Consider the following 57671-nt stretch of genomic DNA (forward strand, 5'->3'; position numbering starts at 1 on the left):
ACAGTCAGATCGCTGAAGCGAAAATCGCGTCAAAGGCGCTCAACCGCATGACTTCTCTCGGTCGTGCGGCGTATGAGCGTGTCGTCTGAAGTGATGGGGTAAGGGGCAAATCCGCCTCAGTCCTGATCCATGCAACACAGCCGTTCTTCGCCAAATCCAGGCCAATCATGCTAATCTCATCCATAGACGCCTCCATTCAGGTTGTTTGCAAACCCACAATGGCACACCAAGGCCAGCGGGGGCGTCTACACCTTCAGAGCCTTCGTGTGGCATGACATCAGCGGGGAATGGGGCGGTCACCCCTCAAGCGCGAGTTACGCAACAACGCCGGTACGACGCGGCGCATAGCTCAGAATAGTACGATGTTGCTAGACCTTGTTTACAGCGGTCAGCAGCCAATTTTAACAATTCTCCTAAGGGTTTTGTAACAAAGGGATCAATAGTGCTTTGATGTATTGTACCCAGCCTGAATTTTCGGTGAATTCCATAGGCATAGGGAAGTAAATCGCCCTGCTCACTAAGCACTAGAGGTGTGATAAGCTGTCCGGTGGCTTCTAGTTGTTGTTTGAAGTCGATATTGGAACTGACAGTGGCATCGCACTGAAAAGTGACGTGAGGCCAGGCATATTCAAGGGCTCGAGTCATCATAATAAGACGCACCAAAGCTTCATCATCCAGTTCATTCAAACCGGACCAGGCAGTTTCTTTCGCACGACCTACGGCAGCGATTGGGTGAAACTGTATTCTGGAAGCTCCTGCAGCGGCTAGTTTTTCGGTCAACGTAGGTAGATTTGGCATGCTAAGCCGGGTAGCAGAGATTATCGCACCAACAGTAAGCCTGCGACGCTTTAATGCACTTAACCCCGCCATTGCGGCTCGGAAAGCACCTTTGCGTCCGCGAATTTTGTCATGCAACTCTTCGGGTCCATCAAAACTGACTGCGCAAAAATCGACCGCGCTTTCTGCGACAGAATGAAGAAGGTTTTTGATGTTCCAACCGTTGGTAATCACTGAAACCTTATATCCTTGGCGGCTCAAACCTTTGCACAACTCTGCAAATTCTGAATGCAAAGTCGGTTCGCCACCCGAAAGACTGGCCCAAACGTAGCCAAACGCGCGCAACCGATAGGTTGCGCGCAGGATATCATCAACACTCAACTCATCACGCAGCCTCGGTCCAGACGTTGAGTAGCAATGAGCGCAGCTCAGGTTGCAAAACCTAGTTGGATGAATATGGATAATCTTTTGCTTAGTCAGCATGGCGTCGCAACGTCAAAATGCTTGTGTCAAACGCACGCGTGTACGGTCGTCCAGGACGATCCCCTCCGGAAAAATTTCGATAGATCTGATTGGGCCCGTCGCAACGTCGACAAGTTCCGTCAAATCGAAATCTGTCAACCCTCCTTCAATACCGATGTCAATACATATACCGTGCGTACAAACGTCGACGCCGGTCACTGGAAACTTGGAACGCTCTACTGCTTCGGCAACTGCCACCATCTGTTCATCGTCAAATTTGTTACTCGCCAGCAGTTCCGCTACTCGCTTCATGATTTCTTCGTTCGGCATACCTAAAGTTCCTTTCTTTCTTTTAGGTGGCTTTCAATTGAGCCAGGTATCTCAATGCGCCTCGGACACGTTTAATTGTAAGATTTGCGTTCCTTCCCACATAATGGCCACATGGAAGTATTGGCCTTTTGAAGCATGCTCTTCGTGTCGAGTTTCACGATAGCCAATCACCTCTGAGCCGACGCCGACCTGTTCGATCGTCAAGTCGAGGAGAAAAATGGTCGGATTGGCACCTTGAGGTACGGTCCGAGTAAGCTTGGGGTGCATGTTGTCTGCACTCGTTTCGACTTTTCCGACAACGATAAGCTTCGGGTCACTGCCAGGCATGAGATTTATCCAAGCTGCAAAATCCTTGGTGTTGGGTGGGTTAGTCATGACGCTCCTTTCGCGAGTTGCCCTTGCCCGCCTAATTTGGTTAACTCCGTCGGGCGGGATTAGATCAGAACCGGAGTCAAGGTTCAGAAAGCGATCCTCAGCGAGAGTCCGAGGCCGTCGACCTTGGTGAGACTTTGAAGGCTGCGGCCCTTTGAGTAAGAGAGAACTACTGAGTTCTTGGTTTGCTCGTCGATGAAAACACCCAGTTGCGCGTTGGCAAGCTCGGCTGTCCTGTCGTTTGCAACGTCGTAGTAGTAGTCATACGCAAGGGTCGTGAAAAACTGGCCAACCTTGGCATTCCCCATCACGCGCGTGTACGAAAGATGCCCTCCCACCCAACCGTACTCGTCACCGGTAACAAAAGAAGTTCTCCCAGCTTCTTGAACGTTCTGGTATCTCACCTGCCCATAGAAATTCCACCAATAGGTTGCGGCGTCTCCTTGGCGGGCAGGATAGGCATTAACGCGCATTTTGGTGCTGATCGGTCTCCAAGTGGCGGATAGACCGTAGATTTCAGCTTCCCAATCAAAATCGGTTGTAAAAAACGGATTAATCGAAACATGATGTAACTCGACTTTTTTATTGCCAGTGTACTCAAATTGCGATTTGACGCCAAATGTCAGACTGCTTTCACCTTTTTCGGTCGAAGTACCTTCTCCCTGAAATTCCAGATACGGCGCAAATGCGCACCCAGACAGTGCTCCTTTGCCGGTTCCTCCGCATCCGGGTCTGGTATAGGCGAGCCATGCAATTGCGCCCTGAGCACTCCAGCTTGAAGTGTTTGTTAGGTTGTCTCGCCCAAAAGCAAAACTCGCACCAGCGTCCGACGCAGCGACCCGATTGCGGTTAAGCAAAGAAACATCTTCGATGCTCTCCCGTAGGAAGAAGCGACGATCTGGGTTGTTGTCCTTGAACAGGGATTCCTCAATAGTAAGCCGAGTTAATTGATCCACTGGGATGCCTTTGCCAGTCGGGGCAACCTGTTCATCAATTAGCAATACGAGTTGCCGTCTGTTTAGATCTCCTCTTCTCGTGGCAAGTTCTTGCAATTCGGGACCAGGTTCGATCCAACCGTTGTTGTTGGAGTCAAGAGATTTAATTTCCTCATTGGTCAAGGCATACGCCATTGATCCGCATGTTGCGGCAGCAGAAACCGTTGCAATTGTTCTGGCTAGAAAATAGATCATCAAACCCTCCCTCAAGTTAACTCGACAGACTGGTTGCGATCCTCGTAGTCTTTCACGATTATAATCATCAGATCAGTTACGGTGCTGGTGTCGTTGGGTATGTCATTGGCGCGAATGTTTAGTCCGTCACCCGAGAAGCCCGGCTTGGTGTTGAGAGAAATCGCAAATGCCTTGTAAGCCGCAATGCCACCACCGATGTAGTTACTCAGCGGGTCATGTTTTCCAATCTGGCCTGAATCTATCCCAGCAAAGGCAGCGAGTTCACGATAATACCATTTGCGTATTGTGCTGTAGCGTCGTGGTTTGAGCGGCATTGTGGCACCTCTTTCAATTTACACCTCTGTGAGATCTTCGGCGTTTCCACTTCCGCACACTCGAGCCTGAACTGACCTGAGAAAGTTGGACAAGTCAGTTTAGGATCAGTTGACGGGCGAAAGCCCAAACGTTTCCTGGGACTTTGATATTGAGGCACTGTTAAAGCAGCGCGAATCTTCTGTGATGCGCTCGTTAAAATGACGTTAATTTGACATCCCGGAAGGAATTATTAGTGACCCACCGGCAATCGGGGGGAATTCCAACAGCAATCTGAATTTCTGATGAGAGCATCAGAGGGCGTTGTTGCGTAACTCATGCGTAAGGCGTGACCGCCCCTTTCCCCACTGATGTCATGCCACACGAGTGATTTTGGCAGTGCCGAGAGCATTGAACCGGTTTATGATTGCGACGCGGATGTGGATTTCTGCGGTTTGTCGGTCGGGGTCTCTTGCTGAGATGCGCTCGCCGAATGCCTTGAGGCACCGCATCTTCGCCTCGACCCGGCTCTGAGCGTGATATCCTGTCCAGCGCTTCCAGAACGCCCGACCGTAGTGGAAGGTGGATCGCAGTGTTTCGTTCCTGACCCGAGCTGCAGAGCAGTTTTCCTTCCACGGTCGAGCGTTCTTGCGGATCGGAATGATCGGGGCGCCCTCACGCTCGACGATGGCGGTGTAGCAGCGGCGCGTGTCGTAAGCGCCGTCTGCGGTGACGGTCCCGATCTCGTCATCCGTCGGGATCTGGTCGAGCAACTCTGGCAGCAGCGGGCTATCGCCATCACTGCTTGGAGTGAACTCGACGGCGCGGATGTCGGAGGTAGCCGTATCCATGGCCAGATGCACCTTGCGCCACTGGCGACAGCCCCGAACGCCATGCTTGCGGGCTTGCCATTCGCCATCGCCGAGAAACTTGATACCAGTGCTGTCGACAAGAAGGTTGAGCGGGCCGTCGGCACGGCGATACGGAATCTGAACGGCAAGGGTCTTCTGTCGACGGCTAAGGGTGGAAAAGTCTGGCACAGACCAGTCCAACCCAGCCAAGCTCAAGAGGCTGGCGACCATCCCCGACGCCTGTCTCAGTGGCAGCTTGAACAGTACCTTGATCGAGAGGCAGAATTGGATCGCCGCATTCGAAAAGACCGGCGAGCGACCAGGCCGACCCTCATGCGCCGCCAACCAGGTCATGTCCTTATCCAGCCAGACAAGAAGTGAGCCGCGCTTCTTGAGCGCGGCATTGTAGTCAGACCAGTTCGTGACGCGGTAACGGGCGGTTGATAGCTTACTCATTCGCCCCGTTTAAACATATGGATTCGCGTTGTGAATCATTCAAAGAGAAAGTTATGCAACAACGCCGGACCTCGATCATCGTGACGACCAACCTCGAATTCGGGGAATGGCCTTCGGTCTTCGGCGACGCGAAGATGACCACTGCGCTGCTCGACCGCCTGACCCATCACTGCGACATCGTCGAAACCGGCAACGAGAGCCGACGCTTCAAGACCCGTGAATGACCAAGACCCCGCTGGCCCGATACCGCTTCGCTGTATGGGGGCTACACCGCATCGGGCCAGCTACCCATGCGCTCCAATGGGGTCATTTTAGGCTCTGACTCAGAGTTGATGCACCTTGACACTATGATGCGGCGACAAGGCGCGCCCTGAGCAGATCGATGTTCGCACGACCGTACATCTGGCGTTTCAGCGTTTTCAAGCGATTGATCTGACCTTCGGTTTGCCCGTTTGACCAAGGTTCCCGCAGCGCGGCGGTAACGGCATCGTAGTCGCGTCGGAGGCCGCGGGCGAAGGACGCAATCAGACTGCCTTCGGCCACGTCGAGCCAAGCTGCCAATTCGCCCCCACGTGCATTGCGCACCATGTCGGTGAACCGGTCTGTCAGTTCTCGGGCGGCTGTCAGGGTTGGCAACGCAGCTTCGATCCGCGCGACCTGAATCGCGTCGGCCCTGGACAGGTGATCCCGTCCCACAGTCAAGAGTCGCGCAATCCTGCGGGCGGGTGGTGACTTGACTGTTCCGGACGGCACAGCTTGCTCGGCGCGGCGCTGGCGTGTCGCCCATTCGCTGACGACCCGGAGACTGCCCTGAAAGCCATCTGCCCGTAGTCGGCGCCAGAGCTCTGCGCCATTCCGGCAGCCGCCGCCCCATTCCCGTTCCAGCCGCGGCAGCCAAGGTGTCAGACTGCTCTCCCGGATGCGAAAGACGTCTTCGCGTTCACCGCGGATGATCTGACGGACCAAGCCGCGACTGAGCCCGGTGAGACGCACAATCCGCTTTATTGGAGTACCATCGTCTGCCATCCGACGAACCATGCGGTTGGTCTGCTGACGGCGTTGAAAACCCTCGTATTGCAGCTTTTCCGCCGCAGTCAACAGCTTCAGATCGAGCGACTTCGCCCCGATTGCCTTGCGGATGGCGGGCATGCTCTGTCGCACTGCGGTCAGGAAGGCGGCGCTTGCATTCTCAAGCAGATGCCAACGATCGGCGACCTGAACCGCTTTTGGCAAGGCGCGTGTGACGGCGCCGCCATAGCCGCCATTGCGATCCCGGGCGACGACCTCAATACCCGGACGCGCACGGAGCCAGGCCTCGACCGTGGCGGGCTCGCGGTCCGGAAGAAGGTCGACCACCCGGCGTCGCTCGAGATCGCAGATCAGCGTGCCGTATCGCTGGCCTTTGCGCCAGGCCCAGTCGTCGATGCCGATGACGCGGAGTTCACTGCCCGCGGCTTCGGTCGTATCTCGAACGCTGCGCAGAAAGGTATCTTTGCTGACCGGCAGCAAGAGCCGTGCGGCAAGCGCCTGTGCTGGTCGCCCGCCCAGTGCCAGGCCAAGGTGTCGAACCAACCCTTGCAAACGGGCGGTGCGCCGCGCATGCGGTCGCGTCACGGCAGGTGAAAACCGCTCCGCGAATATCTTCGCAGGGCAACTCATGGCGCGGCAACGAAAGCGGCGAACCAGCAAGACCAGCTCCACCGGCCGGCCGTGCGCGGGAGATCGGTTGGTCGGCGCCGATACTTGCTGTGAAGATGACGTGAGACAGTGCCACAATGCGGACAGGCCGCCTTTGCGTCCCAAGAACGAGCGTGAACCCGGATTGTATTGCCATCAAGCTCAACCTGATCGGCCTTAAGCCCTCTCGGCAGAAATCCTCGGCGCGAAAACCATGACGTCATTGGCAACCTCCATCAAAGACTGCCAAAATGTAGTGCTAATACCGTACAACTGCACCAAATGTGCGACAGAGCCATTTTTGGATGCCGATAGGGGATCAAGATCGCGCGCCGATTGACAGTTCAATCTCCTTCGAGACGGTATCGATCCGATCATCTAGCCAGAGTCGGTTGCTATACAGACCTATCAGGATTGCCCGCACGCGCGACATCATCGGGTTCGATCGACATTCTGCGGCATCGTCGTAGTTCGGTCTGCGAGTTGCATAAGCAACTCGACAACCTTACACGATGGTTCCGGGAGCCCGGACTGCGCAAGAACACTTTCCGATAACAAAGGTCTAATGTCCTTCCATTTGACGCAGAAATCGCTGAGGTCACGCAGGTCCTCGAGTTGCTTCGTGGCCAGAACCAAGTCGTCCGAATCATTGATTTTCAACGCCGTCACCATTTCGACTAGAAATAACACGCTCAATGATAGTGCCGAATATTTTCCGGTTGTGGCGTTAAACTGACGTGAAAACTCTGTTAACCTACTTCACAGAGTAGCTTTTCTGTCCTACCAACGTTGGTAGGGGTTAGTTTTATGCGACGTTTGCTATTGTCGGTTAGGCTGTTTGGCGCTTTCGAAGCGAAACTTGGTAACGAAAAGTGCCTCCCGGTCAGAAACAGAAAACTTCAGGCGATGTTAGCGTTGCTAATCTGCGCTCCGGATGGGCGCCGCTCCCGCTCTTTTCTTAGATCGATGCTCTGGCCGCAAGCGTATGACGAACAGCGGGCGAGTAATTCTCTCAGACAATGCATTTCGAGTCTGCGGCGATTATTGGGCGAAGCAAGTTCAAGCATTCTTGACGACAGCGATCGCGGGTGCGTGAAACTAAATATGGAGCACGTTGAGATAGTTGGGACGCTGCAGGATGGTCAGTTTCTAGAGGGAATTGATTTGGCGAACCTGTCCGAATTCGAAGAATGGCTTCGCGAGCAGCGCGCGGTAATTCGAACGAGTTCCCGGAAACTTTCGCATTCTTCACGCGAGCCTGACAGTTTGCTTCCCGCAATTGCTGTTTTGCCTTTCCTGTCCTCGCAAAATGACAGCGAAGATATCCCACTTGGTGATATGCTGGCCGAAGAAGTGTCCCGCTCTTTGTCCAAATCGCATTTTGCGCGCATAAAGTCGCATTTCTCTTGCCGCAGTATTGATGCGCGGCGTGTGGTGCTCAACGAGTTGACGGATTTGCTGGGCACAGACTATGTCGTTTCTGGTCTCCTGTATTGCCGCGCTGAAAGATTTTTTCTGAAGGTTGATCTTGTCGACGTCGCGTCTGGAGAATTCATCTGGTCCACCGAATTTTCAGGTTGCGTAAACGAATTCTTCGCAGGTCAATCTACTGTCGCGGCTGATATTGCTCTGGCCGTTTCGAAAACGCTGCTGCGGCGTTCGTTCGAAATCGTAAGTGCGGAGCCCCTGCCGGACACAAAGTCACATTGCCTATTCATGTCCTCGATCGCGTTATTGCACAAACAGGATATTGCCAGCAGCGCAAGATCACGAGCCTATTTCGAAGAATTGGCACGCCGTGCGCCCAATAGCTCCCTGGTACATAGTTGGTTGGGGTTGTGGTATGTGCTTTGCCTGTCTCAGGGTTGGCATGACAACACGGCACTTGATGCGAGTAGGGCAAAGGACTGTACGGCCAAAGCTCTCGATCTGAATCCGACTTGCTCGTTCTCTCTCGCGGTCGATGCGGTAATTGAAAACAATGTCTTGAAGAATTACGATGAAGCGCTCAATCGTTTTGACTTTGCGTTGGATCTTGATCCAAACAATGCCTATGGACGATTGTTCTCTGGGGTTGCGCGGGCATTCCAAGGAGACCACGAGAGAGCGGTTGAAGATACGCAGAAATCGCGTTTCTTGTCGCCTCTAGATCCTGGCGCCTACCTCTTTGACACGTTGTCGGCAACTGCTGAGTTGTCGGCGATGAACTTTGAAAATGCGTTGAGGCTGGCAGAGCGCTCCTACCAGCGCAATCCGATGCATAATTCAACCCTGCGTGTACGCACGATCGCTCTGCACGGCCTCGGTCGTTTAGAGGAGGCGCGGCAATCTGCCGAGGAACTCGCCACGCGCGAGCCAAACCTAACCATTGAAGGATATCGGCGCTCTCATCCTGCAGCAGCCTTCGAAACCGGTAGGCGATGGGCCGAAGCATTGGAAGAGTCAGGAATTAGAAAGTCTTAGCAGCCAAATTGGAAAGGGGGGACGCTATGCCATTTTCGACGGGAGCCACTGGTGCAACAGGTGCGACGGGAGCCACTGGTGCAACAGGTGCGACGGGAGCTACTGGTGCGACGGGAGCGGCTGGACCGGGGGGGGGGGCGTTCTCACCGGGTCTGTCCTTCGGGATAACGACCGCCCGCGATGGCATCATAGGCGCTTGGCAGGGGCCTAACCGGAATCTGCATGACAATTCAGCAGGTGACCCGAACAACATGGCGCAGTGGCCCGGTTGGGCGCGCAGCTATGTCGTTCAAACTGACCTGCTGGCTACTCTAATTTTCGAGGAGGTTCCTGACGAAAACGCCGATTTCCGGATCCGCCATCTTGAGCCGCGCAATCAGATCAGTGGTTCGGTGACATTTGACTCGTCAGAGCTGTTCAGCTTCAAACGGCCAAGCCTGACCGAATTCAGGCGCCAGTTGGATTATGTGAACACTTATTCGGAATTACGGTTGGATCGCTCAGCCGAAATCCTGAGCCAAACCGGGTACCCTGAGCACTTTCATGGCGTAATTCTTGGACTGCATCCTGATAGGACGCGGTACACGTTGGAATTGATGGCCATGGCGCAGCTTTTTGCGACAGGAGTCGCTCAGAGGGTCAAACATGCCCTTGCTTGCAAGCGGCCGGATATGTTCTCAAGCCAGATTCAGCCCATGATCCCCATGCCCGGTCATGGAACGCTCCCGAGCGGTCACGCCACCGAAGCATTTACCGTGGCCCGCGTAATGTCCCTCTTGGTTGATGATCGCGCGGATACGGATGTTGGTAACGGTGTCCAGGACCAATTGATGCACCAAGCAGAGCGCATTGCGATTAACAGAACCATAGCGGGTGTTCACTTCCCCGCGGATTCGATCGCCGGAGCAATGCTCGGCCTGGGCCTGGGCGAGTACTTTGTGGCGCGCGCGAACGGGCTTGGCGTCGGCGCATCTAGGGGCAAGAACCGTAATGCCGGGCAGGCTTATACAAAAACCATTCGAAACCGGGTTAAGCCCGCTCGTTTCGATGGCACGAATATCAGCAGCCTTGATTTTCGTATGCGTGACCTTTTCAGGTCGGGTGAGCGCCAAAGCTTGGACAACGAAAGCAGCGTTCCTGTTGTCGAACTTTTAGAAGCGGTCGAAGTCTCCGAACGTTCAATGTCACGGCCCCTGAGATGGCTCTGGGAGCGTGCCAAGGAAGAATGGCCCGCGCGAACAGCATCAGACATGTGGTGAACATCCATGACAAAATACCGTTGGGAACACTTCCCGGAAATTCAGCTGGGAGCATACACAAACCCGTACACCGTTTGGTTTGAGGTTGTCGGTCGCCGCTACAAGAATAGTCAGCCCGGAGATCGCAAATGCCTGCCGGATTTGTGGATCGTGGACTACGCACCGAAACTTGAAACCAATAGATCATGGCGTTCGCTTGATGCGTGCGACCAGTTGGGCGCGCTTCGGATCGAATCCGAATGTCCGATAGATACCGACATCGATACACTGAAAACCACAGCGACAAGCGGGAAACCCGTCGATACACATACTTGGCACCGTGCGCCATTGCGGGCGGAAAGTGTTCCTGGAGCGTATAAGTCCTTGGCGCCTTGCCCAAAACCGGGAGCACCATGCGACAGGAACTGCAAGGTCAAAACTATTGTCGCAATTATTGATGATGCGACAAACTTTGCGCACCACAGATTCAGGTCGGGGGACGGGGGGTCACGCGTCGACTATGCCTGGGTTATGGATGGCACAGCGCCGCGTGACCGAAACTCGGCAACCGTCCCCTTCGGGCGTGAATGGTCGAATAAGGAGATTGCAGACATACTAGATGACGCGTCGAATGAGAGTGATGTTTTGCGTCAGCTAGAGTTAGAAGACTTTGCGCAGAATGAAACCATCGCATTGTCAAAACGGATCAGCCACGGCACACACATAATGGATCTTGCGGCTGGTTTCGAGCCTGGCGAAGACATAGGCGACAGCCACCGTATCATCTCGGTGCAGTTACCGCGCCGGGTCATTCTGGAGGCATCAGGGGCAGTTTTGCACCTGTTTTTGAAAGCTGCGACACGGTATGTTGAAGCGCGCTCCAGAGAGATAGCGAAACAAGCAGATACCAAGAGCCTACCTCTGATCATCAACTTCAGCTATGGGCTTGGGGCGGGCAGCCATCGCGGTTCACATCCGATAGAGAAATGTCTCAGCGAAATGACCGCGAACAGGGACACAGCTGACCCAATCAATCCGGTGCAAGTGGTGCTCCCCGCTGGAAACCGGTTTCGTGCGGACGGGCATGCGCGGCGGGTGGCCGACAGCCCGGGAGCGGAGGCGCTTGATCTTGACTGGATGATCCCAGCTGATGATATCTCACCCAACTTTCTTGAAATTTGGCTGCCTGCCGATGCGGGAGAGCCTTGCGTCGAGATTGTTTCACCTGGCCAACCATTTGGGGGAGCCGCACGAATTGACCTTGATGGAGGGGCCCTGGCGCTTGCGAGTGGCGATACCGAAGCCCCCGACTTCGTCGCATGGGCGGGGGCTGATACTGAAACCGATGTCATGGGCAATGGAATTGGTCGGATCAGAGTGTTGGTGGCCGTTGCACCGACCAGGGTTAGCCGATCAGATGCACCTCCGGCCCCCCCAGGTATCTGGCAAGTCAAGGTATCAGCCACGCTCGCAAGCAAGCAAGACATAAGTGCGTGGATTCAAAGAGATGACAGGCTTTTTGGGTATCGCCGCTTGGGGCGGCAGTCGTATTTCGTTGACAAGAAGATTGTTCCAGAACAGCTGTTGATTCAGGAGCTCGAAGAGTTTTCAAATGTTCATGTCACAAATGGAAAAATTTGTGGATACGGATCACTTAACGGTATCGGAACCAACGGCAACGCATTCATCGTTGCTGGCTATCGTTGGAGGGATCAAGCGTCATCCCATTATTCATCAGCTGGCTCTGGAACGGTCAGATCGCCAAGTTTGTCAGCGGTAAGTGATCGTTCTCGGGTTTTGGCCGGTGTCCTAGCGGCGGGCAGTCGATCAGGAACCAACGCGGTGCTGAATGGGACTAGCGTTGCAGCGCCTCAGGTCGCCCGGGCTCTGGCGCTGAGATTTGTAGATGACCAACCAAGCCAGGCCAAAGAATTGACATCCGTCAATCTCGACACCGAACAAACCAGTGCTCCGACACCCGTCGAGCGCAAGGCAAATGAGCTTCGTGGCCGCAGAGAATTGCTCACTCCACAAGACAGAGTCAAAAGCCAGATGGCTCATTCGTTCGCCGAGGATCGCCTTGTAAGAGATCGAATTGGGTGAAAACAAAGTAGCGCTATTGGAAGCGCACGGCTAATCATTATCAGTCCCGTAGCTCCAGACGGGTAGCGCGCCAGAGGCCTGGCACGGGACCGCATTTGATCACGTCGCCGATAGGTGGCAGAACTCTTGTGTTAGCGGCGGGGCCAAGCAAATCGCTTGGCAAGCAAGCGATTTTTCACGCTGGGTTATCATCTGAATCACGCTGATTTCACAGCTAGAATGCAAATATTTACAAGGTTTTTCTAACGACCTTATTGCATGCGGCACGAACGTTATTGGAAGGAGAGGTGATCATGGCCTCGAATAATGAGAATATGGAGCAAAAGAAAGCCACTTGTATTGCGATGCGTGGAAACAAGAGATGTGCCCGAACGACGGCAGAGGATGGTGCGGGCATCCTGTGCGACCAGCATCTGTTATTGTACTGCAGAGGAGCTGATCTTAGGTACACCACGGAGCGCGGTGCCGCCGAAAACGCTGCGCTGCGATTGCTTAGACGGCAGATTAATGAAACACCTTTCTTTTTGAAGTTTTCGACAGTTTTGGCCGTGGTTTTTGCCGTTTCTCTTTTTGTTATCGAGCATATCCAGATCGCGATATCAAAGGTACCCACCACATTGACCATTGGCGGCTTTGATGTGACCGCTGCTGCAATTCACAATGCAGGGCTGGGTGTCTTGGTTTTTCTTTTTGCACTGCTTGCGCTTGGACTAATCATCTCGTGCATTTTTTTAACGTATTTCCTGGGCCTTTTCATCCGCTTCTGGGGTCCGGCCATTGCGATGCTGTCCTATGGACAGTTAGCAAGATTTCTCGGCTACCTGATCCAACCGTGGAAGGCAAACGCCGCACTTACTGCCCGGAACCGACAGCCAGCAAATGATGTTGGTTGGTTTAGGCGTGCTCTGAATCGAATTCGACCGGGGTTGCAGGCTGAGCGCGATGACGCCCTTGAGGAATATGTAAAGTATCGCGGCGATGCTCAACGAAAACTCAAGGAGGCAAAAAAAGACTCCCAGAACTTACTTCGTTGGCTCCTGAATTGCGTCGTCCTCGGCCAAAAGAGCCATGGGCAGGTGATTTTTGGAAGGTTTATTTCGATTGCACTGATTTTCACGATCGCGCTCATCTTCGCTACGGAAATCGCGTATTATAAAGAAGGACAAATTAGCAAGCTGGCAGTGGAGGAACGAGACGGACCCGCTGAAAGTCTGAGAGTTGTCGAGCTCAATCCGATTTCGGGGAAAATAGTTAGCAAATTACTTTCGATCGGTTTTCTGGGGCAATTGACAGCGCCGCTGCCTGAGATAGGTAGCATGACGTTCGCCCGTCAATCAACGCCCAGATCGACCCACATGGGTGTCGAGCCCTCTACTACCGGGCACGGCGGATTCCGCACTCTAAGACTGATTCACATCAGAAATTTCGGGGATTGGGCCTGGGTGGCCCGGGTGGAGAAACCCGATGAGCGCGTTCTGGTTCGACGGAGCACCATCCTCGAATTTTCGGTGGATCCTGTTCCAGAGTCCAACACTCCTAAATCTCCTGCCGCAACTGGTAACACTCTGTCGCTGCTAAACGGAAATCGGTTGAATTTGGACTTCACCTTTCCCGTTGTCGCTCGGCAAGAGCCAACCGACAAGGCAACAATAGAGGATCTCAGGCGTAGGATTGACCGTTTGTCGTCACGCATCGATCGTGCAAATGCAATGGTGAACACACTGTCGCTTGTATCTTCGCTGGACCGACGTTCTCAGCCAGAGCTTGTAACCGTCATAAGCCGAATGGCAGAGTTGCAGAAGCTTCTGGTTCAGGACATCCGGAAGATACGCACAAATCAGAACTGGCTTGCCGCAACGGCGCTTGGTATCTCGGCAAGGCTGGCCGCCGTTCGCTATGGGATTTCAGAATTCTTTCCGCAAGCCAAACCTCCTAAAGGCCAGAGCGCGGGAACCCCAGGGGGCCAATATGATAGTGTCATCCAGGAAGGCATGTCGGTCAGAGTGTCCGGCATTGTCAATGATCTATTGCGCCGGAACGGGGAAAGCTATTTGCCTGGATGTGCGAGGGGCGAGGTTGAAACGATTGGGTATGTCGATTTTGACGAAAATCACGTGCGCATTTCAACCGAACCGGCCGATATTTTGGGCGCTATTAACAAACTGGACCGCATCGCAAAAGACGACACTCAAATTCAGATAATCTTTCTGCGTGGTGGCGCCAGCTATACGGGATCTCCCGAGGCAAATATGCGAATCTCGGAAGCGCGCGCGGAATGGGTTAAGCACCAATTGCTAAAAGGGCTGGTTGGAAGTACGCACGGGGATCCAACCGGCTTGGAGCATATTGTGCGGAATGAGCGCGGATTGACTCTGATTGCGTTCGGTGTGGGCGAGCGTTTGCACCATCCGAACTACAGTTCGCGGGCGGTGGAAATTATTCGCTGCTCCTCCGAAGCGCCCGATAGAATGGCCTTGCAGGCCAATCTCGAATGACTAAGGAATGTCTGCTGCGGTTCCGCGATTATCGGCGTGGGAGTTCCTTTATTTGATCGCATCTTGGGGCTCTCATTGCGCGGCACTGAAGAAAGTGAAGAACGCCAAAACATAAATTGAAGGTTGAGAAGATGTCTAACACCGGTAATGATGAATCCAATAATTCAGAAAAACGGTCTCTGCAATTGTGGGTATCGCATTTCATATTTGCGCTGAGCCTACTATTTGTCGCTGCCCTAATATGGAACAATCCAGATGTCCTGAGTGATCATCGATTTGTTCTGCCGATATTGATCGGGATGATCGCGTTCCCGTCTCTCATATTCACAATCGTATACTGCTTTAAGGCCCTGTCGGCCTCTGGCATGGTAAGCAAATATCACGCATTCGGGCTGCCGCCAGGGTCCATACGTGCAATCCTCGCCATGGGATTTATTGTTTTAGTGCTTGTGTTTGGCATCTATCTGATCACCGAGGTCAGCTCTCCCCAGCGCCGCGTACTCGTCGATACCGAAGTTGTCAAAGCCGGTGACTTTCGCCCGAAGGGACAGTCGGCTGACGATAAGAATGAGACCGACGCGGCATACAAAGAACGGATATCGAATGCCGAGCAGGCCGTTTCAAAGGGACAAGAGTCGCTCAGGGAAGCCTATGGTCAGGGTTTTGTGGTCAAGTCCAACATCGAAGATGGATTCACCGAACTCAATGTCTACAGGCTCGACAATGGTGAACGTGTAGCCACGCTTGCACAACAGATCCTGACCATGCTCGCGACCGCGCTAACAGCTATTGTAGGTTTCTATTTCGGAAGCCGCACAGCGAATGAACCCGAGCAAAGCAACTCCATCAATTCCAAGGAACATGAAGAACTAAGACAGGCGAAAGAGAAGCTCGCGTCTCTGATCACCATCGCACGACAGAGCATTGTCAACATCCAGCCTTCGTTCCAATCCTTCAAGGACTCCGCAGAAGGAGGAGACGTCAAGCCCGAGCTCATCAAGCGGATAGATCAGCGTATAGCCCGCGATAGTGCGGAATTGGACAATATGGAATATCTTGCCAGCGGATGGGGTGTGGGGTCTGCTGAACTCAGAGAAGCGCTCGGCAGATGTGATTCTATTTCGAAGAGGTTTACCGAGCTCAAGGAGTTACTTCTGCGCGCTAGGGAGAGTGACTCGGATGCGCTTAAGGACGAAATTGAGGGATTTCTAGACAAAGCCAATTAGGTAGGAGGGAACTGTGTTGCACGGATCGTTCGCTCAACGGCTGTGTTGCATGGATCAGGACTGAGGCGGATTTGCCCCTTACCCCATCACTTCAGACGACGCGCTCATACGCCGCACGACCGAGAGAAGTCATGCGGTTGAGCGTTTTTGACGCAATTTTCGCTTCAGCGATCTGACTGTCGAAATCACGCGCTTGCAGGCGATCTCCGATAGCTTGTTTCCATCTGCCGATCTGGGCTTCGACCCGTGATCGCTCGTTGTATCCCGTCTTCGTTTGCCAGTTCATTCTGCCATTTTGAGCGATGACATCGATGTGGTGGTTGCGTTGTGCGTTCTTGCCGTGAACCGCGTTTTTCGGCGGAGGAATAATGATCTCAACCTCGTGTCCAAACTTCTCAATCAGGCAGTCAACCACCCCTTGGCCGTCATACGCACCATCCGCCAGAAACCGGCTCACATCGTCATCAATGTCAGTGAGCAAAGCTGACAGTGCCGTTTCATCGCCCACATGTTCAGTGGTCAACTCCGTCGCGGTGATTTCGCCCGTTACCGGATCGAGGGCGATGTGGAGCTTGCGCCATGTTTTGCGGGCCTTTTTGGTGCCGTGCTTCTCTTCATGCCAGCCGTTGTCGCCACGCACTTTCAGACCCGTGCTGTCCACAATGAGGGTGGTTGGTTTACTTGCAGCTCGCCGGTTTTGGGCGAGCTGCAACCCCTTGCCGCGTCGCGACAGGGTCGAGAAATCTGGCACCACAAGCTCCATGCCCATCAGCTTGGCAATCGACCGCATGAAGCCCTGAGTTTGTCTCAATGCAAGCCGAAACACTACCCGCAGAGTAAGGCAAATCTCGATTGCCAAATCAGAGTAACGCGGCTGACCACCGCGTGTCTTGCGGCGTGGCGATGACCAATTCTGTGCCACATCATCTGAAACCCAGATCGTCACGTCACCTCGACGCCGGAGACTTTCATTGTATTCCGAGCAGTTCGTGACCCGGTACTTAGCTTTGGGAAACTTATCGCGACGGGCATCATTGAATTTGTGGGGCATCGACCGTCGCTCACGTCACAGAAAACGCTGAGAATACTTTGAGCGACCGATCCCTGCAACACAGTCCCAAAGGTGCAATATGCCGGCGAAAATTTGCGACAGATCTCCACATGTTGCTATAATCGGGCGGCTCATCCATGCTCGAGATCAACAAACCCGTGTGCCAAAATTCGTCAGGATTTGACCACGTCAACTTGGACCAGGGAGAATGCAGATGCTGACAGAAGAGGATCGCGCCGCCCATCTCCTTGGACTGAAGGCAAAGATGAGGGAGCTGGAAGTGCTGTTCGAGGAAACGGAAAGCCGCTTGGGAGAACTGACCGTTGAAGAGAAGAGCCATCTTAAGGGGCTCGCAAGCGCCATCGAATATCAGGCGAGCAAGCTAAAAGCATAGCCTTGAAGGGCTGTAGACGACATGTGCGCAATCCCACAGCGCAGATACCAGCAACCGTCGCGAGACGAATTCAATAAATCAGCAGTGGAGCACCCCAATAGAAATGAATAGCGGCACATGAGAGTTTGCGGGTGTGAGATTTCTGCACAGGAAGTGAGATTGGCCGTCGTCTACCAGGACGAAGAAGGCAATGTGGCGATGCTTCCATTAAAAACCACAAGAATCGAACTCGAGGACGATACATCTGAAGCGGATCTGAGATCGTTTCTGGCATCCCTTCATGAGTTTGCGCGTGCCAACGAAATAGTGACCTTTGCAATCAAAACGCGTGCAAAAAAGGGCCGGATGGCTGGTGGTGCCGTGTCCTTCAAGATCGAGACCTTGATCCAACTCGTAGAAGGATGTGACACCAGGTTCGTTAATCCGGTAGCGCTCTCTCACTTCGCCAAAAAAGAAGTCGAGGCGTACCCTGAGAAGCTTCTGGTCTATTTAAGGAACGCCTTCCTTGCTGGTGCGTATGCCTTGATCAAGAATTAGTTCAAGGTTGTTGGCCCGGTAGCATGTCACCGTCGATCAAACGCAGGGCAAGCCATTGTGAATACAGGTGGTCAGCGTCCTGAATGATTTCATGTCCAAGTCAGAGAACACCTTTGAGGGCGTCAAGCCGCGTCGAAACGAAGATGCATAGCGTGAAGCTGATGGACCAATACGGCATGGAGCATTGCTCGCGCGGTGAGCTTGTTCTGTGCAGGTGCACGGTGCCGATTTGCTGTCTATTCCGTACCAACGGGTGACCTGGTGCTCCGCTTTAGCTAACGGTTAAGCAACTTACGCCTCATGTAAAAAAAACGTTAGTGCTCTTGGAGCTGCTCAATGGCTGAGATGGCCGAGAATGCGGCGCCGTGGACAGTGGCTTGAGCGTCATCGCCAAGGGCTTCACCGGCGAAAAACACCTTTCCTTCAATCGGGGCGAGGATTTCCGAGATGTCTGACGCGCTTTGATTGTCCATTGAATAGCTGCCGAAGATATGCGGCGCCGCGCTCCAATTCTGCGCGCGGGCCGCAATGAAGTTGTCACGCACGGTGTCGCCAAAAATCTCCGTGAGCTCGTCAAGAACGGAGGTGATGAGGGCCGCATCACTGAGTGCGGTGCGCGGCATGTTTGTGTCCGAAACGCTGAAGAGCCCAAGAATATTCTCCTGGATCGGCTTTCGGAATGACGCATCGTAGTAAATCTTCTGGCTCCAGGCATCTGATAGTGCCGTCAGCCTTGATCCGAATAACAGAATATCTGGGTAGAACCTTTCCCGGAAGGTGCAAAAGACTTTTAGCCCTGCGCCAAACTGCACGTCTTGTAACTGATCCAGTGGTGCTGACGCATAGGCCCCGGAAAAGCTGAGCGATTTGTTCTTTAAGACAGACAACGGGACGGTCACGAGAAGCTTATCCGCATCAAATGTTCGCCCCGATCTGCTGACGGCCCGAACGCCTCTACCATTTGGCGCGATCTCGGTCACGGCTGTGTCGGTTAGGATGACCTCGGCCACGCGGGGCAAGACATGCTGCTCAAAGAAGCCGTACCAAGTCGTATCCTGGAACTTCACTTCGCTATAGGCGTGTCGCAACACATCCAGAGACCTTAGCGCACCCTTATGCCAAAACTGATAGGACTGCGGGGTATAGTCGATCGTTGTGATGCCCAAATCCGTTGCGCCAACGCCAAGGATCTCACCCAGTACAGTGGGGTCGTCGTGAATCCACTCGGCGCCTAGGTCCAGCGGAACAGACGCAAGGGTTGTATCCTGCATGACCCGCCCGCCCCAACGATCCGATGCTTCGAGCACACGCACATCAATACCAGCCGACAGCAGATGGTAGGCGGCTGTCAGGCCAGCAGCGCCCGCACTGATCACCAAGACGCTCTGTGGGGACCGCGCGCGCAGATTTGAAGGCGCAGCCAGACCCGCAGCAGTTGCCAGCATCGAGAAAGAGCGCCGGTCCATCATGGCATGATCGTGATCCTCCTAAATCGAATTATCAAGAGTCCTTTTCGTCATGGTTGTTTTCCAGAAGCGGACGTCAGTACATCCTGCGGCATCAGCTACTTTGAGCTCACGGCCGTCATAAAATGCGGCGCAGAATGTACGTGAGATTGGTCGCGGTGCGCGATGCCGACGGCCCAGAGCCGACCTTGAGTATTGTCTTTGATCGCTGCAGTCGCAGCCCGCATTCCGGACATTCGCCGGGGGCGCAAATTTAGGGTTGGTCGAACTCACGCAACGCAGGACATAGCTGCGATTTGACCAAAACGATCCAATGACTGTTCCTGTCGCACCCCAGACATATCCGTTCGGGTGTGAAGTTCTAAATGCTAAGCGCGTTGTCTTGTTCAAAATAGCAAACCAGAGCGTACGACCAAGTTTACAAACCGGCTTAGAATTTTAGGGTGAATTCGTACGCTTTGGACTTACACAGTCCAATCCCCACTTTTACGAAAACCAGGAATTAGTAGTTTTTCCAACGGTCGAATTGTTTTCAGGCTCGAGAATACCAGGGCAAAGTGAATTCTGAAAAGGCCAGTTCGTTCTCCGGCGCGTCTGGCAACCGATAGGCGACAGCAGCAACAAGTGCCTCGATAAAGGCCAAAATCGTTGAGTCCGAGGTCTGGCCCGTAGTCAATCTCTTCGAGTTCAATAGCAGTATCTGATCTGCCACCGAGGCCAGAGGTGAACGCAAATTGTCAGTAATGCCAAGCACCGGCACCCTTCTCTCTGAGACAAAGCGCACCAGTTCAATGGTGTCTCGATAATATCGGGGAAAGGCAATTGCTATAACAAGGTCATCCTCATCGTAACGGAGAAGTTGCTGGGCAGCGCCCACAGCCCCGTGTGCGCCCGCACTGCTGAACACATTGCCTCGAAAATGCTCAAGGCCAATGGCAAGAAGAGCAGCCAGATGGGCCGAGACATTTGTTCCAACAACATAGATGTTTCGCGCCTTAATGATCCGGTCGACTGCCTGATCAATATCTTCAGCGCCGATGTGACGCAGGCTGGAAACGATGTTTTGCGAGACCGCTTTCAGCTCCGAACTGAACACGTCATGCACCGAATCGAACTGCAAGCTGCTTTTGCGGATGTTTTCGTCCGCCGCGTTCCCTTCTCGGAAACTCTGGAACAAATCTGATCGGAATTCGGAGTATCCTCCGTAACCGATCTTGGTCACGAACCGATGCGCTGTCGCAACCGACACACCAACTACCGAGACCGCACTGTGAATGGAAAGGCTCGCAACCTCCAGCGGGTCTTCCAATACGAAATCTGCAAATTTCTTCATACTTGCAGTGAGTTGCGGATACTCCGCAGTAATTCTGGCAGTCACTCCAAGTTGGCTAGCGTCTTTTTTTCTCGCGTCATTCTGCAACATTCCAGCCCATTCCCATACATGTCTCGCATTCGCCAAGAACAGTAACAATTGTTACACTGCAACGCAATTGTGAAACTTTTTATTGCAAAAACGATGTCCTGCTGTAATAAATGTTTCATGCAGCGGAATTCTCAACTTCACAGCAACCACAGAGCAGCGCGTTTGAGAAGTCACCCAACGGAGGAAATTATGACCAAACCTACATTCAACAGCCGTCGCCACTTTCTGAAAACGTCAGCTGCACTGGCTGCGGCTCCTCTTATGGGCGCAACACCGGTTTGGGCCGCAGGGCAGACGCCAGTCACATTGGGGCTCGGCTGGGTGCCAAACGTTCAGTATGCCGGTCACTGGCTGGCGTTGGAAAAGGGCTATTTTGCCGATGAAGGCATCGAGTCTTTGGAAATCCCTGGAGGCCCCAACGCGCCGAACACGCTGGTTTCCCTTGCCAGCGGCAGCGCGGATATCGTCCATTCGAATTGGCTTTCGCTGCTGGATGCCCGCGATAAAGGAAATGATTTCAAGATGTTTGCCGCGAATTTCCCTGTCAGCCCTCTGGGTATCATGTCGATGGCCGGCAAGCCTATTCTGAAACCCGAAGACCTGGTTGGCGCCCGTATCCTTACACAAGTCGCTAATGACAAGACTGTCATCGACACCATCCTGGAACTGAATGGACTACCCAAGGAATACACCATTGTTCCGGCCGGCTTTTCGCCAGAGCCCTTGTTGGCCGGCGACGGCGACGCCTATTTCTGCTTCGTGGTAAACCAGCCCATTACATTTGAAAATATGGGATTGAAGAAAGGTGAGGATTTTCACGTCGTAACCATGGCTGAGCTTGGCTACTACCAGCCTGGAGCGGCGTTTACGGCCTCGACCTCTTACCTCGAAGAGAATCGCGAGCTGATGGTGAAGTACCTACGTGCAGAAATGCGCGGCTGGCTGGCCAATGACGCAGATCCAAGTTTGGCCGCCAAGCTCGTAGTCGAGAAATATGGAGCCGATTTGGGCCTTAGCGTCGAGCAGCAAACTCGTCAAAACGAGCTGCAAATTCCGCTAACGCTGTCCGAGGACGGAAAATTGTTCTGGATCGATCCCGAACTGGTTGCTGGCAAGATGTACGACATTGCCCGCCTCGCGGGACGCAACAATCTCCCCGAAGACCCATCAGAAGTCGTGGATATGAGCATACTAGAAGAGGCTCTTTCCACCATCTGATGTGACCTTCTACCGGCCACGGTTGTCTCTGTGGCCGGCCTTTCTGTTGCACCGTGAAATCGGAAATTGAGTGATGAACGATATAATTGCCCCTCTAGAATGTGACACGCTGGTGATCGGATGCGATGTAGTCACCCTCGACGGAAAGAAGACCGTCTTGCCGGATGGCGCCATCGCCATCAAAGACAAGCGCATTGCATGGATCGGACCGGCCGCAGAGACGCGAAAGCATGTACAGGCGTCGGATGTTCTGGACGCCGGTGGCCAGATTGCCATGCCCGGCATGATCGACGGGCATTTCCACACAGCGCAGCAATTGCTTCGCGGCAAGCTTAGAGCGATGGTGCGCGATGCTCCGCTAAAGATCCCTTATTGGAAGAACTACCTGATCCCGTTTGAGAGTCTTCTGAGCCCGGAGGACGTTCATCTGTCGGGCCTAATAGCTTACACAAACATGATCTCGGTCGGCACCACATGTTTTGCTGAAGCAGGCGGTCCGCACCCCGATGAAATGGGTCGTGCTGCATTGGAGACTGGCATTCGTGGGCTGATCTCAAAATCCACCATCGACAAGTCCACTTCGATTGGCTCATCGGTTCCGGACAACATGATGATGGCGTCCGATGACGCACTTGCCGCCAACGTCGCGTTAGTTGAACGGTGGAGAAAGCAGGACCAGGACCGAGTTAAGGCGTGCTTGTCGTTGCGCCAGATCATTGTCTGTTCGCAAGGACTGCTGCAGGACATGTCTGGTGCCGCACAGGAGTTGGATGTCAAGATCCACACCCATCTTTGCGAAGGCACCTACGAAATTGACTACGCTCTTGAACATCACGGTTGTCGGCCCGTGGAGTATCTAGAAAGCCTCGGCATTCTGGATCACCACTTGCATTGTGCACATTCCGTCCTGCTGTCCCCCAACGAGGTCGATCTTTACGAAAAGCGGCGCCCCTCGGCCTGCCATTGCGCGTTCAACAACTACGCAATGGGGGCACCACGCGTCATGGAAATGTGGCGCCGCGGCATAGACATCGGGCTGGGCACGGATGGTGCCAGCACCTTTGGAACATTGGATATTTTCCGTGTCGCTCATGCTACGCTCATCGGGCAGCAGGCCGTATCGGGTACACCGTGGCACATGCGTGAAGCCATGTTGGCCAACGAAACTCTCGAGATGGCGACATGTGGCGGTGCCCGGTCACTGGGGCTGCAAGATCAAATCGGATCATTGGAAGTCGGCAAAAGGGCAGACATTCTGCTGGCGCGTCAGGATCGCATCGATCAACTTCCAAGCTACGATCCGCTATTTACAGCCGCAAACAATGTCGTTGGACAGGACGTGCAGACAGTCATCATTGACGGTACGACCGTAATGAAGGACCGCGAGATCCTGACAGTTGACGTGGACCGACTCAAGCATGAACTGACCGAACGACTACCCGGGATCATGACCCGTTTCGAAAGGATGGTTGCGTAATGAACCAGCAAGCTTATGACAGCGTAAACGCCGCGGACACTGCGATATCTTTTTCCAACATCGAAAAGTCTTTCGCCTTGCCCGGCGGCAAGAAACTGACGGCTCTCGGCGACGTCTCTTTTGATGTCCGCGAAGGGGAGTTCATTTCGATCATCGGCCCAAGTGGCTGCGGCAAAAGCACCTTGTTGCGACTGATCGCCGACCTTGATACTCCAACCAACGGCACCGTCTTGGTAGAAAACCGGGCGCCGAATGAGCTGGTTTCCGAGCACCGATTAGGTGTCGCCTTTCAGGAGCACGCGCTGCTTCCCTGGCTCACTATCGTGGACAATGTGGCGCTTCCTGGCAAGCTATCGGGCACGTCAGTCGACCCCAAGAAAGTTCAGGAACTCATCGAACTGGTTGGCCTGACCGGGTTTGAGAAAGCGTATCCCCGGCAATTGTCAGGCGGCATGAAGCAGCGTGCGTCCATTGCCCGGTCACTAGTGCTGGACCCTGATGTCTTGCTGCTTGACGAACCTTTTGCTGCGCTCGACGCCGTGATGCGGCGCAAGATGAACATTGAGCTGCAACGCATATGGTCCGAGCGTCAGGTCACGACGATGCTCATCACGCACGGTGTGGATGAAGCCTTGTTTCTGTCCGATCGCATTGTGGTTTTGTCAGCCCGCCCAGCCGGCGTTACCCGCATTGTGGATGTTCCTTTCGAACGTCCACGCGATCCTTCTATCATGCGTACAGAGTTGTTCCATGATCTGCATGACGAATTAACCGAGATGCTCCATTCACCCGGAGCGGATGGAGAGGATTGATGTCGGAACGTGCAACAACCATTTTCTCCGGAGCATTGGGAGTGTTCCTCTTCCTTCTTATCTGGGAACTGATTGGCCAGTATCAACTTGTTGGTATTACCTGGCCGCCTTTTACTGTTGTTATGGAGTATCTGTTTGATCCTTCCCGCAGACTTCTGTTCCAACGCGCCCTGTCCGCGACGCTATCGTCCATGTTTCTTGGCTATGCTATTGGCGCTTTTGTCGGACTGGGTCTCGGTGTGATCACGCATCTGTTCCCGTTGCTTCGGGCTGGCGGCGATCGTCTGGCTGCTGTGGTCAACTCGATCCCAGCCATCGCTCTGGCACCGCTATTTGTCGTCCTGCTGAGCCGCGGCGCAGCGCCGCCGGCCCTTGCCGCAACTGGATCGTTTTTTGTGTTCTATGTAGCGGGCACATCCGGGCTTGGCAGCGCTCTGCAGTCACAAGTTGATCTGGCGCGGGTTCAGGGCGCAGGCCGCTGGCGGCGCTTCACGAACATTGATTTGCCAATGGCATTTCCCACAATCATTACTGGCATGAAACTTGCCATGCCTGTCGCCCTGATAGGCACCATTTTAGGCGAATGGTTTGGTGCGCCACGAGGTATCGGAATTCTGATTGTCAACGCGATGCAGAATTTCCAAATCCCTTTGTTATGGTCTTGCGTCGTGCTGGCAGCCACGATCTCACTCTCATTGTTTGCACTCTTGACCATAGTCGAACGTGCAGCGTTTCGGAGGTACAGATGAGGACGGAATCAACAGGTTATACCAAGACCAAGCCCGCAAATCCGGTTCTGAGTGTTGTCGCGAAGTTTCTACAAAATTACTGGGGCATACTCCTTGTTCTGGGTCTTTGGGAGGCGGTGGTCATCGGTCGCCAACTCAATTCGATTGTTCTTCCTACTCCAGAGGATGTTGTCCTGGCAGTGATCCAAAATCCGATCCTCTACCTGACAAATTTCCTAAGTACGGCCTGGGTGGCTTTGGTCGGTTTGGCTATCGGTGCAGTAATCGGCACAACCCTAGCCATCATCAGTTGGTCGTCGCGCATTCTGAGTGGGGTATTGACGCCTCTGGGCTTGATGTTTGCTTCCATTCCTGTCGTGGCCATCATTCCGATCCTGGCGCGTCTTCTGGGGTACGAAACCAAGACGGTGCTAGCGATTGTGTCGATCTTGTCCTTCTTTCCCTTCTTTGTTTACACCTCTACGGGCCTGCGGATGCTGCCACCCGGCGGCCACGACCTGGTATCGGTGATTGGTACGTCCCGGCTGCGCTACCTAAGGCACCTTTCCCTGCCTGCGGCTTTGCCAAGTTGGTGTACAGCTATGCGGCTTGCCGGACCCAATGCCGTTCTTGCCGCCATGGTCGCTGAGTTCTTAATGGCGACCCCTGGCCTGGGGACATTGCTCAGCCAGGCAAGCGAGGACTTGAACAAAGCGGTCGCTCTTGGCGCAAGTTTGGTTGCGACGGTTGTTTCAGTCATGTTGTTCCACTTGGCGCAACACCTCGAAAAGCGTGTTCATGCGGCTTGGAAATGAACCGTGGAATCAATGCTGTCTTCTCCGACTTGGGATCGGCTTGGTGTTTGAAACACATTGTTTGGGATTGGAACGGTACCTTACTCGATGATTTTCGAATTACAGCAGAGATCGCGCGTCGCGCGGTCTCGCTTGCCGGTGGGCCCGATCTTGATAACACTTCAATACGGTCTGCATACACCCGACCGGCATCCGACTATCTATCAGCTCTGACTGGGCGAACGGTGACAGAAAGTGAACTAAAGGGTTTTAACGCGCTTTATGATCAGCTTTACGTACCTGTCATGTATCGCCAGACCTTAGCGAACGACGCTATTGAAGCAATCGACCTGGCAATGCTCCATGGGTGTGGTCAATCTATTCTATCTATGGCGCCGCATGGCCGTTTGATCAAACTATTGCAGCATTTTGGCATTCATGATCGCTTTAAATTGGTAGAAGGGCGAACACCAGGTGCCCCTTCATACAAGACGGAACGTATAAGCAGCCATCTGAACAGAATGGGTCTCACTCCCAAGGAAGTTTGCTTGATCGGCGACACTATAGAAGACTACGAAACTGCGAGACTGATTGGGTGTCAGGTTGTTCTGGTTACAACTGGCATGCAATCCGAAGATCGGTTGAGGTCAACTGGTGCTCTTACACGCGGGAGTCTTTTTGAAGCAGTTGTGGCCGCATTGGCTAAGTAGCTGAAGCAGGGTGCTTGCAATAGCGTTCCAGGTGTCACTGGATTCCAGCGGCTCTGATGATCTTCCCTTTAAGGCAAGATGCCAGACAAAGTGTAGGCTCTACCTGCTCGACCACCGCGCTGCGAATTACCTCGATAGACTGCGAATGGATTTCCAGGGTAACGTCGCAGAGCAGCTTTCGTATTCCTGTCGTTTGGAAATCTTGCAGCAATCTTGAGATGCAGATGACGATGGTCTTGGGAAAACCAACTCTCGCAAGGGATCAAATGGCGATGTCTTGTTCGTAACTGGATACTACCTCCAAAAGTTCTTGTACGAACTGATCAACAAGGTCTGAGGCTTCTCCTGCTGGGGGGTGCAGGAGGACGACTTCGTGAAAGATGTCCAGTTCGATCGGAACAGTCACCAAATTTCGATTTTCGAAATGCGACGCCGTAATAGGGTCGACGATAGAAATACCAACGTCTTTTTCTACCAATTCACAATTGGTGGCGAAAAACTGGGTATGTATCGACGGAGCCCAATCGAACCCGGCAAGAGCAAAAGCCGCGGATAATTGTCGACTGGTGGAGTGGTCGTTGAACAGAGCCACGATCTTCTCCCGCGCCATTTCTTCGATGGACAGAACATCCCGTGTTGCCAAAGGATGCCCGGCAGGAACCACACAAACGCATCGCAGGCGAATTTCGCGGTAAACATTCCCTGAGGGTTCGACCGGCGGTTCGACCAACGCTATGTCATATTGCTGAGACGGAAACAGACTGCGGACCATGTGCGAGCTACGGGTCTGGATATCGAACTTCACATCTGGCTTTGCTGCATGCATACGGGCAATCGCCTGTGGCAGCACAGTCAGGCCATAGCCTGGAAGGGTTGCAATCGTGATAGCGCCAAATTTACCTTGCCGGATTTGGCGGGCGACTTGATTGGCGAGATCCAGATCGCCCAGCAACCGGTCAGTGACTTCGTAGAAATAGGTCGCTTCTACAGTTGGATGCAATCGGCCGGATCGACGATCGAAGAGCGCAAACCCCAATTGATGTTCCAGATTTGCGATCATGGTACTGACACCAGGCTGGGACATATTGAGCACTTCGGCAGCCTTCGAAACTGTCTTGTGCAGCATGATCATCTTAAAGCATTGAAGCTGCCTTAAATTCATGGTGTCCCTCGGGTTGGTGTCAGGTATGTATCTAAATATCGTATACTAAACGCAAAACATATTATTATTTTTATATAATGAGCTTGGCTACGCTTCCCGACAACACGCATCAAATCAAGGGGAGCTGATCATGATTAACACATTCAAACTCACACTGTCGGGCCTGGCTTTCGCCATCGGCTCAAGTGCAGCATTTGCAGGCGATGTCACAATAAACCTGGGCTTTGCCGCTCCGGGAGATAGCGCCTATGGGGTTCTCGCTACTAAGTTCGAAGAACTGGCCGAAGAGTATTCAGGCGGGTCCATTGACGTGAAGGTCCGGTGCTGCACGCAGCTAGCGACGGAAGACGAAGCCTTTAAGGCGATGCAACTGGGCACAGTGGACATGTACATCATGACCCACAACAACATCTCACCCCACTTTGCCCCGATGGAAGCCTTTGTGCTGCCATATATCTTCCAGAGCACGGACCATGCCTACAGTGTTCTGGACGGCGAGGTTGGTGCCGGGATCGCCGAGCAAATCAAGCAGAAAACGTCATTGGACCTGCTGACATTCGGGTATGTCGAATACCGTGATTTCTACAATACTGAACGGCCCATCAACAGCATCGATGACATTCAGGGTATTCGCGTGCGTGTGCCACAGAACAACGTTATGATCAAAACCCACGAGGCGTTTGGATCGGTGCCGCTGCCGATTGCCTGGTCAGAAACCCTGGCCGCATTGCAGACAGGTGCTGTTTCAGCCGGCGACAGCGGCGCATCCTTTGTGAAGTCGCAGAAGTTTTATGAGATCGCCGACAATCTGGCGGTATTGGAACATTTCGCCTTTTTCACGCCGATGCTGGCCAGCAGCCGAGCCATGGGCAAGCTGGACGAAGCCCAGCAAGATGCCATCCGCCGTGCCGCACGTGACGCAGGTCAACATCAGCGCGAAGAAATGGCGCGGCAATTGGAAGAAGCACGCGAGTTTCTGGCAGCGGACGGCGGCATGACCATCACCTTCCCGGACAAAGAAGACTTCATCGCAGCTGGTATCGCAGTACAGGACGCGTTCATCGAAGACGGTGCTGATGAGGCAACCAAAACGCTGATCCTCGACATTCGCGAAGCTGCTGAGTGAGATCCTCCCTGGTTGGCGTTGCCGACCATCTGGGGCGCGTTGGGAGAGAACGCGCCCCTCCCTTTCCCAATGAGTGGAGCAGAAAATGCTACTCAGTTCTATCCGCGCGCTTGAATCGCGTTTTGAAGAGATCTTCTGTTTAACTGGCCTTTCGGTCATGGCCACATGCATCTTCGCCCAGGTGGTCCTGCGTGTATTCTTTGAATCCGCCTTTCACGGCGCCGAAGAAATCGCCGTCTATGGGATGGTAACCGCGATTTATCTGGGTTGTTCCTTGGCCATTCGCGAGCGTGCGCATATCCGGATTACCTTTCTCGTCGAAAAGCTCCCCCACAAGGGACAGGTTTTCTGCATCGTTCTGGCGGATTTGCTGTGGATGGCCTTCATCCTGCTTTTGCTCAAGGAAAGCATCACCTGGATCCAGCTATTGGTTCAGTTTGACTACATATCGCCCGCGTTGGGCATCAATCAGAAATTCCCCCAATCCATCGTTCCACTTGCGCTTTGCCTGATGATCGGGCGCATGGCTCAAGTCTACTACCGATGGCTTGTCCGGGATCATGCAGAAGGACTTCCGCTATGAACGGTCCAATGTGGATGGCGACTGTCTTCCTGCTGACAATCGTAATCGGAGTCCCTATTCCTTTTGCCGCGGGTATTGCAACCGTCGTCGGGCTCTATATCGCCGACATCCCTCTCGCGCTGTTGGCACAAAGTGCCTACAACGCGTTTGAACCGTTTCCACTGACCACAATTCCGCTTTTTGTTTTGGCAGGCCAACTCATGGAAAAGGGCGGTATGTCCGAAAAACTGATCCAGATCGCACAGAGGATGATCGGAGCGTACAAGGGTGGCATTGGTCTGGTGACGGTAGTCGCCTGCATGTTCTTCTCGGCGCTTTCCGGGTCCGGCCCGGCAACCACTGCCGCCATCGGTTCAATCACCATACCCACGATGTTGAAAGAGAAGTACCGCCCGCGTTTTGCCGGTGCTGTGGCTGCGGCGGCCGGTGCGATGGGTAGCATGATCCCGCCAAGCAACCTGCTGATCATCTACGGTCTCGTCACGGATGAGAGCATTCCGCGTCTGTTTCTGGCCGGGATCGTGCCAGGACTGTTTCTCGGCTTTCTTCTCTGCGTTGTAACTTATGGCATCGCCAAAAAGAATGACTATGGCGGCACCGGTGAACGGTTCACACTTGTTCCACTCCTGTGGGCGCTTTGGGAAGGCAAATGGGCCATTGGAGCACCGGTCTTTATTCTGGGTGGCATCTATGCTGGCTTCTTCACACCCTCAGAAGCCGCTGCGGCCGCTGTCTTTTACGGTCTCTTTGTCGGGCTCTTCATCTACCGCGGCCTGACCTGGCGCGGTGTCTATGAATCCCTGCGGTTTACAGCGATCCTCGCTGGCTCGATCCTGTTTATTCTAGGCTCGACCAAAGCTTTCGGCCAGTTGGTCACGATCTTTGATATTCCGGACATGGTGGGCGCAGCCTTCTCGGGGATTATCGATTACCCGTGGCTGGTGATGCTGCTGATAGGGGTCGTCTACATCTTTGTTGGCATGTGGCTGGAATCCATCCCACAGATCATCATCTTTACCGCGGTCATGCTGCCGATCGCAACCCAGATTGGAGTAGATCCGATTGTCTTCGGTGTCTTTACAGTGATGACCTGCGAGGTTGGTTTCCTGACACCGCCAATCGGGGTGAACCTCTTTGTGGCCTCCAAACTGACGAAGACATCTGTCGAGGATATCTCAGTAGGCGTTGTCCCACTGCTGATCCCCTATCTCTTCATCATCGTTCTTCTCGCCTTCTGGGGGGACTGGGTGACCTGGTTACCCGATCTCGTCATGGGTCCATCGCTGGAATAGGAGCAATCAATGACCAACAACAATGACCTTCCGTTCCTGCGCGGCATGAGTGAACCAGCGACCTTTATGGGCGTGCCATTCTCTTCGGATCTGAGAACCCGCAAGGCGGCAATTCTGGGCATCCCCTTCGATTGCGGCCAACACCCAACACGCATCGGGGCCCGTGGCGGGCCTCGTGCAATCCGTGCGCAATCCTCCCTGGTAAGACGATACCAGCCTCCTTTCGCAGATTTTGATCCACTGCGCGAATTGGCGGTAGCCGATATGGGGGACGTGGCTGTGACCTCCGCCAAGCTGGAGGACGCAATGCATATGATTGAGGCGGCGTTGGTGCATATCTTCGGTAGCACGACAGTGCCGATCACTTTAGGGGGCGACGGGGCCGTGACGTTGCCGCAGCTCCGCGCTGCCCGCGAATTTTTCCCGGATCTGGTCGTTGTACACTTGGATGCCCATGCGGATGCAAGTGTTGGTGAGGGGCCAAGTTTTGATGACCGCTACAACACCGCGACCACCTTTACCCGTGCTGCCGAGGAGCAACTGGTCGATACGTCCCGTTCTTTCCACATCGGTGCGCGGGGTACACTACCCCTGCAGGGCACATATGCACACGCTGAAGAACTGGGATACCAGTTGATCACGACAGACGCGATGTTCGAGCGTGGCATTCCAAACATCGCGGAAGAAATTCACCGAACTGTTGGCCACAGGCCAGTCTATCTGTGCTTCGACATAGATTTCTTCGATCCTTCCTGCGCTCCCGGTGTTTGTACACCTACCTGGGGTGGTCCAACGGCGCGCGAAGGATTGTCCATGTTACGCGCATTGACAGGGTTGAACATCGTTGCCGTGGACATCAACACAGTCAGTCCTGACCACGATGTGGGAGGTATGACCGCGTTTCTGGCTGGAACAATTGCGATGGAATGCGCGACGCTGATCGCTTCGAAAATGCGTGCTGATGCGCCAAGCGAAGAGCTTGTTGCCGCAGGACAAACAAGTTGAAGCGGATTTAAAGTTGACCATCTTTGATATCATTTTGCTGGCCACCGCAGCATTTTTCGCAGGCATCACCAACTCAATCGCAGGCGGGGGCAGTTTCCTGACCTTCCCTGCGTTGGTGTTCACAGGGGTTCCAACCATTGCCGCCAACGCGACAAGTGCGGTAGCGGTTTTTCCTGGCTATCTCAGCGGCGCGTTGGGGTTTTTGAAAGAACTGCGGGAATTTCCAATCCGCCAACTGATTGTACTTCTAGGCCTGTCGCTATTGGGCGGGGTATTGGGATCTCTGTTGCTGCTGGTGACACCTGCGAGCGTCTTCTCCGCTGTCGTTCCCTGGCTTCTGGGTTTTGCAACTTTTGTATTTGCTCTTGGCAATCGCATATCGGCGTGGGCAGAGCGAAATGTCAAAGCAGAAGGCTTCACAGGAAATTTTGCGACCTTGCTGGTTTGCGTTTATGGAGGCTACTTCAACGGGGGACTTGGGATTGTTCTCCTTGCCTTGTTTTCTGCATTGGGAATGCGCGACATCAACCTGATGAACGGGCTCAAGAATGGCATGTCTTTCGTACTTTCAGGCGCGTCAGTTGTAACCTTTGCGTTGGCAGGCATCGTCTATTGGCCCCAGGCCATCCTGATGATGGTTGCCGCAACCATTGGCGGCTATAGCGGTGCCATCGTCGCGCGGCGCCTGTCGGCAAGCGCTGTGCGCGCAATCGTTGTTTGCATCGGCGTCGCTATGACAATTGTGTTCGCGATCAGAGACGCATAGATCGGCCCATGGCAGTCATTCGTCTCTGATCACGGGCGCTGCGGTGCGGCCCGTCGAACCTGCCATTCGCTGCAAGCGCAAAATCTACGATGGGTAAATTCACGGAATGCGGGACAAACCTGCCGTTGAAATCTGCTTTATGAACGACTGCTATGTGAGGTTATTTCAACTGATGGCCGCAACACATTCTGCAAACTTCTCAGCTGGTGTCTGATATTGCGAGGTTTTGCGAGGCCGCTCATTGAGTTGTCTGGCGATAGCGCTAAGTTTTGCTTGCGAGTTTCAAAGGCCTACGTTGTGTATCTGCTGGGAGCACAATCCTAGTGCTCGCGACTGATGTTAAGGGAATAACGCCATCCTGTCAGAACATTGGCAAGCGTTCTACCAAAGCCCGTTGTACGATAGCAAATCTCGGGGTTTGCGAAATTTCTTCTAGTGTTGCGACCCAGAGCGGAACCTCGATTTTGGGGTCCAAATCGTGCGACCTTCGAAGCCGGGAATCCGCGTCGCCAAAAAACGTAGGCAAAAACGTTTTACCGACTCCCGCGGCGGCCATCTGCTGTAGCACCAAAAAACTGTCTGCCCCGTTGGTCATTTCGTCAGCACTGACATTCTCCTCCAGCCATTTGGCAGGAAGCGAACGGCTTAACGACCCATCAAGCCTCATCCATTTGCGATTGGGAGAGCCGTCGTCAAAGACTCCGAACGACAGTGTTCCTGCATGCTGCCCAATCAGCCCCTCCCCGAGCTTTATCGATGGGCGCACGGCGATGTCTGCGCTCAACCGGGATAAATCATGGTGACTATTTCCGCTTAGCAAAGTCAGTTTCAGGCCGGGGTAAAGCCGTGAGATCTCATTTAATATTGGAGGTAGAACAATCTGGCAAAGGCTGTCGGTGGATGTAATGCGTACATGGCCCACAGGAGAACGATTTGCGCCCACAATAGCCCGTTCCACCGAAAGTACCGCGTCTTCAACACTTTCCATAGCCGATAAGATCGCACTGGCTTCAGGAAGAACGGAATATCCTGATGGGCCCTTCTGAAAAACCATGCAGCCATTTTGCTCTTCGAATGCAGAAACTCTACGAAGGACCGTGGCATGCGTGACACCCAATGCCGCGGCAGCTGCATTCAGTGAACCGTGTTTACTTACGGCAAGCGCGTAGCGAATGTTATCCCAATTCTCGTTGTTCATAAATTAACAAGTGACGACAAATAACAAACAATTACAATGAATTTCGTTCAAGCTAACATTCGGCTTATTGAACAGGGAGACACATCATGATGAAGAAGTTCTCAATCTTCGCGGCAGGTCTATTGTCAGTTGCCGCTATTGGCGCTGCCATCGCCCATGAAAGCGAAAACCCGGCTGTGAAAGCTCGGACCTCAATTATGCAGCTCTATGCATTCAATCTTGGTACTCTTGGCGGCATGGCCAAAGGAGAGACGGATTACGATGCGGAGGCGGCAACTCGGGCCGCGAATAACCTTGTTGTTTTGACGCAGATTGATCAATCCGCAATGTGGCCGGCTGGATCAGATAATGTATCTGACCCTTCCACACGCGCTCTGCCCGCAATCTGGGAAAACTTCCCTGATGTAGGTGCTAAGGGGCAGGCTATGGCTGACGCCTCTGTTGCGATGCAGGCTGCGGCAGGACAAGATGTTGACGCTCTGAAAGGGGCAATGGGAAATCTGGGTGGAGCTTGCTCGGCATGTCACAAAGCTTACAGAGCACCGAAAGACTAAATGGTAAATAGCTGTGCGGCGGATTTTCCTCTTCGCCGCAGTTGCTGCACTTTTGGTCGGGTTGGCTGGATTGTTGCTGACCCGACCGCAAAGAGTTGATCACGTTATACTGGACGGGATCTCTCCTGATCTTGCGAACGGTGAGATCGTTTTCTACGCAGGTGGATGTGCCTCGTGCCACGCGGCGCCGGACGCCGTTGGAGAGGAAAACCTCATTCTCGCCGGCGGCCGTCGGTTTGTGTCAGGCTTCGGCACATTCATCGCCCCCAATATATCCAGCGATCCGTTAGCCGGTATTGGTTCCTGGTCCACGCTGGATTTGGCCAATGCCCTGATCCATGGGACCGGTCCCAAAGGGCAACACTATTACCCGGCGTTTCCTTATACGACCTACGCCAACTTGACCGCAGAGGATGTAGTATCGCTCCATGCATTCCTCGGCACTCTGCCTGCTGTCGCGACCGAAAGCAAAGCGCATGAGGTTGGTTTCCCCTTCAGCGTTAGGCGGGGGTTGGGTGGGTGGAAGCTGTTGTTCATGGCGCCAGGTTGGGTGGTAGAAGGCGATTTGACCGAACAACAAATCCGAGGTCGCTATTTGGTTGAGGCGCTTGGGCACTGCGCTGAATGTCATACGCCGCGAAATGGCTTTGGTGGTTTGAAACGCGAACTTTGGCTGGCAGGTGCGCCAAACCCCAGCGGAAAAGGGCGCATACCTGGCCTGACATCTGGCCAGCTTGATTGGTCCGAGGCTGACATTGCAGAGTATTTGAAATCCGGTTTCACACCCGATTATGACAGTGCAGGTGGTGATATGGTGGAGGTCATTGAGAACACATCGCGACTCACCGATGACGACCGTTTGGCGATTGCTGCCTATCTCAAAGTTGTTCCCGTTTCGTCGACTGGGCTTCCCTCGGAGTAACAGCCTTTGGCGCCATGAAGCTGATGCCAGATGCTGTAGCCGGTCGCAAGTAGAAAGCCTTAAGGCCTATTTCCTTTTCACCAAACACCTGTTTTACGTTTTGAACATCGGAGCTCACCAATCGCCCGAGTTTCTGTTTATGTTGATTTAGGGTCGTGGCCAAATGACACAAAAAATCGTTCTTTGGGTTCTCCTCTAAGTGTGCTTAGTTTAAATGACCGCTTTCGATGATGCCTCCATTTCACAATGCCGCTGCGGCGAACTTCCGCTTCCCGCCGAGACGCCCCAAAGTGGTAAACGGTTCAAACCTACCATTCACTGTGGCCGGCGATACCGCAGTGCAGCTTCCCGAAAACGGATAAAAGCTAAATGCACATATTTGCCTCGTTAATTGGAACCAACCCGTCAGGACCGTATCCAGATTTTTATTGATCGCCATCATTTGTGGTTTTGCAACCCATGGGATCAGCCATCACTTCCCGCCCGGGTTGTGTATAGTCTCAAAAAGGTATTCTCTGGCTGCAACCTTTGAACAGTTGCGCACAACAAATGAACGGTCGACATACCGAGTTACTTTCCAATTGTCTGTCCATCGATTTGGAGGTGGATCCAAAAACCGCGAAGGTATTTGCCTTTGCCGCCGTCCGAAACGATGAGCAACCTGCTTTGAAGTCGGAATCCAGCGCGCTGGAGCAAGATCTCGACCGCCTGGAAAAGGCTATCGCAGGTGCCCCACATCCGATTGGTCACAATTTCCTGCACCACGATATGGAACACCTAATTGCCGCCAGACCACGTCTGACCCAGATGATGCGGGCACCAATTGATACACTGTGGCTGAACCCGCTGGCCTTCCCACGCAACCCGTACCACCATCTGGTCAAACACTATCAGGACGGGCGGCTGGCTGCAGGGCATATCAATGATCCAGAACTTGACGCCCGGCTTGTTTTTGAGGTGTTCGCTAATCAGCTCGATGCCTTTCAAAACCTTGCCGAAAGCGAACCGGATGCGCTTGTAGCCTATCATTTCCTGACCACTCGAACTGAACAATCGGAAGGGTTCGATGCGGTTTTCAAGTACCTGAGAAAAGCCAATTGTCCGCCGCAGGATGAAGCCGTTGCCGCCATCCGTCGGATGCTGGACGATCGGGCTTGTAGTAAACGGGTCGAACAGACTCTGGGACGGCTTAGCAATCCCCGAAACGCATGGCCTATGGCTTATGCGCTATCCTGGATCACCGTAGCGGGTGGGGACTCGGTTATGCCGCCATGGGTACGGGCGCAGTTTCGCGAGGCATCTCTGATTGTTCGGCATCTCAGGGATACGTCCTGTAAAGATCCCGCCTGTCAGTGGTGTGCTGAACAGAATGACCCGGTCCGTGCGCTGAACAGGTGGTTCGGGTTCGACAGTTTCCGCCCACAGCCTGTGGACCCAGATGGTCGCCCTCTGCAGGAACGCATTGTCGATGAGGCCATGTCCGGAACAAGCCTGCTCGGCATCCTGCCAACAGGTACTGGAAAGTCCGTGTGTTATCAGGTGCCCGCTTTGTCGCGGTTCGACAAAATCGGGGCGTTGACCGTGGTCATTTCACCGTTGGTCGCGCTGATGGCAGATCAGGTTCAGGGTATGGAGCGCGTAGGCATTTCCTGTTCCGTGACTGTGAATGGTCAGATGTCCATGCCCGAGCGACAAGACGCCCTGGACAAGGTCCGCATGGGCGATGCGGGCATTTTGATCATCTCGCCCGAGCAATTGCGCAGCACATCAATCCGGTCGGTATTGGCTCAGCGCGAAGTTGGCCTGTGGGCAATTGACGAGGCTCACTGCGTGTCGAAATGGGGTCATGATTTCAGGCCGGATTACAGATATCTGGGAAGGTTCATCAAAGAGTTCTCGGGCGATCAAGCCCCTGCCCCAATCCTATGTCTCACGGCCACCGCCAAACCAGAGGTCGTCGCCGATATCATCGAGCATTTCCAGTCTCGCGCCGGGGTCGAGCTGCTCTCCCTTGATGGTGGAGCATCGCGGAAAAACCTGACATTTGATGTCAGGCGTACCACTAAGAACAGCAAACTGACCGATGTACTGAACGTGATCGAAGAGCTGCTGCCCGCTGAGGGCCGATCCGGCGCCGTAATCTATTGCGCGACGCGTAAAGAGACCGAGCGCGTCGCCGAGTTTCTAAAATCACAAGGCATGGACGCGGCACATTTCCACGCTGGACTTGGATCCGATGACAAACACGACGTCCAGGAACGCTTCCGGGTCGGAGACCTGCGGGTGATCGCAGCCACCAACGCTTTTGGCATGGGCATCGACAAACCCGACATCCGGCTGGTGGTGCATGCAGACATCCCAGGGTCCTTGGAAAACTACCTGCAGGAAGCTGGGCGCGCCGGACGCGACCGGGAAATCGCCGATTGCGTGCTTCTGTACGCGGGGGATGATGTAGAACGCCAGTTCAGGCTGTCCGCAGGTTCGCGTTTGGCACGGCATGAAATCGGAGCCATTCTCAAAGCCCTACGACGGATCGACGAGCGCACACGCAAAACTGGCAAGATCGTCGCCACTGCGGGTGAGATTGTCCGGTTCGAAAAAGATCAAGAATTTGAACGGGACAGTGCGACTGATGACACGCGCGTCAAGACGGCCGTATCTTGGCTTGAAGAAGCAACACTTGTTTCGCGAGAAGAGAACCGTGTTCGTATCTTCCCTTCTTCGCTAACAGTCCGCACACTGGACGAGGCGAAACAACGGCTTGCGGTTGCGGAGATCACTCAAGCGCATCGCAAACAATTGCTGGCCATCGTGCAGCATCTGATTTTGGCCCCGGCGGATGAAGGGGTCTCAACCGATCAGCTCTGCGGCGTCAGCGGTTTGACACCCGGCGCACTGACCAAGGCGATGGCCAATCTCGAAAGCTTTGGCATCGCGCGCAACGACGTTGCAATGACGCTCTTCATCCATGTCGGTGTGGCGCAGTCTTCCTCCGGGCGCCTCACAGAGGCCTCAAACCTGGAACGGGATTTGATCGCGTCGATGCGAGAGCTGGCACCGGATGCGGACAAAAAGACTCCAATACCGCTGAACCTGCAGGAAACCTGCCAGCATCTGCGCAATCAGGACCACGCCGATGCCCGCCCCGATGTAATCGACAAACTGATCCGGGGCATAGCTCGGGATGGCAAGGGGCAGGATGGAGGCACCGGCAATATCCGCTTGCGCAAAATCAGTCGGAACACTCTAAACGTGACGCGGATAAGAACGTGGGAAGTCATTGCCCAAACCGCTGAGGTTCGGTGGCAAGCTGCCGGGATTCTTTTGAAGTTTCTGACGGGTCGACTCGACAAAGGCGCGCGCGGCAAAGATCTGCAGGTCGAAACTACCGTGGGAGACCTTCTGGCGCAGCTCACACAGGATGCCGTTCTGAAATCCAGCGGTCTGCGGGATATGACCAAGCTGTTGGAACGCTCCCTGCTTTGGATGCATGAACAGGGCGTTTTGACACTGGGGAAAGGGTTGACCGTATTCCGCCCTGCCATGACCGTATTCCTCAATCCCGAAGGTGGTCAGTTCACGCAATCGGACTTCCTCCCTCTGGAAGAGCATTACGCCGAACAGACGCTTCAGACCCATGTCATGGCAACTTACGCGGAAACCGGCCTCGAGAAGATCACAGACGCCGAACGCCTATCGGAGGATTACTTCCTGCTCAACAAAGAGCAGTTCATGAAACGTTGGATGCCGGGCATGGCACGAGAGGTCAAGCGACAGACAACCAGCAAGTCCTGGACCGCCATTGTCGAAGATCTGGGCAACAAGGTCCAACAGGACATTGTCGCGGACGATCGGGACCAGACCAATGTGTTGGTTTTGGCCGGTCCCGGATCCGGGAAGACCCGTGTTTTAGTGCACCGGATCGCTTATCTACTACGAATGAAGCGCGAAGACCCGCGCGGTATCCTGGTACTGGCCTATAATCGCCATGCCGCTGCCGAAATCCGTGTTCGCCTACGAGCGCTGGTGGGCGATGATGCGGCGGGGGTTACGATCTCGACTTGCCATTCGCTTGCGATGAAGCTGGTTGGCGCCAGTTTTGCGGGAGTTCAGGCCGCGACAGAAGACTTCGACAATGTCATTATGGAGGCGGTGCGCCAACTCAACCCCGAAGGACTGACAAAAGCCGAAGCAGAGGCGCAGCGCGAGAGCCTGATTCAGGGGTTTCGCTGGATTTTGGTGGATGAATACCAGGACATTGGCCCGGAGGAATACGCGCTCATTTCCGCCGTGGCCGGTCGTTCTCTGGAAGATGCCGAGCTTAAACTTAGCCTGTTTGCCGTGGGCGATGACGACCAGAATATCTATGCTTTCAACGGGGCTTCCGTGGATTTCATCCGCAGATTTGAAGAGGACTATAAGGCCAGACCATCTTTTCTGATCGAAAACTACCGGTCGACAGCACATATTATCGAAGCCGCCAATCAGGTCATATCCAAGGCGCCTGAACGCATGAAAATTGATCACCAAATCACGATCAATCAGGCGCGGCTCTCTCAACCCAGCGGCGGACGTCTGGAGGGGAAAGATTCCGTTGCCCATGGCCGAGTGCAGTTGCTGGACGTCCCACCTGGCGCTCTGCCGCAATCTGCAGCAGCAATCGACGAGCTGATACGCCTTTCTCGCCTGGACCCCAATTGGAACTGGTCCCGCGTTGCTGTGATTTCCCGAGACTGGAAATCACTGGATGCAGTTCGGACCTATGCCGAAGCACTGGGGTTGCGCGTAGACATGGCCAACGAAGACCTTCCAAATGTTTGGCGACTTAGGGAGACCCAACGTCTGGTGTCCGGGCTGCGCGAGAAACAAGGCGCACTTCTGGGAATTCAGGACATCCTCACGGTCCTGAATGTTCAGCCTCGCAACAAATGGGTGGATTTGCTGGCAGAAGGTGTGGCGGAACTGGCCCGGGAGTTGGGCACCAAAACTATGCCGGTACCTGACATCATTGAATGGATCGCGGACTGGTCTCGGGATACACGCGGTGAACAACGTGGACTGCTGTTGCTGACGGCGCACCGGGCCAAAGGCCTTGAATTTGATCATGTCGCCATTCTAAACGGCGGCTGGACCCGGGTCTCGAAAGAGGAGGATAACGAAGCACCTCGTCGCCTATTCTATGTGGCGATGACCCGCGCACAGCAAAGTCTGACAGTGCTGACATCCGGAGCGCACCCCTTTCTGAAAAAGGGTTCAGATTCAGTTCTGATCAGGCATGTGACGCCCGATCTCGACGAAACCTCGTTGCCCGCAACAAAATACCAGATGCCTGCGCTCGATATCGTAGATTTGTCATTCGCCGGCCGCCAAAGGGATGCACATGAAGTGCACAACGCCGTGCGCACAGCGAATGTAGGGGACACCGTTTCCCTTGTGTTTCAACAACCTCATTGGGTTTTGCTGGATGCCCAAAAACGTGTTGTCGGACGAATGGCCAAATCGTGGAAGCCACCCGGCGGGCATGTATTTGCCACTGGCCAGATCGGGGCCATCATCAACTGGCGCAAGATCGATAGTGGCGAAGACTACGCTCACTACCATAGGCGCGATAGTTGGGAGACCATACTACCAGAGTTGATCTTCCGACATGAGAATGCCGAAGCCTCGCATACGCAGCCGACACCAACAGTCCGAGAGGAAGATCAGACGGACCGTGTCAGGGACAATCCACATCGACAAACGGCCGACCCTTCCGCAAAGGCATTGGATATCTCGGTTCCAAAACCACAGGAGATTGATAGCCCGCTGAAACTCGACCTCAAATCGCTCATCCGCAAATCTATTGACGACACGCGCGCCTGGGATGAGCTTTCGGCAGCGTTGAAAGATAAAGATATAGCGCTGGCGGCCAAGGGCGGCGGCCTTGTGGTCAAAAACGCCTCAACCGGCGAGGAGATCGGAAAGATATCTGCGCTTGGGTTCAAATATATCGATCTGATCCGCCACTATGGCGAAGGTTTCCCTGATCACCCTGCCACATGGTTGGTCGAGAAAGCGTTAAACGACAATTACGTTCCCAAAGGCCCAAGACGAACCAAGAAAGCAACGAACCGCAAAAGAAAATCGGGCGATGGCGACGATTTTTCGCTGATCGAAGACTGATCAATCTGCTCAATTTTGAAAATTTCGATCAACTAAAAGTGACCATATGTCACCATTCTACCGTCTCCATTCTTACGCCCGTTTCAACTGCCCAAGCCGGTCGTTCGCCACCCGCTTCTATAGCCCAGCATTTTGACCGACAGTATTCTTTAGTTTGTTAAAAAGCGCCCAAAGAGGCAGCAGAGACTGCAATTTTGAAGGGCAAAAGAGTTAAAGCAGAAATGACCGATTGAGGCATTACCGCTTTATTACCTTTCAATTCGACAAGAGCATCTCGATGCTGTTCTCAGGCGCTACGCGATGTTTCGGAAAGCACCAGGGCGCGTCTGTTCATCGGAGTTATCTCTCGTTCTTTGACAACCGCAAGAGCCCCTTCGCGATCAGCACCAAGGGTAACGTGCTTTCCCCTCGCTCCTTCCGACGCAGGCAACCTGCGACACATGAGCTCTGCAAGCGCGCTGTCTTCGACCGCACAAACAATCTGTCGGCCAGATTCGCAAAGATGGGCGAGCACTTCAGAAAGATGGACCGTTCGGAAGTCGTCGACATCTGCACCGGATCGTCAAGCAGTATGCTGCGCCATCGACGCCAAGTTATTGAAAGATTTACTGAAAGTAGGAATGCCAAGCCAGTTGCACGGCGCTGTCCGCTCGAGAACACGAACTGCGGATTGATGCCTTCACCGACTTGAAGCTTCAGAAAGCGCTGCACATCGCCACGAACGCTGTACTCAATGTCTCCCCATAGAGGGTGGGGCCGTAGCCGTCTATAAAGCTCAGACATCAGTGGCAGAACTCGTTCGAGTTGCTGATCCAGCGTTTCAGCCGCAGAGCGCCGTGCAGCGTCGTGAATGGCCTTTGCACGCGTCTCCGCAAGTCGCGCCCGTCCCAGCCGCGCTTCGGCGCGCGCGATCTGTTTTTTGGCGTCTTCTTGATCGTTGGCAGCTCGAGCTATAGCACGGTCAAGCGAAATCGTGTCGACTAAGCGAAGGTCCCGCGAGATCGTTTGCCGCTCAGCCTCGAGCGTTGAAATCTGCTTCTCTATGCCCGCCAGATTCTCACCTTCGAGAGATTGTGCCGCGAGACGATCGTCGAAATCGATTACACTCCTCTTGGCCAATTCAAGCTCGGCGAGGCGTTTCTCATGCAACTCTTCAGCTGCGGCCAGCTCTTTCCTGGCAGTGTCCAGAGCCCGCTCTTTCACGACCTGATCGACCGCCTGCGCGTCAAGCTGCCTTGCAACGGTCAAAGCAGTCTGCAGCCCTTGATCAAATTGCCCTTGGCTGATTTCGCTTTCGCAGAGGGAACAGTGGCCCTCCCTCAGCCCAAGTCCGCGGCCAATGTTGGCCAACGATTCGAGTTGGCGCGCCTGTTCACTGAGCACGCTTGAAAGCGGCGCCGTCGCCACAGAAGCGGTGTTTTCGTCCAACACGATTTGTGCTCGGGCCACGTCGGCTTGTGCGATTTTCACACGCTCATTTAGGAGGGGCAGAGCTGTCCGCAAGCGATCAACTTCACTGCATTGCTGTGCGAGCCCGCCCAGCGTGTCGAGTCGTGTCGCAAGTGCAGCCATGTGTTGACGCGCAATATCTGGGAGCTGGTCATGCGAACCGGTCGTGCGCAAACTTCGCGAAGCCGTGTGGAAGCTTGGCTCACCAGCGACTCTTCAGGAAGTGCGGCACGCGCTTGGTCCATCTGGCGCATAGCATTGCTGAAGTTTAGACCCGCTTGCTCGACTTCTCCTGTGGCGGTCTATACACGCGCCGAAGTCGCTGCAACCAGCCCCCGCGCCCGCTCGATCCATTCTTCTGCGTCCGGGGCACCGATCGCTTCACGCAGTAGGACGAAGCGATCACCCTCCTTCAAGTCGAGGCTCATCCTGGCGATGTGTTCGTCGCGGATAATTGTGGACTTGCATAACTGTGTCATTGGCAGCTTCGGCGCGAACACTGGATCGATTAGCCGGTCCAGAAACGAATCCGCATATGAACCCTCGTCGTCGAAAGGCGTTCGACGAACCGTTACGATTCCTGCGGCGTCGCGGAGGCCAATTTCGACAAATCTGTCGGTCAACCCGTCGCCTTCACCTGCCCACCACATGTAGTCCGATACGGACTCGCGTCCCGATTTTGCATCGAGGTACTTGCTGATGGTTCCGGTTAACGCGAACTCGACCGCATCGAAGATCGTGCTCTTCCCGACGCCGTTGCGGCCGTCAATTATCGTAAAACTGTCAGAAAAGTCGATCCGAATCGGCTTCTGGTAGCCTCGGAAGCCGCAAACGTGTACGTAGGCGAGCTTCATTTATCTTCCTCCAGCAATTGGATTAGAGTACCTTCCGAAGCACTGCTCAGGAAGCCTTCGACCAAGTCCCGCGGCAGCTCGGTAGTTCTCAAACGTATCTCCGCCGACATATCCAGGGCATTGAGACGCGGAGCATTGCGGATCGCAAGCAGCGGCAGTAGTGCGGAACAAACGTCTCCGGCATCGGCAACCCCGGCCCTGGCTATTTTTCGCGTCCCAACAAGGTCCTCTTCAATACCGCCGAGCATGATATTTTCTCCATAGTCGCCGGGAGTTGACGTGAGAAGTACAAGGTAGGCATTCCACGCTTTGCTCTCCGCGCGGCGCAATGCAAATTGCTCGCACGTGAAGATACGTTGGCTGATTTCCTTCCACCGTTCGAGCATGATCCCTGCATCTGGGAAGCACAAAACAAAGCCCAGAACGGCATCATTCTCGAACAGCAACACCGGACCGTCGTTATCGTCAGTTGTTTTGACCGAGTACCCACCGTCAACAAGCTGTTGTTTCGCCATCTCGATGATATCGGTCACAACTCAAGCTCCTCTACGGCGTCCTTGCGTGACAACCAGCGACCAGAGGATCCACGCGCAATGGAACCGGTCCCACTCCCACGCGCTATATTGGCTGGTAGTGGTAGCGCCTCGGCCCCAACCGCGATCACGTATTCAGGAGCCACGACTGGTGGAGTTTCTCGAGCGAATACAGCCTCAACCTCATGCAGTGGGCGATTTGATGTACGAAGTACTCTTATTCGTTGTCCATTCAAGTTCCAGTAACTTCCTTCAGCAATTGCACCCCGGGCCTGAAGCTGAAGAAGTGTCATGCCGAGCAATGGCTCTTCGATTGGGGCTCTTGCCTTGGCTGGCTCGTTAGGATTGCGTCCTTCGAGATCACGACGAATCCGCCAAAGCACGTCGGCATCAGTAGAAGAGGGGTTCAGCCATGTGTTATCGGGACCGGTGCCAGCTTGAGCGGTATAAGTCGCGACGCCTGCATGGAGGATGCGCCGGACGAACGCGCGCGAAAAACTCATACGTAGCTTTTCGAGGAAAAGATCACCGGAGCTACAAACGTGGAGGAATTCCTCAGTAGCACGCTGCCCAAGTTCAAAAAGCGCCGGCGCCTTAGCTGCGAAGCTTCCAGTTTCACACGGATCTACAACAATGACACGGCTCGGAGCCACTGCGTTGAGTGACATCTCAAGCACCTCGTTGAGGTAGTCCCAATCAGTCCAATAGCCAACAATCACGATGTCGCGGTTGAGAAGACGATTGGTTAGCCACGCACCGCACTCCTCAATACGCGTTTTTATTGGTTCGGTCGTAACTTGACTGGCCGCCCAAACTGTACCAGGCGGATCGGACCAACAGCCGTGAATTTTTAGAAGCGGCGAAACTGCTGGCCCTAAACCAGCTACTTGTTCCCGGGTCACGCCGGCTCCAACATGTCCGAAAGGCATGTTCCCGGCGGTCTCGATGAGCGCGTCGACATTTGTAGAGACCGCTGTAGTGATCGCGCCTGTAAGCAACAGGTCCGCAGTAGCGAAATGACCGCTATTTGGCTCAGCCGCGAAAGAGTCTTTGTCAATATATGTCCGTAGATATCCGGTCGCGAGTTCACCACGTTGGAAAAAATACTCGGCCTGATCGTCGATTGATTCAGGCAGTGGGTCCCGGTCAGCGCCGTAAGTAGCGTCATATTTTTGTTTAGCATGCTAGGCGAGTGCTGCAGCGCTTGGCAACGAACTTGGAGCAGCCATCGAAAGGCCCGCCCCGCAAAGCAAAGCCAGACGATCAGAATGTAGGGCGTCGAGCGCCTTGTCCACTCCCGCCTGGAGGTCAATCTCATTCATAAGCTAATCTGTCGATTCAAATTTCCGCGGAATACTCAACAACTTTGGCGTGTAAATTAAACTGACACAAGCCATCTTGGAAGCCGCATCTGCATTTTGACCTTTGGTTCCCGTCACCGATACGCTCAATGAACTGACCTATGCCTCGGCCACAATCAGGTATTCGTTGTCGTTTCAACGAATGTCCACTTGCCGCTCACAACAGACATTGGCGTCCATCAAAACGAGAGACCTTCGAGAAAAGCGCACACCATTCCTTTTGCACGATTTCATCGGCATTTGTTTGTGGTGACACCCACCACAAACAAAACTGACCACACAGACCGCGAACGATTGTGGGTGTCGCGAACGATTATGGGCGATCCTACAAAACCTGTAGGGACGCGCATAACGCTGCGCTTTTGCTATTGATTTCAATCATTAAATTCAGATGTTCTTGCCCATAACTTTGCGTGGTATTTGCTCATAATTTTGCACGATTTGCCCAAAAGTTTGCAGACTCCCCCTATCGGTGTCCGATTAAATCCTTCCGTAAGTCTCTTTGAGTTCTGCGACTTTTTCAGCATCCAAAAGGCGGGTTGGCAGGCCGCGCAAAGCCACTAGTAGCTTGGCTGTTTCTTCCAACTCTTCTGCCGCGCAAACCGCTGAGAAGAGGTCCTTTCCCGAAACGACGGGGCCGTGATTGGCCAACAGAACCGCACTATATTTGCCGCCCAGTTCGCGGATCAAATCACCGGACTTCGGGTCGCCCGGCTTTACGTATGGAACCAGTTTGACCGTGCCAACGCGCATGACCACATACGGCGTCAGCGGTGGAATACAGTCATTGGGATCGGTGTCTTCCAGACACGACAGTGCGGTCGCCCAGGTCGAATGCAGATGCACCACTGCACCAGCTTCCGGCCGCGTCTCATAGAAGGCTTGGTGCAGAAAGACCTCCTTGGTCGGCTTGTCTCCGGAGACGTGGTTGCCATCCAAATCAATCTTGGCAATTCGCTCAGGGTCAACATTGCCCAAAGTCGAGTTGGTGGGTGTCATAAGGATGCCGTCATGCAGACGGGCAGAGACATTACCCGCAGTGCCAACGGAAAAGCCACGCACAAACAGCGATGCACACAGTTCCGACATCTGCTGTCGTAAAGCCAATTCTTCAGAACTCATTTTCCAGCCTCCATCATTCTGAGGGCCTTCGCGAAAAAATCCGGAGCGCCAAAGTTTCCAGATTTCAAAGCCAGCGCTATGGGTTCAGATTTCCCAACGCTCAGGACCGGCACGCCCGGGTCAATCTCTGGCCCAATTGACATGGCCGGTGACCCCAGTGCCTCAGAGACAGCCTTGGCGACAGCTCCCGACGTCTCTCCTCCTGCCACCACAATGCGCTTGTACCCCGTTTCGGCAAGTTCTCGTGCTACATCTGCAAAGAGATTGTCCAGTTTTTCCGCCACAACTTCCTGACCGAATTGACTTTGGATCGCGCGAACATCATCCGGGCTTCCCGATGAATACACGAGCGGAGCCTGACCCGAATGCGCTTCAAAAAATTCCAGAAGCATTTGCGTGGTCACATCCCCGGACATGACACCCGGAACATCAATGGCGAAAGTCGGATGGGATTCCGCATGAACATCGATCTGCCCGCGGGTCGCACCTGAACAAGAACCCGCAAGGATCGCGGCAGGCCCTGCGATACCAGTGAACACACTGCCAGCACTTTTGGGTGAAGTCCCTCTCAAGAAGTTTCTGGGGAGCCCCAGTGCTATCCCCGAACCCCCGGTTATGAGCTTGGCGTCTTTAAGAGCCTCGCCCCAGGCCAACAAATCTTCATCCGAAATCGCATCGCCAATTACAAATCGTTCGTCGGCCTTCTGCAAAGCAGCAGCAATTGCCTCTGAACCTTGCTTCACAGTGTCAATTGGCACCAACCCAACCGCTTCTTCAGTCTGATAATGCAACCATCGCCTGATGTTGGCATCCGTCATCGGAGTAAGAGGGTGGTTTTCCATCCCAGACTCGTTCAACAGCTTGCCGAGCACAAAAAGATGGCCCTGAAAAACCGTACGCCCCGTGGTGGGAAAGGCCGGACAGAAAACCACCTTTTGCGCACTCAGTTCATTGGCCAACGCTTCCGCAACGGGGCCGATGTTCCCTTCTTTAGTGGAATCGAATGTCGAGCAATATTTAAAAATGAACTGCTGGCATCCTTGATCCTTAAGCCACCGCAGGGCCCGCAAGCTGTCCGCAACAGCTTCTTCGACAGGTGCAGTGCGGCTTTTAAGTGAGATCACACCCGCTTCGATCTCTTTGTCGGCTGGGGCAGTCGGAGTACCCGGAAACTGCGCCGTTTGTAATCCGCCTTCCGGTTCAACGCCCTTTGCCAGAGTGTTCGCAATATCGCTCGCACCGGTAAAGTCGTCCGCTATGACGCCGATCTTCATAATTTGATGTCCCTGGTTGGCCCGGGATCCAGCCTATGGATATGCGGTGCCGCTCCGACAGGAAAAACCTCACGCACAAGTGGATCATGGCCGGGCACGATAAGTCGAGGATGCGAGGCCAACCTCTCGAGCGTCTTAAATCCATCCATCATGTCCTGCAGGTCGACGACGATGGGAAAGGCTTTGCGCGCCATGAAATTCTCATAGTAATGCGAGGCGTCAGAGGCGAGCACCATCCACCCGGCTTCCGTCCTTACGCGAACGCATTGCAACCCTCGCGAATGCCCACCAATGCAGTGCACCGTGACCCCATCTATAATCTCGGCTTCTCCATCGTAGAACACGACCTTCCCTGAATAGAGACGCTTTACGACCTCGCAAATATGGCCCGCCGTGAAAGGTGCACGCAAATGGTCGTGGCACATGCAGGGGCCTGTGGCGAAGGCCATCTCCGCCGATTGCATATGCAACTTCGCGTTCGGGAACATATGCAGCCCCCCCGCGTGGTCATAATGAAGATGGGTCACGATGATGTCTGTCACCGCTTCCGGCATGATATCCAAGGGGCGCAGAGCCTCGCGTGGGTCCATCGCAATAGGACGACCACGGGCGGCGGCCTCATCGGAGTCGTAGCCGGTATCGACCAGAATGACTTCGTTGCCGCGCTTCAATACCCAAACGAAATAGTCCATCGCGTGAGGTGCGTCGTGATTGTCATCCAAGATGAAGCTGTCGCGTCGAGTGCGGGCATTGCGATCCGCATACTTGACGGCGTGAATCTCCCAATCGTTCATCGGATGACCTCGAAATACTGGTGAACTGTCTTCGTGGCGATCATATCAGCCACAGCCGCATCGAAGGATTTGAAATGCGCGCTTTCCAGGTGGGCGGAGAACGCCACGCTATCATCATAAACCTCATAGAGAAAAACTGTCTCGGGATTGCCGCCGAGGCAAACGTCAAACTGCTGGCATCCGGGTTCTTCACACAAAGAGGTCGAAGCGTTTTCGACCATCAGCGGCAAAAAGGTGTCTCTCGTACCGGGCTTGAGAGTGAAGGTGACAGTAACCACAAACATCAGACGGAAAGTCCTTTCAGACGTGAGAAAGCGCGCTTCGCAACGGGCAGTTGGCTGAGGATCAGGCCAATGTTGAGCACCAGCAGAATGGCCGCACCGGGCCGCGAAAAGAAGACCGAAAGATCCCCATCTGACAAGAACAGCGACCGGCGGAATGTTTCGTCAAACAGGCTGCCCAGAATAACCCCGATAACCAATGGCGCGATTGGGTATTTCATCAGGTTCATGAAATAGGCAACGGCGCCGACGCCAAGCATCAGGTAAAGATCATTGATGCCACCACCGACGCTGAAAGACCCAATTGTTGTTAGAACCATCACAACCGGCAAGAAGATAGTCTGCGGAATGGCGAGTATTCTGATGAAAACCCGAGCAGTGAACAGGCCCATCAAGAACATTGTCAGGGAGGCCAACACAAGTATTGCAACCACGCGCAGAATGATCTCGGGGTCTATCGTGGGCCCCGGGATCACGTTGTTGATCTTGAAAGCCCCCATCAAAGCCGCGGCGGGTGGTGAACCGGGAATGCCCAACACCAAAAGCGGGATTAGCGCGCCCCCAATGCAGGCGTTGTTTGCTGTTTCAGAGCACAGCAGGCCTTCCAATGACCCTTTTCCAAACTTGTCGCCCTCGGCAGATACGGTCTTGCCGACACCGTAGCTAACCCAACCGGCGACATCTTCGCCAACTCCGGGAAGTGCTCCTACCCCTGTCCCAATCACTCCTGACCGGCCGATGGTTGGCAGGTAGCGTCGAATAGATCGAAGGTTTGGAAGAATACGGCCTTTCAGGGCCAGAATTTTTCCAGCCTCAACATGCCTCAAACCCTCGATGATTTGGGGGATCGCAAAGGCCCCCATCAAAACCGGCACGACCTGAAATCCGCTCATCAGGTAAGACCAGCCGAAGGTATAGCGCGGCTCAGACAACAGAGGGTCGAGTCCCACCATGGACATCGCAAGCCCGATCAGACCGGCGATCCATCCCTTAATCACCAGGTCTTCGCTCATCAAAGTGCCAGAAAGCAGAATGCCGAACAGGGCCAGCAGTGCTTTCTCCGGGCTTGCGATGTTTTTTGAAACCAAAAGCAACGCCCAGACAAAGATCAAAAGCGTGATGGTCCCGATAACTGTACCAATGAAACTGGCCGTTGTGGTCAGCCCTAGTGCTTCGCCCCCTCGACCCGCTTTGGCCAGAGGGTATCCATCCATAGCCGTCGCCGCACTGGCCGCCGTGCCCGGAATGTTCAGCAGGATTGACGGATAAGAGCCACCGTAAATCGCGCCGACATAGGCCCCGAGCAAAGCGATGAGCGAATAGTCCAATGGGATCTTGTTGCCGAAGAAACCCGTCAGGATCGTCACTGCCAGCGTTGCGGTCAGGCCGGGCAATGCGCCGAACGTGATGCCCAAGAACACGGATGCGATCAAATACAGATAGGTCAGCGGGTCTACTGCCAGGCCCACGAATGCGGCCCCAAATCCAGCCAGTTGCGAAAGGATAAAGTCCATCCGGTCAATCTTTCCATAGCGGACGAAGCGTCACGTAGTAGTGGTATTCGATTTGCTTGAAGATCAGCCCCCCGCGCGCGGGCACGTTCTGGCGGAAAACAAAGGCCATCGCGCAAACCAGAATGAACGGGGCCAATATCGCGATTAGTGGCACGAACCTCAAAACGGGCTCAGAGGACGCTTTGGTCAACACCACAAGTGTGAGCGAGACCCATAGAGCCAGTGTAAACCAATCATCACCGTGCGCGTTCCAGTCCGCCTGCGCGGGAAAAACAGCAAACGCAAAAAGCCCAGCAGAGACAACTGCGATACAAGCAACCAAAGCACGCCGCGCATGGCCGCCGTAGTAGCCATAAGTCAGAGCTGTAATCAGCAACCCAGAACACAGAATGAAGTCTACTCTGGGAACGAGCCCCACGACGTATGCAAGAAGGATCAGGCCTATTGTTGAAGCTCGATAGGCTTCCGACTTATCCCATCCGATCCCCAAAGCAGTGAGCGCGTTTTGGGCACCACCTGAGCGGATTGAAATAGCCAGCAAAACGAAAGACAAGCTAAGCAATCCACCGAAGATGAACAGCGGTACAATTGCAGCCGAGTTGTACCAATCCGATCCACTTACACCTGCGCGGTTTTCGCCCCAAAGCGGAATGTCCGACGTCTTCCAAAGAAAAAAGACGGACACTGTTATAAGAACAATTGCTGCCCAAAAGTCGCGCGACCGCATGACCAGTGTTTCGTCAGGTTTGTCCATTGCCTGCCTCCTGAGGGAAAGGGCGCGATCAAGCGCGCCCTTTCAAAATTGATCGGATTAGGGCTGCGCGATACCCAGCGAGGCCGGATCCACTGTGGCAGCGCCAAGGTCTTGCAAGGTATAGGCAAAAGTAGCCTCGAGGTTCGCAAACAGTTCTTGAGCTTCTTCACCGTGTTGACCACCGACATCGTAATTGTTTGCCGCGGCCCATTCGGCGACGGTGTCGGAGGCAATAGCTTGCTCGAAGGCATCACCAAGCGCGGCCTTTACATCGTCCCCGGCTGAACTGTGGACTGCAAACCCGATGGCCTGTTTGAGCGGCAAATACTGATCGAGACCGTCATAGATGCCAAAGGCAGAAGGTACTGTTGCCCCTGCAATCTGCGCATCTTCGGGCGTCAACATCGCGAGCGGTTTAAGTTGACCGCCTTCAATCAACGGAGCCTGTTCAGCCAGCGACGTCACAACCAACGCAACTTCACCCGCTATCGCTGCTTCCTGCCCGGGCGCTGAGCCTTTGTATGGAACAAACTTGAACTCTGCACCGGACCCTTTTTCGATGGCTAGAAGATTCAAGTGATGGATCGAACCTGCGCCGGAAGCCGCCGCAGGAATTGTGCCAGGAGCAGCTTTCGCAGCGTCGACCAGTTCTTCCAGCGTATTGTAAGGGCTGTCCGCCGGGACCGAGATCAGATCAGGTGATCCACCAACAATGAACGGATACCAAAAATCAAATTTCTTATCCCAACCACCCTGCACAGCAGCGGTGACGTTAGACTCTGACAGACCAACCAATGTATAGCCATCGTCTGGTTGGTTCATCACGTAAACCATACCGTTGGAGCCTGCGACACCACCTGTTTGATTGATCACATTGATCGAGACCGGAAGGTGTTTTTCCATCTCGGCCATGATCATTCGGTTGATCGTGTCCGTGCCACCACCGGCCCCCCAGACCACAGCTGTGGTGATATCACGATAGGGATAATCCTGCGCAGCAGCTGCCCCTGTAATCCCGGTCGCCATCACGGCTGCAGCCGCCAACCGCCCTAGATTTTGTTTCATTTCCAAGTCCTCCCAAAACAACTTCGCGATTATTATTGCATTTATTTGCGTATACATTAAAGAATGCATTGTCAACGTACTGTAGTGGAAGCTGCTATCGCGCTATGAATGCGAAACGGGAAGGAAACGGGCCAAGATGAATAAGATGTACGATGTTGCGGTGTTCCACGGGGACGGGATCGGCCCGGAAATTATGACCCCTACGCTTGAAATCCTGCGCCAGCTCTCGGGCAACAATCCCAGCTACGAGCTGGCGTTTACAGACGCGCCGGCAGGCGCAGGCCACTACGCCAAAACTGGAGAATCGTTTCCGGCTGGATCACTCGAAACCGCACGCAATGCGGACGCAATTCTGCTGTCTGCAATGGGCTTGCCGGATGTTCGTTACCCTGACGGAACCGAGATTTCACCGCAGATCGATCTGCGAAAGAAACTGGGACTTTTCGCTGGTGTACGACCAGTAAAGGTAAGCAGCGGACAAATGACCCCCTTGGCGCTGCCCCCCGGAAAAGAGATCGACTTTGTCTTGATACGCGAAAGCACAGAAGGACTGTTCTTCACCCAAGGCGCTGGCGAAGTTACCGAACACGAAGCACGAGAAACTCTGCTGATCACTCGTGAGGTGTCCGAAAAACTGTTCCGTTTCGCGTTTGAACTCGCCAAGAACCGCAAGGCATCCGGTCGCGGCCAAGGACGGGTTACATGTGTCGACAAAGCCAATGTTTTCAGGGCCTTTGCATTCTTCAGATCTATCTTTGACGTGGAGGCCGCACGCCATCCCGATTTGAAAGCTGACCATGCCTATGTTGATGCCACCGCTCTATGGATGGTCCAAAAGCCTTGGGAATTCGATGTTTTGGTGACTGAGAACATGTTCGGAGACATCCTCTCCGACCTTGGTGCGGGTCTCATGGGCGGTCTTGGACTGGCGCCATCAGCGGATATCGGGTTGAACCACGCTGTTTTCCAACCCTGCCATGGTTCCGCTCCGGACATTGCGGGACGGGGTATTGCTAACCCTTTTGCGATGATCCTGTCCGCAGCAATGATGCTTGAATGGTTGGGGTTGATCCATGATCACACAGGCCTGTCCAACGACGGTGAACGATTGCGTGAAGCCGTGGAAGAGGTGACTGCGAACGGACAGAACCTGACGCGCGACCTAGGTGGCACCGCCGGAACGCAGGACGCAGCCTCATCGGTATTGGAAGCACTTTTGGCATGAATACTCACCAAACCGTCAGAGTCGCGTGTGTGGGTGCGGGGTACTTCAGCAGGTTCCACTACGAAAGCTGGTCCCGAATGCCCGGAGCGGTTCCGATTGCATCCTGCAACCGTGATATCAGCAAGGCGAAAGAAACAGGATTGGCCGCTTACGATGATCTGTCAAGAATGTTGGAGGCGGAAGAACCAGATCTCGTGGACATCATCCTTCCACCTGTGGCGCAGGTCGACGCCATCCGAACGGCACTGCGGTTTGGTATCAAGTGGTTGATCTGCCAAAAGCCATTTTGCCTGTCTCTGGATGAAGCGGAGAAGATCGTCTCCGAGGCTGAGGCGGTAGGCGCAACTATTGTCGTGCATGAAAATTTTCGCTTTCAGCCCTGGTATCGTGCGATCAAAGTGGCGATGACCGAGGGTCGAATCGGAACACCTCTACAAGCGACTTTCCGGCTTCGACCGGGCGACGGACAGGGACCACGAGCCTACCTTGACCGGCAGCCGTACTTTCAGGACATGCCACGTTTTCTGGTTCATGAAACAGCGGTTCACTGGGTAGACACGTTCCGGTTTCTATTCGATGCGCCCAGCGCAGTTTATGCGGACTTGCGCCAAATTAACCCCGTTATCGCGGGCGAGGACGCAGGTTACATCCTGTTTGACCACCCCAACGGTTTGAAAGCTCTGTTCGATGGCAACAGATGCCTTGACCACAGCGCCGAAAACCTGCGTCAGACCATGGGCGAAGCGCTCATCGAAGGATCGGAAGGATCACTGGTTCTTAACGGCGACGGTTCAGTAGAACTCCGTTTTTTTGGAAAACAGGAGCGACAGCAGATTCTACCTCCAAGCGATCATGATGGATTTGGAGGAGACTGCGTCCACGCCTTGCAAAGTCACGTCGTTTCAGGCCTTCTAAGAGGCACGCCGTTGGAGAACACGGCTCGAGACTATTTGGACGTGATCCGCATCGAAGAAAGCATCTATCTCTCGGCTGCGGAGGGACGAAAGATCAACCTGGAGACGCCGTGAAGGATCAGGACGCAAAAACTCTTTCCAATACGCAACGCGCTGTTAGGGATTTGCGACAGATGATCCTGTCTGGCGAACTTGCAGCCGGGACTGACCATCTGGAGTCGGAACTCGCCGAGACCCTTGGCATGTCCCGCACCCCGATACGGGAAGCTGCGCTGATGTTGGAAAGTAAGGGGTTGCTGGAAATGCGGCCCCGCAAAGGTGTGCGGATACTGCCTGTTTCATCAGATGATATGCGTGAAATCTACGACATCCTGACGGAACTCGAGAGTCTCGCAGCACAGCGCGCTGCCGAAGCGGGTTATTCAGAAGATGAACTGGCGGTCCTTGCTGGATCAATTGCAAAGATGGACCAAGCCATCGAGGCCGAAGACCTTGAAGCCTGGGCCGAGGCCGACGAGTTGTTTCACCAGGAGCTCGTTCGGTTGGGCGGCAACAAACGAGTCGAAGCGATTGTCGCCATGATGAGCGACCAGGTACGTCGCGCGCGCGCAACGACGTTGTTCATCAGGCCCCTGCCCGTCAAATCCAATGAAGATCACCGGGTTGTTTTCCAAGCGATTAGTGAAAGTCGACCGGATGTCGCCCGTGAACGTCATCGAGAACACAGGCTGCAAGCACAGGCTATGCTTTGCGGGATACTCGAAAAGCATCGGCTCACCAGCCTCTGATCTTCTCGTGTCCGGTCGTTAATCGCCTAAAATAACTGCCTATTTTCGGCATTAAAGGCGCTCCGAATACTTGTCTCCCACGGCAGTCCACGGTTGCGTCCGGCTGCTCTGATTTACTTTTTTTCAAGTCACTCATCCAATCACCGCATCGACTGGGGTTGAAGTAGTACGATTTCGTATTATTTAGTTTGATATCGTACTATTGGAGAGTCAAAATGCCAAACAGAAGACGTTTTCTAAAAGTTCTAGGCGGAGGCACGATTTTGGCGGCAACGGGTGCGGTTGGGTTCCTCGCTACACGCACGCCGCATGACGCGCTGGCTCCGTGGACGCCAAAACCGTATGACGACCCTCGCAAAGCCGCTTTGTCCTACGCAATTCTCGCCCCCAATCCACACAATTTGCAACCTTGGCTGGTCGAGTTGGTTGGACAAGGCAAGGTGCGCATCCACCGCGATACAGATCGCGAGCTTCCGGAAACCGATCCTTACCACCGCCAGCTCTATATTGGCCTCGGCGCATTTGTTGAGACGATGATTCTGGCAGCAGGTGCTCTCGGGTTTGATACCGAGGTCAAGTTACTGCCAGATGGGGATGACGGACCTATTGCAGAAGCAGTGTTTGTTCCTGGCGGAGCACCCGATCCACTATCAGATCAAATCCTCAAACGGCATTCCAACAAAGAACCGTACACTGAACAGCGGCTGTCCAAGGCGGAATCGTCGGTCCTTGAAAACTATGCCACTCTGATTTCCGATGAGGATATAGTGGCACGTGTTCGAGACCTTACGAAACGCGCTTTTGAAATCGAAATGCGAACGCCGCAGACGCTGAAAGAATCCGTCGACCTGATGCGGATCGGGAAAGCAGAAATCAACGCCAACCCAGACGGGATTGAATTACGCGATCCCATGCTGGAAACACTGCGACTTACCGGTCTATTGGACAATGAGACCCTGATGAATGTTGATCACCCAGGCACTCAGTCACACATGCGAGGCTACTTCGCCATGCTAGACGCGACGCCGCAATACGCAGTCCTCACGACAGCCACAAATACGCGAAGCGATCAACTCGATGCCGGACGTCAATTGATGCGTTTCTACCTAAAGACAACCGAAATGGGACTAGGCGTTCATCCGGTCAGTCAGGCACTTCAGGAATATCCTGAGATGGCCAACGAATACGCTCTGGCGCATGAGCTTCTTGCGTCACCGGGCCACACGGTGCAAATGTTGTTGCGTTTGGGGTATGGTCCCGAGCCAATTGCCACCCCCCGCTGGCCGCTGGAGACACGAATTCTGAATGAAGCCTGAAGATGCGACCAACGAAGTCTACCGGTTCTTCACCGAGGTCGGGATCATCAATCAGTTGATCTCGACCCAGCTAGAAGCGTTCCTTCCCGGTAGAATGACAGCGACACAATTTGGAATATTGGGCCATCTGGTTCGGCGCCCCGAGGGAGAGACTCCACTGCAACTCTCGAACGCGTTCCAGGTGCCCAAGACATCGATGACGCATATGCTCGCCAGCCTTGAAAATCATAACTTGATCACTCTTGAGACCAACCCCAAGGACAAGCGTTCGAAAATTGCCCGATCAACGCCGCAAGGCGTGGAGTTTTTGAAAGCTTGTATGGAGCGGATGTCGGAAGCCCTGGCTCCAGTTTTGTCCGAACTCGGGCCCGAACCGTTCAATAGGTCTTTACCCAATTTGACTCTCATACGTGAAACTCTAGACAAAGAGCGCAACTAGCCGAAACCTGCGTCGCCCCAAGCAAGCAGCCAAATTCTCAAAAGATCATACAATCCGCGCCCGGAGGCAGCGGCGGCGATCCTTCAGGCAAGGTGGGTGTGTAGTCAAATGTCACGATCTTCGCGCCACCGTCGAATGCAACGAACAGTTGGTTGGACCCCGGCCTAATGGCGATGCCTTCCGGGTCGGTTCCGAACTCCAACAACTTTTGCTGGGCGAGCAATTGGCCATCTGCCGTGAACTCATACAGGCTGTTTGACCCTTCCCAGTCATCAACGATCAACATGTGACCGGTGCGTGGGTCAATCGCGATGCCCTGTGCCTCGCTTAAGGGGGGAGACAGCTCCATGGTATCCAACCTCGCCGTTAAAGCACCCTCTGAAGTGAACCAAGACAACCGTTCCGGGTCATCTTCTACGGTCACGATCTGCCCCTTGGCATTGATCGCGATCCCTTCGGTATCCGCAAATCCACCTTCAAGTTCAAAGGGTGCTCCTAAAGTGGCTCCTTCCTTCGTGACACGTTGGAGGCTGCCAAGACCGTCGCCTACCAACAAGTGATCCCCTTCGATAGCAATTGCTTTGATACGGAAGAGATCGCTGGATATGCGGCGCAACTCATCACCTTGCAATGTAACGAGAACGGCCTCGGGTCCCTCGTTCGCAATCCACAACCCA

49 protein-coding genes and 3 pseudogenes (1 of these 52 running past the window's edge) are annotated in these 57671 nt (G+C 54.1%); 27 read left to right on the top strand and 25 right to left on the bottom strand.

Annotated features, from left to right (window positions below; translation table 11 throughout):
• Window positions 1-303: 303 nt before the first annotated feature.
• The 6 genes from AB1E33_RS19145 to AB1E33_RS19170 all read right to left on the bottom strand — a co-directional run bounded on the left by AB1E33_RS19145 (window position 304) and on the right by AB1E33_RS19170 (window position 4729).
• A complete protein-coding gene (locus tag AB1E33_RS19145) occupies window positions 304-1260 on the bottom strand; it encodes a radical SAM protein (RefSeq protein WP_372578875.1) in 957 nt (318 codons plus the stop codon).
• 12 nt (window positions 1261-1272) lie between these two features.
• Window positions 1273-1569, bottom strand: coding sequence for a hypothetical protein (locus AB1E33_RS19150; protein WP_372578876.1), 297 nt, complete (start codon window positions 1567-1569; stop codon window positions 1273-1275).
• Between the two features lie 51 nt (window positions 1570-1620).
• Window positions 1621-1944 (bottom strand): hypothetical protein, encoded by a 324-nt coding sequence (locus tag AB1E33_RS19155; protein ID WP_372578877.1) that lies wholly within the window; start codon window positions 1942-1944, stop codon window positions 1621-1623.
• Between the two features lie 83 nt (window positions 1945-2027).
• The gene (locus AB1E33_RS19160) at window positions 2028-3131 is read right to left on the bottom strand and encodes a hypothetical protein (protein ID WP_372578878.1); all 1104 of its coding nucleotides are present in this window, start codon (window positions 3129-3131) and stop codon (window positions 2028-2030) included.
• An 11-nt stretch (window positions 3132-3142) separates the two neighbouring features.
• Entirely contained in the window at window positions 3143-3445 is a 303-nt protein-coding gene (locus tag AB1E33_RS19165) for a hypothetical protein (RefSeq protein WP_372578879.1), read from the bottom strand.
• A gap of 351 nt (window positions 3446-3796) precedes the next feature.
• Window positions 3797-4729, bottom strand: a complete 933-nt coding sequence (locus tag AB1E33_RS19170; protein ID WP_372578880.1) for an IS5 family transposase — start codon at window positions 4727-4729, stop codon at window positions 3797-3799.
• A gap of 65 nt (window positions 4730-4794) precedes the next feature.
• Here AB1E33_RS19170 and AB1E33_RS19175 point away from each other — a divergent pair.
• Window positions 4795-4953, top strand: a pseudogene (locus AB1E33_RS19175) (ATP-binding protein); the annotation flags it as partial.
• Between the two features lie 121 nt (window positions 4954-5074).
• On the opposite strand, the pseudogene AB1E33_RS19180 reads toward AB1E33_RS19175, so the two are convergent.
• Window positions 5075-6630 (bottom strand): annotated as a pseudogene (locus AB1E33_RS19180) (ISL3 family transposase).
• 880 nt (window positions 6631-7510) lie between these two features.
• Here AB1E33_RS19180 and AB1E33_RS19185 point away from each other — a divergent pair.
• From AB1E33_RS19185 to AB1E33_RS19205, 5 genes are all read left to right on the top strand, one after another.
• On the top strand, window positions 7511-8869 hold the full coding sequence (locus AB1E33_RS19185) for a tetratricopeptide repeat protein (RefSeq protein ID WP_372578881.1): 1359 nt from the start codon (window positions 7511-7513) through the stop codon (window positions 8867-8869).
• 251 nt (window positions 8870-9120) lie between these two features.
• Window positions 9121-10128, top strand: coding sequence for a phosphatase PAP2 family protein (locus tag AB1E33_RS19190; RefSeq protein ID WP_372578882.1), 1008 nt, complete (start codon window positions 9121-9123; stop codon window positions 10126-10128).
• Between the two features lie 6 nt (window positions 10129-10134).
• Window positions 10135-12210: a S8/S53 family peptidase gene (locus AB1E33_RS19195; RefSeq protein WP_372578883.1), complete on the top strand. Its 2076-nt coding sequence runs from the start codon at window positions 10135-10137 to the stop codon at window positions 12208-12210.
• A gap of 293 nt (window positions 12211-12503) precedes the next feature.
• On the top strand, window positions 12504-14705 hold the full coding sequence (locus tag AB1E33_RS19200) for a hypothetical protein (RefSeq protein ID WP_372578884.1): 2202 nt from the start codon (window positions 12504-12506) through the stop codon (window positions 14703-14705).
• 131 nt (window positions 14706-14836) lie between these two features.
• Window positions 14837-15931 (top strand): hypothetical protein, encoded by a 1095-nt coding sequence (locus AB1E33_RS19205; RefSeq protein WP_372578885.1) that lies wholly within the window; start codon window positions 14837-14839, stop codon window positions 15929-15931.
• Between the two features lie 91 nt (window positions 15932-16022).
• On the opposite strand, the gene AB1E33_RS19210 is transcribed toward AB1E33_RS19205, so the two are convergent.
• Entirely contained in the window at window positions 16023-16982 is a 960-nt protein-coding gene (locus tag AB1E33_RS19210; RefSeq protein WP_372578886.1) for an IS5 family transposase, read from the bottom strand.
• 214 nt (window positions 16983-17196) lie between these two features.
• Between AB1E33_RS19210 and AB1E33_RS19215 the strand changes: the two genes are divergently transcribed.
• Window positions 17197-17376, top strand: coding sequence for a hypothetical protein (locus tag AB1E33_RS19215; RefSeq protein WP_372578887.1), 180 nt, complete (start codon window positions 17197-17199; stop codon window positions 17374-17376).
• 117 nt (window positions 17377-17493) lie between these two features.
• A complete protein-coding gene (locus AB1E33_RS19220) occupies window positions 17494-17913 on the top strand; it encodes a DUF3010 family protein (protein WP_372578888.1) in 420 nt (139 codons plus the stop codon).
• Window positions 17914-18227: 314 nt separating this feature from the next.
• Here AB1E33_RS19220 and AB1E33_RS19225 read toward each other — a convergent pair whose 3' ends face one another.
• Both AB1E33_RS19225 and AB1E33_RS19230 read right to left on the bottom strand, forming a co-directional pair.
• A complete protein-coding gene (locus AB1E33_RS19225; protein ID WP_372578889.1) occupies window positions 18228-19289 on the bottom strand; it encodes a flavin monoamine oxidase family protein in 1062 nt (353 codons plus the stop codon).
• 622 nt (window positions 19290-19911) lie between these two features.
• The gene (locus tag AB1E33_RS19230; RefSeq protein ID WP_372578890.1) at window positions 19912-20802 is read right to left on the bottom strand and encodes a MurR/RpiR family transcriptional regulator; all 891 of its coding nucleotides are present in this window, start codon (window positions 20800-20802) and stop codon (window positions 19912-19914) included.
• A 189-nt stretch (window positions 20803-20991) separates the two neighbouring features.
• Between AB1E33_RS19230 and AB1E33_RS19235 the strand changes: the two genes are divergently transcribed.
• The 6 genes from AB1E33_RS19235 to AB1E33_RS19260 all read left to right on the top strand — a co-directional run bounded on the left by AB1E33_RS19235 (window position 20992) and on the right by AB1E33_RS19260 (window position 26541).
• Complete coding sequence (locus AB1E33_RS19235; protein WP_372578891.1) at window positions 20992-22020, top strand: ABC transporter substrate-binding protein; 1029 nt, start codon at window positions 20992-20994, stop codon at window positions 22018-22020.
• Window positions 22021-22093: 73 nt separating this feature from the next.
• Complete coding sequence (locus AB1E33_RS19240) at window positions 22094-23497, top strand: amidohydrolase family protein (protein WP_372578892.1); 1404 nt, start codon at window positions 22094-22096, stop codon at window positions 23495-23497.
• Window positions 23497-24309, top strand: a complete 813-nt coding sequence (locus tag AB1E33_RS19245) for an ABC transporter ATP-binding protein (RefSeq protein ID WP_372578893.1) — start codon at window positions 23497-23499, stop codon at window positions 24307-24309. Before AB1E33_RS19240 ends, AB1E33_RS19245 begins: the two co-directional genes overlap by 1 nt.
• Window positions 24309-25058, top strand: a complete 750-nt coding sequence (locus AB1E33_RS19250; protein WP_372578894.1) for an ABC transporter permease — start codon at window positions 24309-24311, stop codon at window positions 25056-25058. The genes AB1E33_RS19245 and AB1E33_RS19250 overlap by 1 nt, the downstream gene beginning before the upstream one ends.
• Window positions 25055-25852, top strand: coding sequence for an ABC transporter permease (locus tag AB1E33_RS19255; RefSeq protein WP_372578895.1), 798 nt, complete (start codon window positions 25055-25057; stop codon window positions 25850-25852). The genes AB1E33_RS19250 and AB1E33_RS19255 overlap by 4 nt, the downstream gene beginning before the upstream one ends.
• A complete protein-coding gene (locus AB1E33_RS19260) occupies window positions 25849-26541 on the top strand; it encodes an HAD family hydrolase (RefSeq protein ID WP_372578896.1) in 693 nt (230 codons plus the stop codon). Before AB1E33_RS19255 ends, AB1E33_RS19260 begins: the two co-directional genes overlap by 4 nt.
• Before the next feature lie 262 nt (window positions 26542-26803).
• Here the strand turns inward: AB1E33_RS19260 and AB1E33_RS19265 are convergent, their stop codons facing one another.
• A complete protein-coding gene (locus AB1E33_RS19265) occupies window positions 26804-27703 on the bottom strand; it encodes a LysR substrate-binding domain-containing protein (protein WP_372578897.1) in 900 nt (299 codons plus the stop codon).
• Window positions 27704-27833: 130 nt separating this feature from the next.
• On the opposite strand from AB1E33_RS19265, the gene AB1E33_RS19270 reads away from it, so the two are divergent.
• The 5 genes from AB1E33_RS19270 (at window position 27834) to AB1E33_RS19290 (ending at window position 32475) form a co-directional block, all read left to right on the top strand.
• Complete coding sequence (locus tag AB1E33_RS19270; RefSeq protein WP_372578898.1) at window positions 27834-28829, top strand: TRAP transporter substrate-binding protein; 996 nt, start codon at window positions 27834-27836, stop codon at window positions 28827-28829.
• An 85-nt stretch (window positions 28830-28914) separates the two neighbouring features.
• Window positions 28915-29412 carry a TRAP transporter small permease gene (locus tag AB1E33_RS19275; protein WP_372578899.1) on the top strand — a complete coding sequence of 166 codons (498 nt, stop codon included), beginning with the start codon at window positions 28915-28917 and terminating at the stop codon, window positions 29410-29412.
• Window positions 29409-30704, top strand: a complete 1296-nt coding sequence (locus AB1E33_RS19280; RefSeq protein WP_372578900.1) for a TRAP transporter large permease — start codon at window positions 29409-29411, stop codon at window positions 30702-30704. Before AB1E33_RS19275 ends, AB1E33_RS19280 begins: the two co-directional genes overlap by 4 nt.
• A gap of 9 nt (window positions 30705-30713) precedes the next feature.
• Complete coding sequence (locus AB1E33_RS19285; protein ID WP_372578901.1) at window positions 30714-31709, top strand: arginase family protein; 996 nt, start codon at window positions 30714-30716, stop codon at window positions 31707-31709.
• A complete protein-coding gene (locus AB1E33_RS19290; protein ID WP_372578902.1) occupies window positions 31687-32475 on the top strand; it encodes a sulfite exporter TauE/SafE family protein in 789 nt (262 codons plus the stop codon). The genes AB1E33_RS19285 and AB1E33_RS19290 overlap by 23 nt, the downstream gene beginning before the upstream one ends.
• A gap of 165 nt (window positions 32476-32640) precedes the next feature.
• Here the strand turns inward: AB1E33_RS19290 and AB1E33_RS19295 are convergent.
• Both AB1E33_RS19295 and AB1E33_RS19300 read right to left on the bottom strand, forming a co-directional pair.
• Window positions 32641-32754, bottom strand: a pseudogene (locus tag AB1E33_RS19295) (IS30 family transposase); the annotation flags it as partial.
• 82 nt (window positions 32755-32836) lie between these two features.
• Window positions 32837-33673 carry a LysR family transcriptional regulator gene (locus tag AB1E33_RS19300; protein ID WP_372578903.1) on the bottom strand — a complete coding sequence of 279 codons (837 nt, stop codon included), beginning with the start codon at window positions 33671-33673 and terminating at the stop codon, window positions 32837-32839.
• Between the two features lie 86 nt (window positions 33674-33759).
• Between AB1E33_RS19300 and AB1E33_RS19305 the strand changes: the two genes are divergently transcribed.
• The 3 genes from AB1E33_RS19305 (at window position 33760) to AB1E33_RS19315 (ending at window position 41311) form a co-directional block, all read left to right on the top strand.
• Entirely contained in the window at window positions 33760-34227 is a 468-nt protein-coding gene (locus AB1E33_RS19305) for a c-type cytochrome (protein ID WP_372578904.1), read from the top strand.
• 13 nt (window positions 34228-34240) lie between these two features.
• Complete coding sequence (locus AB1E33_RS19310; RefSeq protein ID WP_372578905.1) at window positions 34241-35149, top strand: c-type cytochrome; 909 nt, start codon at window positions 34241-34243, stop codon at window positions 35147-35149.
• A gap of 549 nt (window positions 35150-35698) precedes the next feature.
• Complete coding sequence (locus AB1E33_RS19315; RefSeq protein WP_372578906.1) at window positions 35699-41311, top strand: RecQ family ATP-dependent DNA helicase; 5613 nt, start codon at window positions 35699-35701, stop codon at window positions 41309-41311.
• Between the two features lie 339 nt (window positions 41312-41650).
• On the opposite strand, the gene AB1E33_RS19320 is transcribed toward AB1E33_RS19315, so the two are convergent.
• The 11 genes from AB1E33_RS19320 to AB1E33_RS19370 all read right to left on the bottom strand — a co-directional run bounded on the left by AB1E33_RS19320 (window position 41651) and on the right by AB1E33_RS19370 (window position 52369).
• Window positions 41651-42883, bottom strand: coding sequence for a coiled-coil domain-containing protein (locus AB1E33_RS19320; protein WP_372578907.1), 1233 nt, complete (start codon window positions 42881-42883; stop codon window positions 41651-41653).
• A 179-nt stretch (window positions 42884-43062) separates the two neighbouring features.
• A complete protein-coding gene (locus tag AB1E33_RS19325; protein ID WP_372578908.1) occupies window positions 43063-43614 on the bottom strand; it encodes an ATP-binding protein in 552 nt (183 codons plus the stop codon).
• Complete coding sequence (locus AB1E33_RS19330) at window positions 43611-44147, bottom strand: hypothetical protein (RefSeq protein ID WP_372578909.1); 537 nt, start codon at window positions 44145-44147, stop codon at window positions 43611-43613. The genes AB1E33_RS19325 and AB1E33_RS19330 overlap by 4 nt, the downstream gene beginning before the upstream one ends.
• Complete coding sequence (locus AB1E33_RS19335; protein WP_372578910.1) at window positions 44144-45049, bottom strand: hypothetical protein; 906 nt, start codon at window positions 45047-45049, stop codon at window positions 44144-44146. Before AB1E33_RS19335 ends, AB1E33_RS19330 begins: the two co-directional genes overlap by 4 nt.
• Window positions 45050-45988: 939 nt before the next feature.
• Window positions 45989-46630 carry a 3-oxo-tetronate 4-phosphate decarboxylase gene (otnC, locus tag AB1E33_RS19340; protein WP_085823627.1) on the bottom strand — a complete coding sequence of 214 codons (642 nt, stop codon included), beginning with the start codon at window positions 46628-46630 and terminating at the stop codon, window positions 45989-45991.
• A complete protein-coding gene (gene otnK / locus AB1E33_RS19345; protein WP_372578911.1) occupies window positions 46627-47904 on the bottom strand; it encodes a 3-oxo-tetronate kinase in 1278 nt (425 codons plus the stop codon). The genes otnC and otnK overlap by 4 nt, the downstream gene beginning before the upstream one ends.
• Window positions 47901-48698 (bottom strand): N-acyl homoserine lactonase family protein, encoded by a 798-nt coding sequence (locus tag AB1E33_RS19350; RefSeq protein ID WP_372578912.1) that lies wholly within the window; start codon window positions 48696-48698, stop codon window positions 47901-47903. The genes otnK and AB1E33_RS19350 overlap by 4 nt, the downstream gene beginning before the upstream one ends.
• Window positions 48695-48982 (bottom strand): putative quinol monooxygenase, encoded by a 288-nt coding sequence (locus AB1E33_RS19355; protein WP_085823624.1) that lies wholly within the window; start codon window positions 48980-48982, stop codon window positions 48695-48697. Before AB1E33_RS19355 ends, AB1E33_RS19350 begins: the two co-directional genes overlap by 4 nt.
• A complete protein-coding gene (locus AB1E33_RS19360) occupies window positions 48982-50493 on the bottom strand; it encodes a tripartite tricarboxylate transporter permease (RefSeq protein WP_085823623.1) in 1512 nt (503 codons plus the stop codon). Before AB1E33_RS19360 ends, AB1E33_RS19355 begins: the two co-directional genes overlap by 1 nt.
• 4 nt (window positions 50494-50497) lie before the next feature.
• Window positions 50498-51247, bottom strand: coding sequence for a hypothetical protein (locus AB1E33_RS19365; RefSeq protein ID WP_085823622.1), 750 nt, complete (start codon window positions 51245-51247; stop codon window positions 50498-50500).
• Between the two features lie 57 nt (window positions 51248-51304).
• Window positions 51305-52369, bottom strand: coding sequence for a Bug family tripartite tricarboxylate transporter substrate binding protein (locus AB1E33_RS19370; RefSeq protein WP_372578913.1), 1065 nt, complete (start codon window positions 52367-52369; stop codon window positions 51305-51307).
• A 79-nt stretch (window positions 52370-52448) separates the two neighbouring features.
• Between AB1E33_RS19370 and AB1E33_RS19375 the strand changes: the two genes are divergently transcribed.
• The 5 genes from AB1E33_RS19375 to AB1E33_RS19395 all read left to right on the top strand — a co-directional run bounded on the left by AB1E33_RS19375 (window position 52449) and on the right by AB1E33_RS19395 (window position 56994).
• The gene (locus AB1E33_RS19375) at window positions 52449-53537 is read left to right on the top strand and encodes an isocitrate/isopropylmalate dehydrogenase family protein (RefSeq protein ID WP_085823620.1); all 1089 of its coding nucleotides are present in this window, start codon (window positions 52449-52451) and stop codon (window positions 53535-53537) included.
• On the top strand, window positions 53534-54565 hold the full coding sequence (locus AB1E33_RS19380; RefSeq protein WP_372578914.1) for a Gfo/Idh/MocA family protein: 1032 nt from the start codon (window positions 53534-53536) through the stop codon (window positions 54563-54565). The genes AB1E33_RS19375 and AB1E33_RS19380 overlap by 4 nt, the downstream gene beginning before the upstream one ends.
• The gene (locus AB1E33_RS19385; protein WP_143534918.1) at window positions 54562-55239 is read left to right on the top strand and encodes a GntR family transcriptional regulator; all 678 of its coding nucleotides are present in this window, start codon (window positions 54562-54564) and stop codon (window positions 55237-55239) included. The genes AB1E33_RS19380 and AB1E33_RS19385 overlap by 4 nt, the downstream gene beginning before the upstream one ends.
• A 215-nt stretch (window positions 55240-55454) precedes the next feature.
• Window positions 55455-56555, top strand: coding sequence for an Acg family FMN-binding oxidoreductase (locus AB1E33_RS19390; protein WP_372578915.1), 1101 nt, complete (start codon window positions 55455-55457; stop codon window positions 56553-56555).
• Window positions 56545-56994 carry a MarR family winged helix-turn-helix transcriptional regulator gene (locus AB1E33_RS19395; RefSeq protein ID WP_085823617.1) on the top strand — a complete coding sequence of 150 codons (450 nt, stop codon included), beginning with the start codon at window positions 56545-56547 and terminating at the stop codon, window positions 56992-56994. The genes AB1E33_RS19390 and AB1E33_RS19395 overlap by 11 nt, the downstream gene beginning before the upstream one ends.
• Window positions 56995-57031: 37 nt before the next feature.
• Here the strand turns inward: AB1E33_RS19395 and AB1E33_RS19400 are convergent, their stop codons facing one another.
• Window positions 57032-57671, bottom strand: partial view of a YjiK family protein gene (locus AB1E33_RS19400; protein ID WP_372578916.1) — the 3' portion only. 128 nt of this gene lie beyond the right edge of the window; only the last 640 of its 768 coding nucleotides appear in the window; its start codon lies off the right edge, out of view; it ends in the stop codon at window positions 57032-57034.

The organism is Ruegeria hyattellae, assembly GCF_041537925.1.
GTDB lineage: Bacteria > Pseudomonadota > Alphaproteobacteria > Rhodobacterales > Rhodobacteraceae > Ruegeria_C.

Coding starts and splice junctions, on each gene's coding strand:
- AB1E33_RS19145 (WP_372578875.1), bottom strand. CDS start 1,260: ATGCTGACTAAGCAAAAGATTATCCATATTCATCCAACTAGGTTTTGC.
- AB1E33_RS19150 (WP_372578876.1), bottom strand. CDS start 1,569: ATGCCGAACGAAGAAATCATGAAGCGAGTAGCGGAACTGCTGGCGAGT.
- AB1E33_RS19155 (WP_372578877.1), bottom strand. CDS start 1,944: ATGACTAACCCACCCAACACCAAGGATTTTGCAGCTTGGATAAATCTC.
- AB1E33_RS19160 (WP_372578878.1), bottom strand. CDS start 3,131: ATGATCTATTTTCTAGCCAGAACAATTGCAACGGTTTCTGCTGCCGCA.
- AB1E33_RS19165 (WP_372578879.1), bottom strand. CDS start 3,445: ATGCCGCTCAAACCACGACGCTACAGCACAATACGCAAATGGTATTAT.
- AB1E33_RS19170 (WP_372578880.1), bottom strand. CDS start 4,729: ATGAGTAAGCTATCAACCGCCCGTTACCGCGTCACGAACTGGTCTGAC.
- AB1E33_RS19185 (WP_372578881.1), top strand. CDS start 7,511: ATGGAGCACGTTGAGATAGTTGGGACGCTGCAGGATGGTCAGTTTCTA.
- AB1E33_RS19190 (WP_372578882.1), top strand. CDS start 9,121: ATGGCGCAGTGGCCCGGTTGGGCGCGCAGCTATGTCGTTCAAACTGAC.
- AB1E33_RS19195 (WP_372578883.1), top strand. CDS start 10,135: ATGACAAAATACCGTTGGGAACACTTCCCGGAAATTCAGCTGGGAGCA.
- AB1E33_RS19200 (WP_372578884.1), top strand. CDS start 12,504: ATGGCCTCGAATAATGAGAATATGGAGCAAAAGAAAGCCACTTGTATT.
- AB1E33_RS19205 (WP_372578885.1), top strand. CDS start 14,837: ATGTCTAACACCGGTAATGATGAATCCAATAATTCAGAAAAACGGTCT.
- AB1E33_RS19210 (WP_372578886.1), bottom strand. CDS start 16,982: ATGCCCCACAAATTCAATGATGCCCGTCGCGATAAGTTTCCCAAAGCT.
- AB1E33_RS19215 (WP_372578887.1), top strand. CDS start 17,197: ATGCTGACAGAAGAGGATCGCGCCGCCCATCTCCTTGGACTGAAGGCA.
- AB1E33_RS19220 (WP_372578888.1), top strand. CDS start 17,494: ATGAGAGTTTGCGGGTGTGAGATTTCTGCACAGGAAGTGAGATTGGCC.
- AB1E33_RS19230 (WP_372578890.1), bottom strand. CDS start 20,802: ATGTTGCAGAATGACGCGAGAAAAAAAGACGCTAGCCAACTTGGAGTG.
- AB1E33_RS19235 (WP_372578891.1), top strand. CDS start 20,992: ATGACCAAACCTACATTCAACAGCCGTCGCCACTTTCTGAAAACGTCA.
- AB1E33_RS19240 (WP_372578892.1), top strand. CDS start 22,094: ATGAACGATATAATTGCCCCTCTAGAATGTGACACGCTGGTGATCGGA.
- AB1E33_RS19245 (WP_372578893.1), top strand. CDS start 23,497: ATGAACCAGCAAGCTTATGACAGCGTAAACGCCGCGGACACTGCGATA.
- AB1E33_RS19250 (WP_372578894.1), top strand. CDS start 24,309: ATGTCGGAACGTGCAACAACCATTTTCTCCGGAGCATTGGGAGTGTTC.
- AB1E33_RS19255 (WP_372578895.1), top strand. CDS start 25,055: ATGAGGACGGAATCAACAGGTTATACCAAGACCAAGCCCGCAAATCCG.
- AB1E33_RS19260 (WP_372578896.1), top strand. CDS start 25,849: ATGAACCGTGGAATCAATGCTGTCTTCTCCGACTTGGGATCGGCTTGG.
- AB1E33_RS19265 (WP_372578897.1), bottom strand. CDS start 27,703: ATGAATTTAAGGCAGCTTCAATGCTTTAAGATGATCATGCTGCACAAG.
- AB1E33_RS19270 (WP_372578898.1), top strand. CDS start 27,834: ATGATTAACACATTCAAACTCACACTGTCGGGCCTGGCTTTCGCCATC.
- AB1E33_RS19275 (WP_372578899.1), top strand. CDS start 28,915: ATGCTACTCAGTTCTATCCGCGCGCTTGAATCGCGTTTTGAAGAGATC.
- AB1E33_RS19280 (WP_372578900.1), top strand. CDS start 29,409: ATGAACGGTCCAATGTGGATGGCGACTGTCTTCCTGCTGACAATCGTA.
- AB1E33_RS19285 (WP_372578901.1), top strand. CDS start 30,714: ATGACCAACAACAATGACCTTCCGTTCCTGCGCGGCATGAGTGAACCA.
- AB1E33_RS19300 (WP_372578903.1), bottom strand. CDS start 33,673: ATGAACAACGAGAATTGGGATAACATTCGCTACGCGCTTGCCGTAAGT.
- AB1E33_RS19305 (WP_372578904.1), top strand. CDS start 33,760: ATGATGAAGAAGTTCTCAATCTTCGCGGCAGGTCTATTGTCAGTTGCC.
- AB1E33_RS19315 (WP_372578906.1), top strand. CDS start 35,699: ATGAACGGTCGACATACCGAGTTACTTTCCAATTGTCTGTCCATCGAT.
- AB1E33_RS19320 (WP_372578907.1), bottom strand. CDS start 42,883: ATGGCTGCACTTGCGACACGACTCGACACGCTGGGCGGGCTCGCACAG.
- AB1E33_RS19325 (WP_372578908.1), bottom strand. CDS start 43,614: ATGAAGCTCGCCTACGTACACGTTTGCGGCTTCCGAGGCTACCAGAAG.
- otnC (WP_085823627.1), bottom strand. CDS start 46,630: ATGAGTTCTGAAGAATTGGCTTTACGACAGCAGATGTCGGAACTGTGT.
- otnK (WP_372578911.1), bottom strand. CDS start 47,904: ATGAAGATCGGCGTCATAGCGGACGACTTTACCGGTGCGAGCGATATT.
- AB1E33_RS19350 (WP_372578912.1), bottom strand. CDS start 48,698: ATGAACGATTGGGAGATTCACGCCGTCAAGTATGCGGATCGCAATGCC.
- AB1E33_RS19355 (WP_085823624.1), bottom strand. CDS start 48,982: ATGTTTGTGGTTACTGTCACCTTCACTCTCAAGCCCGGTACGAGAGAC.
- AB1E33_RS19360 (WP_085823623.1), bottom strand. CDS start 50,493: ATGGACTTTATCCTTTCGCAACTGGCTGGATTTGGGGCCGCATTCGTG.
- AB1E33_RS19365 (WP_085823622.1), bottom strand. CDS start 51,247: ATGGACAAACCTGACGAAACACTGGTCATGCGGTCGCGCGACTTTTGG.
- AB1E33_RS19370 (WP_372578913.1), bottom strand. CDS start 52,369: ATGTATACGCAAATAAATGCAATAATAATCGCGAAGTTGTTTTGGGAG.
- AB1E33_RS19375 (WP_085823620.1), top strand. CDS start 52,449: ATGAATAAGATGTACGATGTTGCGGTGTTCCACGGGGACGGGATCGGC.
- AB1E33_RS19380 (WP_372578914.1), top strand. CDS start 53,534: ATGAATACTCACCAAACCGTCAGAGTCGCGTGTGTGGGTGCGGGGTAC.
- AB1E33_RS19390 (WP_372578915.1), top strand. CDS start 55,455: ATGCCAAACAGAAGACGTTTTCTAAAAGTTCTAGGCGGAGGCACGATT.
- AB1E33_RS19395 (WP_085823617.1), top strand. CDS start 56,545: ATGAAGCCTGAAGATGCGACCAACGAAGTCTACCGGTTCTTCACCGAG.